The organism is Halomonas shantousis, from assembly GCF_054654615.1.
On sequence record NZ_BAAIER010000002.1, the window covers coordinates 679413 to 735773 of the forward strand.

Below are 56361 nucleotides of genomic sequence, written 5' to 3' on the forward strand. Positions count from 1 at the left end.
AGATTGTTGGCGACCAGCGAGTCGGCGGTGGAGAAGTACCCCAGGCTGCGCTCGACGATCTTGCGCTCATCCGGGGTCAGGCCGTCCTGGCTCTTCCACAACGCGATGTCCGCATTCATGTTGACTTCCTGCGGCATCCAGTGGTTGGCACTGCCGTCGAGATACTTCTGCCACGCCCACTCGTACTTGAACGGTACCAGCTGGTTGAGGTCGGCACGCGCGTTGATCATGCGCTTGTCGTCGACCTCGATGCGCGCCGCGCCCATCTCCAGCTCTTCGAGGCCGGCGGCGACGTCGAGCTCCTCGAGCGCCTTCTGGGCGCGGACGATGCGGTCCGCCTCGGCAGGCTGGTAGCTGCCGGCCTGATAGCTGCCGGCGCTTTCCTGTACCTGCGGTTGCGCGGTTGCAGGCGCTTCGGGAGCCGCCGCAGGCTTGGGAGCCGCCTTGGCTTGCGGCTGATCAGCGGCGTCGTCTTCGTGGAATTCGTCCCAGTTCAACATGATCTTCCTCGTTCCTCGGAGGTGGAAGAGATAAGAAGGAAGCGCCCTTGGGGCGGAAGCGGAGGCAGTCATGAGCCTTCCTGCTTCGTCGGCGCGTAGCGTCGCCTTCCCTCTTCGGTCTTGATCGTTACTGGCAGGCCTCGCAGCCCAGATCATCGATATCCCCGGCCGACGGCGGACGCTGGCCGCCCTTGCCCTGCAGGAAATCCTCGATACCGCGCGGCTCCTGCGTGCGAGCCGGTTCGGCTTGGGCCTGCGGAGCCGGCGAGGACGCCGCGGTCGGCTGCGCATCGGGAGCACTGCCGCTGCCCACGGCATTGTGCTTGCTGCGGTCGACGGTGGATTTCTCGACCGAGGTGGCGCCCAGAGCGCGCAGGTAGTAGGTGGTCTTCAGGCCACGGAACCATGCCATGCGGTAGGTGACGTCGAGTTTCTTGCCCGAGACGCCGGCGATATAGAGATTCAGCGACTGCGCCTGGTCGATCCACTTCTGGCGGCGTGAGGCGGCTTCGACCAGCCACTTGGGCTCGACCTCGAAGGCCGTGGCGTAGCGGGCCTTGAGTTCCTCCGGCACGCGGTCGATGGGCTGCACGGAGCCGTCGTAGTACTTGAGGTCGTTGATCATCACCTCGTCCCACAGGCCGCGCTCCTTGAGCGCATGCACCATGTAGGCGTTGACCACGGTGAACTCGCCGGAGAGGTTCGATTTCACGTAGAGGTTCTGATAGGTCGGCTCGATCGACTGCGACACGCCGCAGATGTTGGAGATCGTCGCCGTGGGCGCGATCGCCATCACGTTGGAGTTGCGCATGCCCTGGCCGGTGACCTTGTCGCGAATGCGATCCCAGTCCTGGGTGGCCGAGGTATCCACCTCGATGTAGTCCGCTCCGCGCTCTTGAATGAGCCGGTCGATGGAGTCGATGGGCAGGATGCCCTGGCTCCACAAGGAGCCTTCGAAACTCTCGTAGCTGCCGCGCTCGGCGGCGAGGTCGGAGGATGCTTCGATGGCGTGGTAGCTGACCAGCTCCATGGAGCGGTCGGCGAACTCCACCGCTTCCTGGGAGGCGTAGGCGATGCCCTGCTCGTACAGCGCATCCTGGAATCCCATGATGCCGAGTCCCACCGGACGATGCTTGAGGTTGGAGCGACGTGCCTGTGGTACCGCGTAGTAGTTGATGTCGATGACGTTGTCGAGCATGCGCACGGCGGTACGCACGGTACGCTTGAGCTTGTCGCCGTCAAGCTGGCCATCGCGCACGTGGCGGGCCAGGTTGATCGAGCCCAGGTTGCACACCGCGATCTCGTCGACACTGGTGTTCAGGGTGATTTCGGTGCACAGGTTGGATGAGTGCACGACACCGGCGTGGCCCTGCGGGCTGCGCAGATTGCACGGATCCTTGAAGGTGATCCACGGGTGGCCGGTCTCGAACAGCATCGACAGCATCTTGCGCCACAGGTCCTTGGCCCTGACGCGCTTGTAGAGCTTCATCTGGCCGTTGCGGGTCATCGCCTCGTACTCTTCGTAGCGCTTCTCGAAGGCGGTGCCGTAGAGGTCGTGCAGATCCGGGCAGGTGGCGGGCGAGAACAGCGTCCACTCCTCGTCGTCGAAGACGCGCTTCATGAACAGGTCGGGCACCCAGTTGGCGGTGTTCATGTCATGCGTGCGGCGCCGGTCGTCGCCGGTGTTCTTGCGCAGTTCGAGGAACTCCTCGACGTCGAGGTGCCAGGTCTCGAGATAGGCGCAGACGGCGCCCTTGCGCTTGCCGCCCTGGTTGACCGCTACCGCGGTATCGTTGACCACCTTGAGAAACGGCACCACGCCCTGGGACTTGCCGTTGGTGCCCTTGATGTAGGAACCCAGCGCACGTACCGGCGTCCAGTCGTTGCCGAGTCCCCCGGCCCACTTGGAGAGCAGGGCGTTGTCGCGGATCGCGCTGTAGATGCCGTCGAGGTCGTCCGGCACGGTGGTCAGATAGCAACTGGAAAGCTGGCTGCGCTGGGTGCCGGCGTTGAACAGCGTCGGCGTGGACGCCATGTAGTCGAAGCTCGACAGCAGTTCGTAGAACTCGATGGCGCGCGCTTCGCGGTCGTCTTCGTTGAGCGCCAGGCCCATGGCGACACGCATGAACATCACCTGAGGCAGCTCGTAGCGCACGTTGTCGCGATGCAGGAAATAACGATCGTAAAGGGTCTGCAGGCCGAGATAGGTGAACTGGTTGTCGCGCGTGTGATCCAGCGCGGCGGCGAGCCGGTCGAGATCGAAGCTGCGCAGGCGTTCATCGAGCTGCTCGAACTCGATGCCCTTGTCGATGTAGGTCTTGAAGGCCGGGGCGTAGAGCTCGGCCATCTCCTGATAGGTGGCCTCGTCGGCCACGCCCAGGAAGGACAGCGCCTCGCGGCGCAGGTTGTCCTGCAACAGCCGCGCGGTGACGTAGGTGTAGTTGGGATCCTTCTCGACCAGCGTACGGGCGGTCATCATCAAGGCCGTGGAGACACCGTCGATGGGCACGCCGTCGTAGAGGTTCTTCAGGGAGGCGTCGACGATCTTCTGTGCGTCGACATTGGTCAGCCCCTCGCAGGCGTCGAAGACCAGCGTCTCGACGCGGCCCAGATCCAGCGGGCGTGCGGTGCCGTCGGCCAGTGTCACGTTGAGGCTCGGATGCGGCTTGGCGATGTCGCCGCCGACAGCCTGGCGGGCGCGGGCGTGTTCTTCACGGTAGAGGACGTAGGCGCGGGCGATCTTCTGTTCTCCGGCACGCATCAACGCCAGTTCGACCTGATCCTGGATATCCTCGATATGCAGAGTGCCGCCGTCGGGCATGCGGCGCTGGAAAGCCTCGGTAATCTGGGCGGTGGCCTGGGCGATGAAGTCGCGGACCCGCGATGAAGCCCCGGCGTTGTCGCCTTCGATGGCGATAAAGGCCTTGGTCATGGCCACCGAGATCTTGCCGGCATCGAACGTGACGACATCACCGTTGCGCTTGATGACCCGCAGCCGCTGAGGCGCTGTCACGCCGACTGACGACGCGTCAGATGAATGCTCCGAAGAGTATAGGGTTTCCATACGCCGACCTTTATCTAGGTTGAGGATGAAGAAAATGGTGCTAGGGCATTGAAATTCACCAGAAATCCTGTCGAAAAGTCAGATTTGACAGCGTCTGTATGAATTGATAGGAGCACACCATGTTGTAGTTATGGTTGAGCGGGACACAAGATAGTGTGCTTCCGAGGCGCCATCAAGTGGATAAAGTGTGTATATCTTGTGTCTCTTCTGGGTATGAGATCGGCATCATCCGCAAGGCCCGCAATGACGGGCGCGCAACCTTTTTCACGCCATATGTTAAAACCGGCCGGGTAAGTGGTAGGCTTTATTGCAAGTGATTTCGGGTATCATTGCGTGCTATCCGCTATGGTATAAGTGGCAACGTGTAAAGCCCTGTCGCAGTCCTTAAATAATATGCGTCAGGCAGGGATTGAAGGCACCAATTAAAGGGATGGATGACAGCTTTGGACAGCACAAGACACCAGGATCACATTCTGATCGTCGAAGACGATGAACGATTAGCGAACCTGACCCGGGAGTATCTCGAGGCCAACGGCTTTCAAGTCAGCCTCGAACACGACGGCGCACGTGGCGTGGAGCGCATCGTCGATGAACAGCCCGATCTCGTCATTCTCGATCTCATGCTGCCCGGTGAGGATGGCTTGTCCATCTGCCGGCGGGCGAGGCCGCATTACGCTGGCCCCATTCTGATGCTGACGGCGCGCACCGACGATATGGATCAGGTGCTGGGGCTCGAAATGGGCGCCGATGACTACGTCCCCAAGCCGGTCCAGCCGCGCGTGCTGCTGGCGCGCATGCGGGCGCTGATGCGCCGCAGCGACACGCTGGAGTCGGTCAGTGGCGCGACGCGGCTGATGTTCAACAATCTCGTCATCGACAGCGCGACGCGCGAAGCTTGGCTCGACGAGGAGCGCATCGATCTGACCAGCGCCGAGTTCGATCTGTTGTGGCTGCTGGCGGATAATGCCGGACGCGTGCTGACCCGCGAGGAGATATTCTCCCAGCTGCGGGGCATCAAGTACGACGGACAGGACCGCTCCATCGATGTCCGGGTGTCGCGGATTCGTCCCAAGATCGGCGATGATCCCAACCAGCCGCACCGTATCAAGACAGTGCGCAGCAAAGGTTACCTGTTCGTCAAGGATAGCTGACCCTGATGCGAAGAGGGTTAACCGACAGCGCTTTCCTGAGGGTCTATCTCTCATTGCTGCTGGCGCTGATATTGACGTTTGGTCTGGCGCTGCTGGGGTTTCTCATGGTCGATCAGGTCCGCCATGAGAAGTATCGGGAAAGGATCGCCAGCGGTCCGATGGCGCTTTTGGCGACGCTGGCCGAGACGCAGCCAATGGGCGAGCGGAATGCCTGGCTGTCTTCACTGGCGTCGACGCTGGGAATGCCGCTGGGCCTGCGCAGTCTCGATGCGCTGTCGCTCAACTATTTCGAGCGTGCGCGGCTCGACGACGGGCGTCCGCTGATCGAACTGGTGGATGGCGACTGGCGGGTGCTCAGGCGGCTGCCCAACGAGCCTTGGGTGCTCGAGGCGCATCTGGATACGTTAGGCGAGCAGCAGCTGCGAGGCGCAACGGAGGCGCTGCGCAACTGGCTCAACAGTGTCAGCGGAGATGAGCGCAGCGCACGCATGGAGGCCTTGAGAAACGCCTTTCACGTGCCCCTGCGTCTGACTCCGACGCCGCCCGGCAGCGTGGACCCCATCCAGCTGACCCGGCTCGAAGGCGGCGAGATCGTGGTGCGCCTCGACCCTGGCGTCGGTACTTTCTACATCCATGCCCGGCTCGGCACCGACCGCTGGTTGCAGATCGGTCCCGTGCGCACCTTCGAAACCATGCCCATGTCGCTGGCCCTGGCCCTGCTTGCCATCGTGCTCAGCGTGCTGGCGGGAGCCATCTACTTTATCGTGCGCGGGGTGGAAGGCCACGTGGCACGGCTCGAGAAAGCCGCGACGCGTATCGCCGGCGGTCACCTTGATACCCGTGTGAAAGTCGAAAGCAGCGATTTTCTGGGACGTCTCGGCATGGCCTTCAACGGCATGGCGGCCCAGGTGCAGTCCCTGCTGCGCAGTCAGCAGGAAATGATTCGTGCCGTTTCCCACGAACTTCGTACGCCGGTAGCACGGATTCGCTTCGCCGTGCAGATGGTCGAAGACATGACCACACAGGAGTTCGTGCGCCAGCAGCTGAAGGGAATCGACGGCGATATCGAGGAGCTGGATCAACTGATCGACGAGATCCTGACCTATGCGCGGCTGGGTAACGACAATGTGCAGGGGGTAACGCTCGAGACCGAGAACGTCGCCTGCCGTAGTGTGGCGGAGCGGGTCGTCGAGACACTGGCGCCGCTGCATAGCCACCTGGCGCTGGAAGTGGTGACGGTACATGACGTCGAAGTGGATGCCGAACCGCGCTATCTCCAGCGAGCGCTGCAGAATCTGGTATCCAACGCCTGCAGACACGCCACGGCGCGGGTCCAGGTGAGGATATCGCGCGAAGCGCGTGCCGTGCGCCTGGATGTGGAGGACGACGGCCCCGGAGTTCCCGAAGCCGACCGTCTGGTGATCTTCAAGCCTTTTGCTCGTCTCGACGACAGCCGGACACGGAGTTCGGGTGGCTACGGTCTGGGACTGTCGATCGTGCAGAAGGTCATGGCCTGGCACGGGGGTAGCGTGGTCGTCGACAGCAGCCGTATTCTGGGCGGGGCACGATTCAGTCTGCTGTTGCCGATACGTGGTCGGCTCGATACCTCCCGAAATTCTACGAGTGACAATTCATGAACCCGACGTCAACCTCCCTGTACGGGAGCTGGAAACTGTTGCACTTCGTCTATCGCTGGCCGGATGGACGCGAATTGGCCCCGCTGGGGCAAGTCCGCGGCTGGCTGCACTATCTTCCGGCGCCGGAGGCGAGAATGAGCGTACAAGTGACGGCCGAGGCCCGGCCGCCACTCGATCCCGACAGCGACGCTTGCCTGGCGACGCTGTTCCGTTCGGGATTCTCCTATACCGGATGCTGGCGGCTGGAAGGCAGCGTGATACACCACGACGTGGACATCGCCACCTTGCCGGTATGGGAAGGCACGACACTGAGCCGGGCCGTCACGCTGAAGGACGATACCCTGACGCTGGCGACTGACGAACCCAACCCGCAGATGCCGGAGGGAGGCTACGAGACTCTGCTGATCTGGCAGAAAGCGTAAGCACTGCGAAGCCGGCGGGGTTCAGGCCGGCTTGATTCCCGCCAGTACCGCGAAGGACGTCTCCCGGGCGGTGCGCAGGAAATCCTCCATCCACGGCAGGTCGCGCTGTTCTTCGCGAATCGCCGCGAACAGCGTGCTCCAGACTCCCGTTTCTCCCAGCGACAACGCCCGCACATAGTCCCGCTCGAGATATTCGGTCAATGCCCAGTTGGGCAGTGCACAGACGCCGCGCCCGCTGGCCACCAGTTGCATCATCATGATGGTCAGTTCGGCGGTACGCACCTCGCGCGGCGCCACGCCGGCGGGATCGAGGAACTGGGTGAAAACGTCGAGCCGCGCATGCTCCACCGGATAGGTGATCAGCGTCTCCTGAGCCAGATCGTCCGGCTCGACCCAGCCCTTGACTGCCAGTTCATGCTGCTTGGCTACGGCCAGCAGTCCCTCGTAACGGAACAGTGGCTCATAGTGCACGCCGGCCAGCGGCTGCGGATCGGCGGTGATCACCAGGTCGAGATGCTCGCGGGCCAGCGCCGGCAACGGGTCGAAGCTATGCCCGCTGGGGATGTCGACTTCCACTTCGGGCCAGTGGTCGCGGAAGTGGTCGATGGTTGGCATCAGCCACTGGAAGCAGCTGTGGCACTCGATGGCCATGTGCAGTCGTCCCTGCTCCTCACCGGCCAGCCTCGCCAGGTCTCGTTCGGCCATGCGAATCTGCGGCAATACCTGCTCGGCCAGCGCCAGCAGGCGGACACCGGCGCGCGTGAATTCCACCGGACGGGTCTTGCGCAGAAACAGCGGGCTGCCCACCCGCTCTTCCAGATCCTTGATCTGGTGCGAAAGGGCCGACTGCGTCAGGTGAACCCGCTCGGCGGCCTCCACCAGCGAGCCGGCATCGCGTAGTGCGATCAGAGTGCGAAGATGGCGAAGCTCGAGCATGAATGAAATTCTTTCAGTTTTATGATTAATAAATGTAGTTTGATTCAATTATCGATGCCAGTGAGACTGCCTAGCCATCGCACGGCGATATCGATCGCCAATTCTATCCGTTAAAGACGCCAAGGAAATAACGATGCTGGCACATATCCTGGGTTACCCACGCATTGGTGCGAACCGCGAGCTCAAGCGCGCCGTCGAGGCCTACTGGAGGGGCGAACTGGCGCAGGATGCCTTGGAAGCCACCGCTGCCGAGCTACGCGCTCGCCATTGGCAGGATCAGCGCGACGCCGGGCTCGACCTGGTGACCGTCGGTGACTTCGCTTTCTACGATCAGGTACTCAATGTCTCGGCCCTGGTGGGTGCCGTGCCGCCGCGTTTCGGCCATGTCGAGGGCGACGTCGATCTCGATACCACCTTCCGCATGGCACGCGGACGCGCCCCGACCGGTACGCCGGCGGCAGCCTGCGAGATGACCAAGTATTTCGATACCAACTATCACTATCTGGTCCCCGAGCTGTATCGCGATCAGACCTTCCGGATCGCCAGCTCACGCCTGTTCGACGAAGTCGATGAGGCCAAAGCCGCCGGCCACCCGGTCAAGGTGGCTCTGCTTGGACCGCTGTCGTGGCTGTGGCTGGGCAAGACCAAGGGGGAAGGCGACGCAGCATTCGAGCGGCTCGACCTGCTCGATGCGCTGCTGCCCGTCTACGGTCGGATTCTCAATCGCTTGGCCGAGCAAGGCGTGGAGTGGGTTCAGCTCGATGAGCCGGCCCTGGTGCAGGATCTGCCCCAAGAGTGGCAACAGGCTTTCGAGTCGACCTACAACACGTTGCAGTCGGCCCCGGTCAAGCTGTTACTGGCCACCTATTTCGGGGACCTGGGCGACAATCTGGCGCTGGCCACCGGTCTGCCCGTCGAGGCGCTGCACATCGATACGGTGCGTGCCCCAACACAACTCGCACGGGTGCTCGATCGTCTGCCGACTTACAAGATCCTGTCGGTGGGGGCCATCGATGGACGCAACGTATGGCGGGCCGATCTGGCGGCGCTACGCGAGAGCCTGGCCAACGCGCGCATGCGTCTCGGCAATCGTCTGTGGCTGGCCCCGAGTTGTTCCTTGCTGCATGTCCCGGTGGATCTGAGCGGCGAGACGACGCTGGACGAGGAAGTCAGGGGGTGGCTGGCGTTTGCCCGCCAGAAGCTCGACGAGGTGGCGACACTGGCGCGCCTGTTGGATGGCCGGGCCACACCGCAGGATTTCACGCGGCTGACCGAGGCCACGGCTGCGCTCGACGCCCGTCGACGTTCCCCGCGCATTCACAAGCCGGCGATCGGTGCTCGCCTCGAGAGCGTGACGGCGCGCGATAGCCACCGGGCCAGCACTTATCCGGTACGGGCCCGCGCGCAGCGTACGCGCTTCGACCTGCCGCTGTTTCCGACAACGACTATCGGCTCCTTTCCCCAGACGGACGAGATTCGCGGTGCACGACGCGCCTTCAAGCAGGGCGAACTGGACCGCAACGCCTATGAAACGCGCATACGCGAAGAAATCGCCTTCACCGTCGAGCGCCAGGAGGCGTTGGGGCTCGACGTACTCGTGCACGGTGAGCCGGAGCGCAACGACATGGTCGAGTATTTCGGCGAGCGACTCGACGGCTTTGTCTTTACCGGCAATGGCTGGGTGCAGAGTTACGGTTCGCGCTGCGTCAAGCCACCGATCATCTGCGGCGATGTCAGTCGTCCCCGGGCGATGACGGTACGCTGGAGCGAATATGCCCAGTCGCTTACCGACAAGCCGATGAAGGGCATGCTGACCGGCCCGGTGACCATCCTGCAATGGTCGTTCGTGCGTGACGATCAGCCGCGCGAGGCCACCTGCCGCCAGATCGCCCTGGCGCTGCGTGACGAAGTCGCCGATCTGGAAGCGGCGGGTATCGGCATCATCCAGATCGACGAGCCGGCCTTGCGCGAGGGGCTGCCGTTGCGCCAGGCCGAATGGCAACACTATCTGGACTGGGCGGTAACATGCTTCCGGCTCACCGCAGCCGTGGCCCGCGACGAGACGCAGATCCACACCCACATGTGCTATTCGGAGTTCAACGACATCATTGCCGCCATCGCGGCACTCGACGCCGATGTGATCACCATCGAGACGTCGCGTTCGGACATGGAGCTGCTCGACGCCTTCCAGGACTTCGCCTATCCCAACGAGATCGGGCCGGGCGTCTACGACATTCATTCGCCCAACCTCCCCGAGGTGGATTGGATGGTGGCGCTGATGGAAAAGGCCGCCAAGAAGATTCCTGCCGAGCGGCTGTGGGTCAACCCCGATTGTGGCCTCAAGACCCGCGGTTGGGCGGAAGTCGATCCGGCTCTGGAGAACATGGTCGAGGCGGCTCGGGAACTGCGTCGCCGCCATGCATGAGACGATCGGCATCTTGGGCGGGCTTGTCATGTCAAACGCTTGAATTGGCGCCGTGATCAGCGTCAGCGGGTGAAAGCGAAAGGGGATGGTGCTTGGTATGCTGAGACCTGAATTCTTACTCTCATGCAGGAGTCATCATGCGTCTCGCCCCGCTGCTTGCCGCCATGCTGGTGATGGCCGGTTGTACCTCGCAGGCCCCGGCGCCGTCCGTACCGCCCAAGGTCCAAGACCTCAATCACGCTTCGAAGGAACAGGTTCCGGCGGAACAGGCCGACACGGTCGAAGCCAAGCCGACTTCACCGCTGTTGCCGTCGGCATTCTTCGCCGACGGAGCGCCGGCTTTCGTGGCCTGGCGATGCACGCCGGCACAGGATCTGATCGCCGCGTTTCCCGAGGGCGAGCTGCGGCTGTGGTCGGGACAGGGATTCTATCGGCTCGATCCGGCGATCGTGGCGTCCGGCGCTCGGTATGTGAAGGACGACCTGGCATTCTGGAACAAGGGCGACGAGGCCGTCGTCGAGAGTGCCAACGGCCGGCTCGAGTGCCAGCGCGATATAAGCCGCGAGACGACCACTCGGGAAACCCGCCCCAATGCGATCTTCTTCGCCAAGGGTAACGAGCCGGGATGGATGATGATGCTCGATCGTCAGACATCGCAGCTGAGGCTGATTGCCGATTACGGTCAGCAGACATTGACGCTGCCGTACAAGATCGAGCGTTTGACCAATGGTCAGGAGGCCACGGTCTTGCTGCGTAGCGTCCAGAAGGATCAGGCGTTGCAGGCCCGTCTGCAGGCCAAGGCATGTTTCGATTCGATGAGCGGCATGCCCTATCCGGTGCGGGTCAGGATCGAATTGCCGGACCGGACACTGCTCGGATGCGGGCAGGGAATAGAGCGCCAGCCGTAGTGCGGCGAAGCGAGCGTAGCTTTACTGTACGAAGCTCTTGGAAGGGGTAGTGGACTGCAAACCCATCGTTTTTGTCGAATGAATGGCGCGGTTTTTTGCGATTTTCATTGCAAAAAAACGGCTTAAAATGGCCGTCATCTCTATCCAAGGAGGACAGGCGATGACGACCCCTACCCAAGTGCTGCTGCTCAATACGTCCATTCTCGGCGACAATGGCCAGTCTCGCGGCCTGGCCGAGCACTTCAAGCGTCAGGCTGATGCGCGTGACGATGTCACCGTGACCGAACGCGACCTGGTGGCCCAGGCTCTGCCGCATCTCGATAGCGCCGAACTGGCCAGCTGGATGGTGCCCGAGAGCGAGCGGGGCGACGAACAGCAGACCCTGGCGTCGCGCTCCGAGGCGCTGCTCGACGAACTGCTGGCACACGACGTGCTGGTACTCGCGGTGCCTCTCTACAACCTGGGGATCCCCTCGCAGCTCAAGGCCTGGTTCGACCGCGTGCTGCGCGCAGGCAGGACCTTTCGATACACCGAGAACGGCCCGCAGGGGCTGGTCGAGGGCAAGCGGGCCATCATCCTGGCGGCGCGCGGCGGCCAGTACGTGGGTACCGAGTTCGATTCCCAGACGCCGCATCTACGCCACATGCTGGGCCTGATGGGTATTACCGAGGTCGATTTCGTCTACGCCGAAGGGCTGGCAATGGGCGAGGCGCGTCGCGACACCGCCATCGGCGAGGCGCGTCAGGCTATCGACTCACTGGTAGCGGGTTTGTAACCGTTGGCGGTGAAAGCTTGCCAGGGCCCGATCCAATGATCGGGCCCTTGTCGTTGGGGTTGCGCTTTCGATAGCGCACTAGGAAAGCGATCACGAGTCTGGGCAGTCTCCGGCCCGTGGCGATGGAGGGCGTTGAGCCAGGGATGACGGGCAGACCGCCTGATCCGGCGTGATCGCCCGCTGCCATAGCTGGAACAGGGCGGCGATATCCGGCTGATGACCGGCAACCCGCTGCGATGAAATGGCTTGCCAGCTGCCATCGGTACGTTCTGCCACGCGGAAGTTGAAGGGGTAGAAGCCGGGAAGCCCCAGACGCAGGTCGGTGACGACCAGCCAGGTGCCGCTATCGTCCTGGTGAGGCCGGTAGCGCAGAAAAGGCCCGGCGAACCACCGCAGTCGCTGACCGCTTGCCGTCGCCAGGGCGACATCCGCGTAACGCTTGCCACGGGGAAAGGACTCGATGGGCGGAGGCCGCGTATCGAAGAGGCCGGCCAAGGCTTCGTGATAGCGATCGTTGTCGATCACCGTGACTCGCCATAACAGGGTGTTGAATGGGGTGGGCTGGACCAGGCGCGGTGCGTCGGCCAAGCCACGTTCGGCGAGTAGCGGTTCGAGGCGGGCGTCGATGGCCTGCTTGGCAATGAGCGAGAACAGCAGATAGGCCGTGGACAGCGCCAGTCCCCAGCCTAGCGCCTTTGGCGCCCGGCCCCGATACAGTGCGATCAGCACCGTGATCAACAACGGTAGGGTATAGAGCGGGTCAATGATGAAGATGCTGGCCCAACTGACCGGTGGCGAGGTCAGCGGCCACCATAGCTGGGTTCCGTAGGTGGTGAAGGCGTCGAGCAGGGGGTGGGTGAGCAGGCAGGCGGAAAAGAACAGCCACCAATGTCCGAACGGAATCCGGTACGTTCGCAGTCCTCGGGCACAGCCCAGCGCCAGCAGCGTGGCCAGCGCCTCGAGCACCCACAGTGAATGACTGAAGCCGCGGTGGCTGGCGTAGTCGGCGACTGCATCGCCGTAGTCGATGATCACGTCGAGGTCGGGGAGCGTGCCCAGGAAGGCGCCGGCCACTACCGCCTTGCGGCCCAGACGCCGGCCGAGTATCGCGCCGCCTACCGCCGCACCCAGACAGGCCTGGGTCAGAGAATCCATGCGCGAGCTCCCGATGGCATCATGTGCTGGCCCAGGCGGGGTGGCAGGCCAGGATCCTGGCGTGCGTCGGGCAGTCGTGACGGTGGGCGCCGGGTAAGTAGCCGGTGCTCATCAGGAATTCATTGACGATTTCGGGGCCAGTGAAGCGGAAGGTGCGCTTGAACAGGCGTACCCAGTCGGCGAGTGGCAGCGGGTGGTGATGATCCAGCCAAGCCTTGAAGCTGCCATGCTCGGCTTGCAGCGAGCGAATCACGCCTGCATTGTGGATGGTGGCGTCGATCTTGAGCCGATTGCGGATGATGCCGGCATCGCTGAGCAGTCGTTCGCGTTCGTGCTCGTCATAGGCGGCGACCCGGGCGACGACGAACCGGTCGAACGCGGCTTGAAACGCCGGACGCTTCTTGAGCACCGTCAGCCACGACAATCCCGCCTGGTTGATCTCCAGGACCAGACGTTCGAACAGCACGTCATCGTCATCCACGGGAAAACCGTACTCCTGGTCATGGTAGGGTCCGTGAAACGGGTGAGCCGGTGCCAGATCACAGTAATCGGCCATGCGATACCTCTATAATCGATGGGGCCGGGCCGCGGCCGGCGGTATGCCCATGATGCCGCACTTTATCGAGACAGAAAAAGCGAGAGTCGACATGGCGAGACATGACAGGACCTTTCCCTCCTTCTCCCGGCGCCTGCGCCAGGGAGTGGCTTCACTGACGCTGGGCCTGATGGCCGGTGTCGCCTGGGCCGGACCGACCGCCGAGGTGTGGAAGGATCCCTACTGCGGTTGCTGTACGGCGTGGGTCGAGCATCTTGAAGATGCCGGGTTCACGGTGCAGGTTCATGAGGCGAACAATATGGCCGCCATCAAGGGCGAGCATGGCGTGCCCGCCAAGCTCGCCTCCTGTCACACGGCGATGATCGAGGGTTACGTGATCGAAGGCCATGTGCCGGCCGATGACATTCAGCGTCTGCTCCAGTCGGAGGCCGACATTGCCGGTCTCGCCGTGCCGGGCATGCCGCAGGGAGCGCCGGGTATGGAAACCGGGCGCGTCGATGACTATAACGTCTATGCCTGGAATGAGGACGATAACATCCGCGTCTTCCAGCGCTATACCCATGATTGAGAATCACGACTGAGAGAGGAAAGCATGCAATATCTGCATACCATGGTGCGTGTCAGCGATCTCGACGCCTCGTTGCACTTCTACTGCGATCTGCTGGGACTCAAGGAAGTCAGCCGTGTGGAGAACGAAAAGGGACGCTTCACGCTGGTATTCCTGGCGGCCCCGGAGGATGAGGCCCGGGCCCGCGAAGACAAGGCGCCGATGGTGGAGCTGACGTTCAACTGGGATCCCGAAACCTACACGGGCGGGCGCAACTTCGGCCATCTGGCCTACCGTGTGGAAGATATCTACGCGCTGTGCGACAAGCTCCAGCAGGGCGGAGTCACCATCAACCGGCCGCCCCGGGACGGTCACATGGCCTTCGTGCGCTCACCGGACGGTATCTCGGTCGAACTGCTGCAGCAGGGGGAGGCGCTCGCACCGCAGGAACCCTGGGCCTCGATGGAAAACACCGGTAGCTGGTAGAACCAACCCGCGAGGCATGGGGCATGGACCGAGTCAGACATCAAGGAGGATGAGATGGCGCTGGATGAGACACTGCGTGAGGCTTTTCGTCACGAGGCACGCCTGCTCGAGGGACGTGACAGCGAGGTGTACGAAAAGTACGGCAAGGATCCGCTGGAGCCGATCATCGGCGTCGGGCCCCGGGAGGCCCCGCTGGGGTTCTTCGGGCGCGACCCGGGGCGTCAGGAGGTCGAGCACGGGCAGCCATTCGTGGGTAGTGGCGGCCAGAAGGTGCGAGCCGCCCTGTATCGCCATCTCCATGGGGAGGAGCTACCCGATTTCGATGCATCGCTCGAGGTCGGGCGGCAGTTCTTCTGGGCCAACACCGTGCCCTACAAACCGTTGGGCAACAAGGCTTGGTCGATGGCGGTCAAGAAGCGTTTCCAGCCGCTCATGGCCAAGGTGTTGGTCGATGAGTGGCAAGGGCGCGATCTGATCACGCTGGGGCGTGAAGCCTTCCTGTGGTTCGGCATCAATCAGCCGCGCGAGATACGCCAGGCGCTGGAAGCCTTCTGGGCCCGGGAGGACCGTTTCAGTGCCTGCCATACCACCTCGCTGGTGCTCGAGGACGGACGCGAGGCGCATTTTCGGCTGGCTCCGTTACCCCATCCATCGCCGCTCAACCAGACCTGGTTCAAGCGTTTTCCCGGCCTGCTGATGCAGCGTCTGGAGGCCTGGGACGTGGCGGGCCGGCTTGGCTAGTCGGGGCGCAGGGCCAGACGTCCACTGCCGAGAAACATGACGGCCAGGGCACTGCAGAGGAACATGGCCTGAAGCTCCAGCGCCCAGCCTCCCTGGTCGGTCAACGTCAGTAGCTGCGAGACGTGTGCCAGCCCAATGGCGACCAGCATGTTGCCGGCCATCAGCAATCCGCCCAGTCGGGCCTGCCAACCGGCAATGACCATGACGGGGGCAACCACTTCGCCTATCAGCACGCCATAGGCCAGAAAGGTGGGTATGCCATGAGCTGCAAGCATGCTGCCGATCCCGGTCAGGCTGCCGGGATCGAGCAGCTTGGCGATGCCGTGCAGCAGGATCAGGCCTCCCACGGCCAGACGCAGGATGAGTTTTCCCAAGTCCTGATGATGCCAGAGGATTGGCATGGCATATTTCCTTATCGTGTATGGCAATCTTCACAGGGTGACATGGCATGCCTGGCCATGGGCAGGGGCGAGACAGGTCCGCCTGGGTTCGGGTTCAGCCCCTTGAGCCAGTAACGTTGGCCAAAGAGAAAAAGTGCTTTGCTTCCTGTCGATGAGAATAGTGATTTTACTTCATTTCATGTATATGTCTTGTTTATAATTATTAAATACGACTTGTTGACTATGAGCCACTTCTTCACACAAAAGCCTCTTTATAATTCTAAATTAGAAACATCAATGTTTATTAAAAGATAACAATATACCGTAGCGTTATTCCAGCTCCTGACCCCATGGAGGAGCGTAAATAAGCTACGGGTATGGCCGATGCTGACCCATTCAAATGGATATGAGTCGCTCTGCCTGAGCGGCATGCCAGCTGCCGGGCTTCCAGACTAGAATGCAAGGATAATCTATGGGCTACTTGAAAGCCGCTTGGCAACAGTTTTCCCAACCTCCTGCGCCAGTGCCGGTAGAGTATCGTCGGAACTACGAAATTTTCGTACGTATCTATCTCTTGGCGACTCTGGCGCATGCACTTTACATTCCGATTATTGTTTGGCTGGATTCCGTCCTGCTGTCCAATTTGAATTTGATGAGTATCCTGCTTAATCTCGTCGCGCTTCTTCTGCATCGGCGCGGATCCTGTACCTCGGCTCTTATCGTACAGTTATTCGGCGTCACCGTATTGATTACGATCAGTACCGTCATGCTTGGGGCGGGGGCCGATTATTATTTCTTCGTTATCTTCTTTGAGTTACTTATCAGTGATCTGCAGCGCCGTGCCAAGCTGGGGCTGGGGTTGGCGCTGTTTATTCTGGCTCTGGGCTCGGTGCACTTCTCCACTTTCACCATGCATGCCTGGCACCACGGCAGCATGTCGCGGGAGATGCTGCGCAGCGTCAATTTGGGTGCCGTCTTCTTGCTGTTTTCCTTTGTGGTGCTGCAACTGTATGTCATTACCGAGCGCGTCGAGAAGCGCTATCGGGTCGACGCTTCGCACGATTCGTTGACCGGCGTGCTCAATCGGCGGGCCATTTTTGAACTGGCGGGGCAGTACTGGCAGCAGGGACGGGGGTTCACACTGTTGTTGCTCGATGCTGATCACTTCAAGAGCGTCAATGACACTTACGGGCATTCGGCGGGAGATGAGGTGCTGCGTCACCTGTCGCAAACGTTGAAGAAGACGCTGCGTGAAGGCGACGTGCTGGGAAGGGTGGGGGGAGAGGAGTTTCTGGTGCTGCTGCCTGGCGCTGGTCGTGAAGAGGCGTTACAGGTCGCGGCCAAGCTGCGCAGGCGCTTGGCGGAGTCACCCTGTCGCTTACACGAGCTGACGCTACCGGTAACGTTATCGATGGGACTGGCGCTTTCCCGGGAGGCTGCCTTGCTGGATGGCGTAGTGGAACTGGCCGATCGTCGCCTTTACGCCGCCAAGTCCTCCGGGCGCGATCAACTGGTCGCCGAGGGGCATGAAGTCGCCTCCTGCAAAGAAGGTGTGAAGGACGCCAGGGGGCGGCTCGCCCAGGGTGTGTCGCAGTTTCAGTGCTTCTGAGTGTACCGATGCCCCTCAGACGAGGGGCAGATGCGACGGGCAATCGTGACGATGCGTCCAACACAGCATGTCGCCAAGGGCGTGTAAAGGACCCAGGGGAGAACCACGAGGGCGATAGCGAGCGCTCCCATGTAGACGTCACTGAACCAGTGTGCACCGACCATGATGCGCGGCGCACTCAAGAGCACGACGAACGCGACGCTCAGGGCACCGATCATGCGGTCGCTGAAGCGCAGCATGAAAGAGGCGAACACCATCAGCATCAAGCCATGATCCCCCGGGAAGCTGTTGGCCGAAGCATCCTTGGCGGGAATGGTGACGATATCGGTCAGGCGGTGGGCATTCTCGAAAACCAGTGTCGGGCTGGGATGGCCGTAACGGATCCCTTTGGTAGTAAACAGCGCCAGTAGCGCTGCCGTGACCAACATGGTCAGTCCGATGCCGAACCAGCGCCAAATGCGCTCCGGTGCGCTGTCACGCAGGCAGGCGACGAAAAATAGCAGTGCCATGGTGACGAAGGCAATGGCGTCGAAAATTCTCAGATTGAGAAAGGCCAGTACTTCTGTCCAGTGCCGATGATCGGCAGTCACGAATTGGTTGAAGAACCAGAATACGCCATCATCCAGGCGCGACCAGACGGTTGGATAAGTCAGCCACCAAGTCGCGACAAGCAACAGGCCAAGAGTATTGAGCAGCAATATTTTACGGGGTTGCATGTGAAGGGCCCGACAGAGTGACCTCTCTATGTTACCGTTAATCAAACCTTAAGGAACAGTGTTCTGTTAGGTGCGCTCAACGGCTGCTGTGCTTAAGGGGCTGACGCTGAAAGGGGCAGGCTCTAGGCTATTTACGAAAAGTCGGCGAGCGATGGTCAGGCAAGGCAAAAAGCAGCGAAAAGGCGGAGTTTACGAGAGGTAAATGAGCATTTTGAGCTGTTTTTTAACGCCGTATGGCCGAGTGTAGGCAGTTTTCGTACAAAGCCTAAAGGAAACTCCGCATGAAAAAGCCGCCCGTAGGCGGCTCTGACTGATCGATGAGATCGCTGACAGGGCTGTCGGTCTAGAGTGCCGCGATCTTCTCGCGCTGCCCCAACAGCAGGTCGCGTGCCGCCTGGGCATCCCTGAGCTTGCCTTTCTCCTTCTCGACGACATCCGCCGGCGCCTTGGCGACGAAGCTTTCGTTACCGAGCTTCTTTTCGACGCCAGCAATCAGCTTGTCCTGCTTGTCGAGCTCCTTGGCCAGACGCGCCAGCTCGGCTTCCTTGTCGATCAGGCCGGCCATCGGCACCAGGACTTCCATGTCGCCGACCCGCTGGATGGCGGCGAGGGGAGCCTGATCGGGGGTGTCGAGCCAGGTGGCGCTCTCGAGCTTGGCCAGCTTGGCGAGGAAGGGCCGGTTGGCCTCCAGGCGCTGACGGTCGGCCTCGCTCCCCTTGGTCAACAGTGCATCGAGTGGCTTGCCCGGGGCGATGTTCATTTCGGCGCGTATGTTGCGCACGGCGATGATGACCCCCTTGAGCCATTCGATGTCGCGTTCGGCCTGCTCGTCGATCTTGTCCTGCTCGGCCTGGGGCCATGGCTGAGTCATGATGGATTCGGAACCGTCGCCGCTCGCCCTGCCGGCCAGCGGCGCCACGCGCTGCCAGATCTCTTCGGTGATGTAGGGCATCATCGGATGCGCAAGGCGCAGGATCGCCTCGAGCACGCGCACCAGGGTGCGCCGGGTGCCGCGCTTGGCGGAAACCGAGGCGCTATCGTCCCAGAGCACCGGCTTGGAAAGCTCCAGGTACCAGTCGCAGTACTCGTTCCATACGAACTCGTAGAGCGCCTGCGAGGCATGATCGAAGCGGAACTCCTCCAAGGCCCGGGTGACCTGGGCCTCGGTCTGCTGCAGGCGCGAGACGATCCAGCGGTCGGCCAGCGACAGCTCGATGTCGCTGTCGTCGAGAGAGCCCAGACCGACATCCTCACCTTCGGTGTTCATCAGCACATAGCGCGAGGCGTTCCACAGCTTGTTGCAGAAGTTGCGGAAGCCGTCGAGGCGGCCCATGTCGAACTTGACGTCGCGTCCGGTGGAGGCCAGCGACAGGAAGGTAAAGCGCAATGCGTCGGTGCCGTGGGGTTCGATGCCCTCGCTGAACTCGGCACGGGTCGCCTTGGCGATCTTCTTGGCCTGCTGGGGCTGCATCATGTTGCCGGTGCGTTTGTCGACCAGCGTCTCCAGGTCGATGCCGTCGATCAGATCGATGGGGTCGAGCACGTTGCCCTTGGACTTGGACATCTTCTGGCCTTGGGCGTCGCGTACCAGCCCGTGCACGTAGACCTGCTTGAACGGCACCTCGCCGGTGAACTTCAGGGTCAGCATGATCATGCGCGCGACCCAGAAGAAGATGATGTCGAATCCGGTGACCAGCACGCTCGACGGGTGGAAGGTGGCGAGCTCCGGCGTCCGCTCCGGCCAGCCTAGGGTGCCGAAGGTCCACAGCCCCGAGCTGAACCAGGTATCCAGCACGTCGTCGTCCTGGGCCAGCACGATGTCCGGCGCCAGACCGTACTTCTCGCGAGCCTCGGCTTCGCTGCGGGCCACGTAGACATTGCCTTCCGGGTCGTACCAGGCCGGAATACGATGTCCCCACCACAACTGACGCGAGATGCACCAGTCCTGCAGGTCGCGCATCCAGGCGAAGTACATGTTCTCGTAGTTCTTGGGCACGAACTGGATGTCGCCGTTCTCGACGGCGGCAATGGCCGGCTCCGCCAGGCTCTTCACGGCGACGAACCACTGATCGGTCAAGAGCGGTTCGATGACATCTCCCGAGCGGTCACCATAGGGCAGGGTGTTGTTGATGGTTTCGACCTTCTCGAGCAGCCCCTGCGCCTCCATGTCGGCGACGATCCTCTCACGCGCGACGAAACGCTCCAGTCCGGCGTAAGCGGTGGGCAGCGTGGCGTTCTCGTCGGGCAGCGGGCGACCCTGCAGATCGAAGATCTCGGCGCGTTCGAGAACTCTTGCATCCTTGGAGAACACGTTGATCAGCACGTGCCCCTGGCGCTTGCCGACCTCGTAATCGTTGAAATCGTGGGCGGGGGTGATCTTCACGCATCCCGAACCCTTCTCCATGTCGGCGTGCGGGTCCGCGACGACGGGAATGCGCCGGCCGACCAGCGGCAGCTCGATGAACTTGCCGACCAGCGAGGCGTAGCGCGGATCCTCGGGATTGACCGCCACGCCGGTATCGCCGAGCAGCGTTTCCGGGCGGGTGGTGGCGACCACCAGATAATCCTTGCCGTCATCGGTGGTCACGCCATCGGCCAGCGGATAGCGAAAATGCCAGAACTGACCCTGCTGCTCGCGGTTCTCCACTTCCAGGTCGGAAATCGCGGTGTGCAGGGTCGGGTCCCAGTTGACCAGGCGCTTGCCCCGGTAGATCAGGCCTTCGTCGAACAGGCGCACGAAGACTTCCTGAACCGCCTTGTAGAAGCCGTCGTCCATGGTGAAACGCTCGCGGCTCCAATCGACGCTGGCGCCCATGCGACGTAGCTGGCGGGTGATGTGACCGCCTGACTCGGCCTTCCACTCCCAGACCTTGTCGATGAACGCGTCGCGCCCCAGGTCATGGCGCGTCTGACCAGTCTCGGCGGCCAGCTTGCGCTCGACCAGCATCTGCGTGGCGATGCCGGCATGGTCGGTACCCACCTGCCAGAGCGTGTTGTTGCCGCGCATGCGACGCCAGCGGACCAGCGTATCCATGATGGTGTCCTGGAACGCATGGCCCATGTGCAGGCTGCCGGTAACGTTGGGCGGTGGAATCATGATCGCGAAAGGGTCGCCCTGGCCGGAGGGCGCGAAGCGGTTGTCGGCTTCCCAGCGTTGATACCAGCGGGTTTCGATCTGTTCGGGTTGGTAGGTCTTGTCCATTGCGAGCTCTGACTGAAAGGGATGGCGTTGACCACGGGCCGGGGCGGCGTCGCGAAAATGGGCCCGATTATAGCGCTGCAGGCGACCCGTCGCACGCCGGCGGCATGCGTGATGCGGCGAGACTAGAGTTGATGCGCCTTTACCGGGTAGCCGCGCTTCTTGTAGGTCTGCCAGCACTGGCGCTTGGCGGTCAGTACGTCCTGGTGCTGGTTGATGATCTCGGCGACCCGCTCGAAACGCGAGAACCATTCGGGAATCTCGGAATGCAGGTTGAGCATGGCTTCGATGCCCGGCTCGGGCGGGGCATCGAAGCCGATGGTGACCGGCGGCAACGGTTCGACCGCATCGCCCAGCAGGCTGTGCGGGACATAGCTGTCGGGGCGAAAGACCCACAACCGCTCGTCGAAATCGTGCGCCATGGCCGCATCCTCGGTATGCACGTGCAGCCGATAACCCTTGCGGTAGATGGTCTCGGCCAGGCGACAGGCGAAATCGAGCCGGGCGTCCAGGGTGGTATCGGAGAGAATGTAGAAATCGATCCGGGTCATGGAAGATGGCCTGAAGAGTGTCTGCTTTCACCGCCTTCCAGGCGAGCCGTGACGATCATGACCTTGCTCATCGTGGTTCTCCGTATCGTCCTGGTTGTTGAGCGGAATCGAACGGAAGCGGCGGACGGTCGAACAGGTCGACCGTCCCTGCGAGCCTGACGAGTGATCGGTCTCAGGCGAGACGCGTCAGCCAGCCATGGGTATCCTCGCTGCGGCCATATTGAATGTCGAGCAGCCGCTTGCGCAGCGCCTTGCCGACTTCGCCGCCACCGTCGGAGGCGCAGGCGATACGCTCCTCCTCGCTGACCAATTCGCCGATGGGCGTGATCACCGCTGCCGTACCGCAGGCGAATACCTCGCTGATCTCGCCGGAAGTCACGCCTTTACGCCATTCGTCGATGCTGATCTGACGCTCCTCGGGAGACAGGCCTGCATCCCTGGCCAGTTGCAGCACGGAATCCCGGGTAACGCCCTCGAGGATGGTACCGGTGAGCGCCGGGGTGACGATGCGGCCATCCTTGAACACGAAGAACAGGTTCATGCCGCCGAGCTCTTCCACCCACTTGTTCTCCACCGCGTCGAGAAACGCGACCTGATCGCAGCCGTGAGTCGCGGCTTCCTCCTGGGCCTTCAACGAGGCGGCATAGTTGCCGCCGCACTTGGCGAAGCCGGTACCGCCGGGCGCGGCGCGGTTATACTTCGACGACAGCCAGATCGACACCGGCTTGACGCCGCCCTTGAAGTAGGCCGCCGCCGGCGAGGCGATGACGTAGTAGTCGACCTCCTTCGAGGGACGCACACCGAGAAACGTCTCGCTGGCGATCATGAACGGACGCAGATAGAGGCTCGACTCCTCGGCTTCGCTGGCCGGAGTCGGGACCCAGTCGATATCCTGGGCGACCAGTGCCTTCAGCGAGCCGATGAAGGTCTCGGTGTCGAGTTCGGGCAACGCCAGGCGCCGTGCCGAGGCGCGAAAGCGTGCGGCGTTCCTTTCGGGGCGGAAGGTCCATACCGAGCCGTCGGCGTGACGGTAGGCCTTGACGCCCTCGAAGATCTCCTGCGCGTAGTGCAGCACCGAGGCGGCGGGGTCCAGCGTGAGCGGGCCGTAGGGGCGGACTTCGCCGCGGTGCCAACCCTCGGCCAGCGTCCAGCGCACATGCGCCATGTGATCGGTAAAGAAGCGGCCAAAGCCGGGGTTCGCCAGGATCTCCGCGCGGACGTTCGCATCGGTGGGATTGGCATTGGGCTTCAGTCCAAAGCCTGTGGTGGACACGGTAGCGTTCTCCATTGCTGCATGACTCTGGTCGCACGCATTGATTCAGCGCGTCCAGAGGTAGTGTGGGCCCGAAATCGTTAGAAGCCTAATCATGGCACGGGCACCTCGACCTCATAAAGTCCGAAGTGCCGTTGCCACTGCGTATCTTACCGCTTATTCATTCCGTACTCTGCAGTTCGGCCTCGCGATCGAGCAAATATTGCGTCAGCAGGCCCACCGGGCGTCCGCTGGCGCCTTTCTGCTTGCCCGAGGTCCAGGCCGTGCCGGCGATGTCGAGATGCGCCCAGGGGTAGCTGTCGGCAAAGCGGGACAGGTAGCAGGCCGCCGTGATGGCGCCGGCCGGGCGTCCGCCGATATTGGCAATATCGGCGAAGTTGGACTCGAGCTGCCCTTGATAGTCGTCCCACAAGGGCATGTGCCAGGCGCGGTCCCAGGCAGTTTCGCCGGCCTCGAGCAGGTCGAGCGCCAGATCGTCGTCATTGGAGAACAGCCCGGTGGCGTGCGCGCCCAAGGCAATGACGCAGGCACCGGTGAGGGTGGCGATGTCGACCACGCTGGCCGGCGTGAAGCGTTCGGCGTAGGTCAGGGCGTCACACAGTACCAGACGCCCCTCGGCGTCGGTGTTGAGGACTTCGACGGTTAATCCCTTGAGAGTCTTGATGATATCGCCCGGCTTGGTGGCACGCCCGTCGGGCATGTTCTCGGCAGCAGCGACGATGGCGACCACGTTGACCTTGGGTTTGAGCGCGAGCAGCGACCTGACGGTGCCGAAGACGCTCGCCGCTCCGCACATGTCGAACTTCATCTCGTCCATGTCGGCACCGGGCTTGAGCGAAATGCCGCCGGTGTCGAAGGTGATGCCCTTGCCGACCAGCACGTGAGGCGCCTCCTCGGCATTGTCGGCGCCCTGGTAGCGCATGACGATCAGTCGCGAGGGCTCTTCGCTGCCGCGTCCCACCGAGAGCAGCGAGCGTGCACCGAGCGTCTCGAGGGCCTCCTCGTCGAGAACCTCGACGTCCAGCGCTCCGCCGGACTGCTGACCGAGCTGTTCGGCCTGGCTGGCCAGGTAGCGTGGCGTGCAGACATTGCCGGGCAGATTGCCCAGAGTCCGGGCCAGGTTGACTCCTTCGCCGATGGCGGCGCCGACCCTGGCACCCTGCTCGGCGGGCTGAGCATCGGCCGCTTCGCTGACCAGCAGGGCCACACGCTCCAGGCGTGGCGCCGGCCCCGGTTCGGACTTGAATTCGGTGAAGCGATAGACGGCGCGCAGGGCCGCCTCGCTGATCATGCGAGCCTTCCAGTCACTGGCGCGCTCGCCGACCGGAACATCGGTGAAAGCCACTGCCACCTCGTCACCGGGAAGCTTGGTGAGGGCGGTAAAGGCGGCATCCAGCGCCTTGCGTAGCGTGCCCTCGTTGCACTTGCCGCGCTCCCCGAGTCCCACCAGCATCAGGCGCTCGGCGCCCAGGCCCGGTGCGAAGGGAATCAGCTGGACGTTACCGAGGCCGGGATCGAAATCGCCGCGTTCGATCAGTTGCCCGATCAGTCGCTCGCTGGCATCGTCGAGCTTCTCGGCCACCGGCAGCAGATCGCCGTCCTTGAACACCGGCACCACGAGGCAAGCCGTTTCGACCTTGGCGGGATTGACGGTGAGTACGGGAAATTCCATGACATCTCCACACGACAGAGGCTTCATCCACGCGATTGCCATCTCACGACGAGACAAGGGCGCGCGGATTCTGGATAATGCCGGCACGTCGCCGGCGCCGAATGTCCCCAGTGTACGCAAAGCCACGTCGCAATGCATGGCGTGCGAAGGGATGGCCGCGTAGGGGAGCTTGACGCTTCATGGGGCTATCTTCATGAGCACAGGGAGTCGACTCGGGAGAGAAGATTGATCGTATTCCGCTATCTGACACGCGAGATACTGACCACCATGGCGGCCGTGGCCGGCGTGCTGCTGCTGGTGATCATGGGCAGTCGTTTCATCCGCTACTTCAGCCAGGCCGCCGAAGGCACCATCCCCTCGAGTCTCCTCGGCACCCTGATGCTCTATCATCTGCCGGGGTTCATGCAGCTGATTCTGCCGCTGGCCTTCTTTCTGGCCATCCTGCTGGCCTACGGTCAGCTCTATCTCAACAGCGAAATCACCGTGCTGGTGGCCTGCGGCATCAGCCCCAACCGACTGTTGCGCGTGACGCTGTGGCCGGCTCTGCTGATTGCGGTCGTGGTCGGGGCGTGCAGTCTATGGCTGACCCCGGCCGGTGCCCGGCACAATGAAGTGATGCTGGAGGAGCAGAAGAGCCGTCTGGACTTTTCCGTGCTGGCGCCGGGGCGTTTCCAGGGGCTCGGTAGCGGCCGTACCGCCTATACCGAGCGTCTGAGCAGTGATCAGTCACGCATGGAAGAGGTGTTCATCAGCGAGCGTCAGGAGCGCGGCGACGGCATTCCCGAAGCGGTGGTCACCCGGGCCGCGGGCGGCTACCAGACCATCGACAGCGACACCGGCAGCCGCTTCCTGGTGTTGACCGATGGCGAGCGGTACAGCGTCGAGCCGGGCAATCCCGTCGCCGAGCGGCTGCAGTTCGATACCTATGCGGTACGTCTGTCGCGTGGCGAGGAACTCGCCGAGCTCGATGAGGCGGAACTCACCAGCAGCCGGGAACTGCTTTCCTGGGAAACGCCCGAGGCTTGGGCGACCTTGCAGTGGCGCGTGTCGCTGCCGTTGATGGTGCCGATCCTGACGCTGCTGGCGCTGCCTCTGGCCCGGGTCAATCCTCGCCAGGGGCGTTTCGCCAAACTGTTGCCCGCCATCTTTCTGCATATCAGCTACCTGAGCCTGCTGCTGGCCGCCCAGGACGCCATCGAGCGCGGCGCTCTGCCGGTGAGTGTCGGCGTGTGGCCGATTCATGCCGTCTATCTGCTGCTGGGGCTGTGGCTGATGCGCCGGGCGCAGCTGGGAGGAGCCCGCTCATGATGGTGGATCGTCTCGATCGCTACATCGCGCGTAACGTATTGGGGGCGATGCTGGTGGTACAGCTTCTGATCCTCGGGCTCGATCTGGTGATCTCCTACATCAACGACCTGGGCGACGTGGCCGGAAATTATGGTGCACTGGACGTGCTGCTCTATCAGATGCTGCGCCTTCCCTGGCGTTTCTATCAGTACGTGCCGGTCGGTGTGCTGATCGGCGCCCTGATCGGCCTGGGGGCGATGGCTTCGAGCAACGAACTGACGGTAATGCGTGCCGCCGGGCGTTCGCTGACACGTATCCTGTGGGGAGTCATGAAGCCGCTGGGCATCGTCATCCTGTTGACCATGGCGATGGGGGAATTCGTGGCGCCGGCGACCGAGCAGCACGCCGAGGTCTGGCGGCTCGAACAGCTCGAGGGCGAGGGCGCGGTGTTGACCGAGCGGGGCGGTTGGCAGCGTGAGGGAGACGACTTCTATCGTTTCGGGGCGATTCGCGCCGACGATACCGTGCTCAACCTGACCCGATATCACTTCACGGGCACCACTCTCGACGAAGCGATATTCGCCGAACGTGCGGTATGGCGCGATGACGGCTGGGTGTTGCAGGACGTGGACGTGACGCGGTTCGAGCCCTCCGGAACCGTTACCGAGCATCATGAGACGCGCCCCTGGCAGACGGCACTGACGCCCGACCAGCTCAATCGCCTGCTGCGTCCCGTCGACAGCCAGTCGCCCAGTGAGCTGTGGCGTTACGCCCGGTATCTCCAGTCCCAGGGCGTGGAGGCGACCCAGCCACTGCTGTTCTTCTGGCAGAAGATGCTGCTGCCGCTGACTCTGGCAGCGCTGGTCCTGGTGGCAGCCTCGTTCGTGTTCGGGCCGCTGCGCAGCGTGGCGGCGGGCACCCGGGTCTTCTACGGCGTGATCGTCGGGCTGACTTTCAAGTATCTTCAAGACCTGCTGGCGCCGGCTTCGATGATGTTCGGTTTCTCTCCCGCCTGGGCGGTGCTGGTCCCGACGCTGGCCAGCTTTGCGCTGGGAATTTTCATGCTGCGGCGTACCGGCTGAAAGCAGGTGAAGACTATCTTCCATTCCAAGGAGAAGGGCATGCGGCGCTTCGCGCATCTCGACGATACCTACCCGCCGGGATTGCTGCGGCGCCTGGGGGCAGTGCTCTACGATTTTCTCATCGTGGTCGCGCTATGGATGCTGGTGGGGTTCATCGGCGTGGCGCTCAATCACGGCGAGGCCAACGAGAGTCCCTTGCTGCACAGTGCGCTGTTCATCGTCACCTTCGTCTTCTTCGCCTTCTTCTGGATGCGCAGCGGCATGACACTGGGCATGCAGGCATGGCGATTGCGGGTACAGAGCGTGAATGGCCATCCCCTGACGCTGCCCCAGTGCCTGGTGCGTTTCATGGTCGCCTGGGTGTCGCTGCTCGTCTTCGGCCTGGGCTATCTCTGGGTGCTGTTCGACAGCGAGCGACGCAGTTGGCACGACATCGCTTCGGATACCCGGGTCGTGGTGTTGCCCAAGGGCGCTCGCTAGCACAAGGACATATTGCCGCAGTGGGACCACTCGAACCGTGCCTCGGGAGGGCTGTAGACGAAGTGATAGGGGGGAGGGGCTGGAAAAGTCATCAAAGCCAGCCATGCTTGAAAGCGGTGCGCAACAACCGGCTTCGTGTCCCTGCGAAGCGGCACAACAATCCGCGCATCGGCTACAAGGAGGCCCGCCATGATCTACGCTCGTCCTGGCACCGAGGGTGCCGTCCTCGCGTTCCAGTCCCGTTATGAAAACTTTATCGGTGGCGAGTGGGTGGCACCCAGCGATGGTCGCTACCTCGACAACATTACGCCAGTGACCGGGGAGGTGTTCTGCCAGGTGCCGCGCTCCTCCGCGGCAGATGTCGACAGGGCCATCGCCGCGGCGCACAAGGCCGCTCCCGCCTGGGCCAAGACCCCGCCCGCCGAGCGTGCCAACCTGCTGCTCAAGATTGCCGACAGAGTCGAGCAGAACCTCGAGCGTCTGGCGATCGCCGAGACCTGGGACAACGGCAAGGCGGTACGCGAGACACTCGCCGCGGACATCCCGCTGGTGGTCGATCATTTCCGTTACTTTGCCGGCTGTCTGCGCGCGCAAGAGGGCGGCATCAGCGAGATCGACGAGCATACGGTGGCTTATCATTATCATGAGCCCTACGGTGTGGTGGGGCAGATCATCCCCTGGAACTTCCCGATCCTGATGGCGGCCTGGAAGCTGGCTCCGGCGCTGGCGGCGGGCAACTGCGTAGTGCTCAAGCCTGCCGAACAGACCCCGGCTTCGATCAATCTGTTCCTCGAAGTGGTGGGGGATCTGATCCCGCCGGGAGTGGTCAACGTGGTCCATGGTGTCGGCGAGGAAGCCGGGGAAGCGCTGGCCACCCATGATGGCATTGCCAAGATCGCCTTCACCGGCTCCACCCCGGTGGGTAGCAGGATCATGGCCAACGCCGCCAAGCGCATCATTCCCGCCACGCTGGAACTGGGCGGCAAATCGCCCAATATCTACTTCGAGGATGTGCTCTCGCACGGCGAGGCTTTCACCAACAAGTGCGTCGAAGGCCTGCTGATGGCGTTCTTCAACCAAGGGGAAGTCTGCACCTGTCCGTCGCGGGCGCTGGTTCACGAGTCGATCTATGACGATTTCATGGCCCGGGCCATCGAGCAGGCCAAGACCATCCGTCAGGGCAACCCGCTGGATACCGAGACCCAGATCGGCGCCCAGGTCTCGCAGGAGCAGTTCGACAAGATCCTCTCCTACATGGAGATCGGCCGTGAAGAGGGCGCCGAGTGCCTGATCGGTGGCGGTCGCGCCAACCTGGAAGGCGAACTGGCCGGTGGCTTCTATGTCCAGCCCACCATGCTCAAGGGTCAGAACTCCATGCGCGTCTTTCAGGAAGAGATCTTCGGGCCGACGCTGGCGGTCACGACCTTCCGTGACGAGGCCGAGGCGCTGGCGATCGCCAACGATACCCAGTTCGGACTGGGGGCCGGGGTGTGGACTCAGGACATGAACCGCGCCTACCGGCTGGGTCGCGGCATCCAGGCCGGGCGCGTGTGGGCCAACTGCTATCATCAGTATCCGGCCCATGCCGCTTTCGGCGGTTACAAGAAGTCCGGCATCGGGCGCGAGACCCACAAGATGATGCTGGATCACTATCAACAGACGAAGTGCGTATTGGTGTCCTACAGCGATGACCCGCTGGGGCTGTACTGATCCGACATTTAGCGCATGCCTCGCCTATCGAGCCCCGCCCAGCGGGGCTTTCTATTGCACGACGATAAAATCGACGACAAAAGACAAAAATGCGGTTGCAATGCTGTATGCGAATCATTTACATTCTTTATGCAGCTGACAAGCGAGGTGATTCGATGTACGTATGCATCTGCAAGGGCGTGACCGACCGCGAGATACGTGAAACCGTTGCCGAAGGCGCCCGCAGCTGGCGTGAAGTCCGGGAGGCAACCGGATGTGCCACGCAATGCGGCAAATGTGCCTGCCTGGGCAAGAAAATCGTCAGTGAAACCGTAGCGCGTGAGATCATGGCCAATTCGGATCTGGCCTACGCCGTCTAAGCCGTTCGAGCAACGGGCCGTTGCAGGACATGCAAGCGCAAATCTGCGTTCGGCTTCATCGGCATTGAGTTTATAGACGCCAAGCTTGTCCCTTCGTCGCTAAAACAGTGTGTTGCGCATAAAACGCGAATCGCGTGCCTTATCTCTACGCTATCATTCGCTAACGCTTCGCACCTTGTGATGCTTCGCACTTGCACGAATATCGCTGCAAGTCGCTGTCATTATTCGACTTTTTCAAGAATTTGCGCAATACTCCCCGAATCGATAGACAGGGTGCATGACCGTGCGCCCCACATTCGTTTCTGCTCGACGGGAGAACAAGTATGAAAGGCGACCCCAAGGTTATCGAACATCTCAACACCGCACTCGGCAACGAACTGGTGGCCATCAATCAGTACTTCCTGCACGCCAAGATGTACAAGGACTGGGGTCTGAAAGCCTTGGCCAAGTGGGAATACGAAGAGTCCATCGACGAGATGAACCACGCCGACAAACTGATCGAGCGTATCCTGTTCCTGGAAGGTCTGCCCAACCTGCAGGACCTCGGCAAGTTGCACATCGGCGAAAATACTCGCGAAATGCTGGAAAGCGACCTGCTGATCGAGCACGAAGGCCGTGCTGACCTGGTGGAGGCCATCTCCTACTGCGAGCAGGTGCGCGACTATGTCAGCCGGGACCTGTTCAAGGAAATTCTCGATGACGAAGAAGAGCATATCGATCATTTGGAAACCGAGCTGGGTCTGATCGACAAGGTCGGCCTCGAGAACTACCTGCAGAAGAAGATGCACGAAGAGGAAGGCTGAGCCGCGCTCGCCGGGGACGATTCCCGGCATCCGGCAAATGGCATCCGCCCCCGCGCTTGGCAACAAGTGGCGGGGGTTTTCATTTCTGCTCGTGTCGTTTGCAGACACCCGTCCCGTCCGTGGTCATGTTCTAGAATGCAAGACTCACCGGCACCCGCAGCGCTCACCGGACCGGTAATCGTTCATATCAGGGATGCGATGGAACATGACAGAGCTGAACGCTGCGCTCGCCTCGGGCGGCGCCGTGATACTGATGCTGGGATTGCTGAGTCGACCCTTGAATCGCTCATGGCAGTCGCCACCGCTACTGTCCTTTATCGCGGGTGCCGTGATAGGGCCGCTGGGGCTCGACTGGGTCGACCCGGCCGGCTGGGCACACCCGCAGCGCATCATGGAGGAAGCGGCCCGGTTGACGCTGGGTATTACCCTGATGGCCATGGCGCTGCGGCTACCGCCACGCTATTTCGCCACTCATTGGCGCGAGGCGCTGATTCTGGGCGGTATGGTCATGCCCATGATGTTCCTGATCAGTACGGGACTCGCCTCGAGCCTGCTGGGTATCCCGCTGCTGATGGCCCTGCTGGTGGCGAGCAGCATCAGCTCGGTCGACTGCGTCGTCGCCTCGTCCATCGTCTCCGGCGAGGTGGCGAAACGCAACATGCCGGCCGGCGTGCGACAGCTGCTGCCTGCCGAGTCGGGCGTCAATGTGGTCTATCCCGTGGTGATACTGTCGGTGCTGCTCTTGACGCGTCCCGATGGCACGGCGTGGCTGACGTGGTGGACGCGAGTGCTGCCCTGGGAGGTGGGCGGCAGCGTCGTGCTCGGCATTCTGCTCGGCCTGGGGGCGGGGCGGGCGCTGCGTTGGGCGGAGGCACGCGATTTCATCGATCAACCTTCCTTTCTCTCGTTGACGATCGCACTGACCCTGCTGGCGCTGGGGGCCAGCAAGCTGCTGGACATGGCCAACATGGCGGCGGTGTTCAGCGCCGGGGTGGCATTCGACTGGCAAGTGAGCGGCAGCGAGCGAAGCGAGGCCGAGAACAACCAGGAGGCGGTCAATCAGGTATTCATGTTGCCGGTGTTCTTGCTGCTGGGCATCATGGCGCCGTGGCAGGACTGGCTGGCACTGGGGATGCATGGCGTGCTGTTTGTCGTTGCGGTGCTGGCCCTGCGGCGTCTGCCGCTTATTCTGATGCTGCACCCTTTCATCAGGCCCTGGCAGGACTGGCGCAGCGCCTGGCTGGCCGGCTGGTTCGGCCCCGTCGGGGTCTCGGTGCTGTACTACTCGTCGCTGATCGTCAGCAAGACGGGCGACGATACGGCCTGGCGGGTCGGTAGTCTGGTCGTGTTGGCTTCGCTGGTGCTGCACGGCATGGCCGCCACACCGCTGGCCCGGCTATATGGTCGGAGCGTTGCGCAGGAAAAATGATCGGAACTGATAATCGCGTGGGCAGAAAGCGCGACACGAGGCTCGAGAGACGACACGAGAAGAGGGAGCTTGTTCATGCAGGAGAAGCCGCAGCCTGTCGCGGCAGCGGTGCCGCTGCCGCGGGATTTCTATGCCCGACCCGGGCTGATCGTGGCCCGAGACCTGCTCGGGCGATATCTGGTACGTGAGAGCGGTAACGAGCGGCTGATCGGCAGAATCGTCGAGACCGAAGCCTATGGCGGCGCCGAGGACAGCGCCAGTCATGCCTCGCGGGGGCGCACGCTTCGCACCGCCACCATGTTCGGTCCGCCGGGACACGCCTACGTCTATCTCATCTACGGCATGTACGACATGCTCAACGTGGTGACCGAGGGAGAGGGCGAGCCGGGTGCGGTGTTGATCCGCGCCATCACGCCGGTGGCGGGAGAGGCCTCGATGATCGCTCACCGCGGCGGCAAGCGTGGACGCGAGCTGGCCAACGGCCCCGGCAAGCTGGTGCGTGCGCTGAACATCACCCTGGCCGAACTCAACCGCCACGACGTCTGTGCCGGCCACAAGCTATGGGTCGAAGCCGGCGAACCGGTGGCGGACGAGCAGATCATCACCGGTCCTCGGGTCGGCGTCGACTATGCCGAGCCGGATGATCGCGACGCCCCGTGGCGGTTTCGGCTCGCCTCGACCGCGGCGACTAACCGAGGTCGTTGACCAGCAGTGCCTCCACCTGCCCGAGTCGCTCGGCCAACTGCGTATCGCTGGCGGCGAGCACGGTGACATGGCCGATCTTGCGCCCGGGTCGGGGCGCCTTGCCGTAGTCGTGCCAGCGGGTACCGGGAACGGCGAGGACCGCCTCACGATCGGGAAAGGCGCCGATCACGTTGAGCATGGCGCAGGGCACGAGGCGTTCGGTCGCGCCCAGCGGCCAGCCGGCAATGGCACGCAGATGGTTCTCGAACTGACTGGTAGTGGCGCCTTCGATGCTCCAGTGCCCCGAATTATGCACTCGCGGAGCGATCTCGTTGGCCAGCAGGGTATCGCCCACCACGAAGAATTCGAAGGCCATGACGCCGATATAGTCGAGTGCGTCGAGTACGCGGCCAGCGTACTCCTCGGCCAGTGCCTGCAGGACGTGATCGGGCTGGGGAGTGGAGCGGTGCAGCATGCCCTGGCGATGTTCGTTGCGCACCAGCGGCCACACGCGGCGTTCGCCGTCACGGCCGCGTACGGCGATGACCGATACCTCGTAGTCGAAATCGACGAAGCCTTCGATGACCAGCGGCACCTCGCCCAGCTCCGCGAAGGCCCCGACGGCATCGGCATTCTCCCGCAGCACCTTCTGCCCCTTGCCGTCGTAGCCCAGGGTGCGGGTCTTGAGCACCGCGGGCAGGCCGATTTTGGCAATCGCCGCATCGAGATCGGCCTGGCTGTCGATCTTCGCCACCGGCGGCAACGGAATCTCCAGTGAGCGGAACAGCGACTTCTCTGCCCAGCGGTCGCGCGCCGTTGCCAGCGCCGCGGCAGGAGGGAAGGCCGGACGTTGCTCGGCCAGCCGCGTCACGGCATCGGCCGGGACGTTCTCGAACTCGAAGGTCACCACGTCGCTGTCGACGATCAACTGCTCGAGTGCCGCGGCATCGCGCCAGTCGGCTTCGATGTGGCGGCCATGCCGGGTGGCGCAGGCCGAGCGGGACGGATCGAGGAAGGTGAAGTGCATGTCGAGCGGGGCGCCCGCCTGGGCGAGCATGCGGCCCAACTGGCCGCCACCGATGATGCCGATTCGCATGGCTTAGCTCTCTTGTGGCTCGGGCTGGCTGGGGTCGGGCGCGTCCAGCACCTTGCGGGTCTGCTCGGCGCGGTAGGTTTCCAGGGCGGTGCGAATCTGGGGGTACTTGTTGCCGAGCATGGCCGCCGCCAGCAGCGCGGCATTGATCGCACCGGCACGGCCGATCGCCAACGTGCCGGTGGGAATGCCGGCAGGCATCTGTACGATCGACAGCAGCGAGTCGACGCCGCTGAGCATGCTCGATTGCACCGGCACGCCGAGTACCGGCAGACAGGTCTTGGCCGCAGCCATGCCCGGTAGGTGCGCGGCGCCGCCGGCACCGGCGATGATCACCTCGAGTCCGCGTTCGGCGGCCGTGGCCGCATAGTCGAACAGCAGGTCCGGGGTGCGGTGTGCCGAGACGACCTTCACTTCATGGGCGATGCCCAGTTGATCCAGGGTCTCGGCAGTGTGGCTCATGGTCGCCCAGTCGGACTTTGATCCCATGATGACGCCTACCAGTGCGCTCATGCATCCTCCGCTCAATGCTTGGCAGGGCGCCCGGGTGGTTGGGCGCCGTATTCGCTTGTGGCCGTCGGCGGGCCGGAAATCGGGCCGCGCAGTATAGCATTGCCCTGTCGGGACGGCATGTCGGCCGGGCTACGAAAAGGCGGCTTCCAGTTCGAAGCGCGACACCGGCTCGCCCTGCACTTCGACGGTTTCCGTGAACATCGCCAGCGGTCGGACCCACAAGCCGTATTCGCCGTACAGGGCCCGGTAGACGACCAGAGGCTCTTCCGTTTCGCTATGCCGGGCCACGCCGATCACCTCGTAGCGCTGTCCCTTGTAATGCTGATAGATGCCCGGCACGGGCAGGCGCGTGTCATGTTTCATGGAGAAGTTCCTCGGCGGAAGAGGTAGGACGAGCCGCCAGGCGAGCGAGAGTCCGCGAGGCGGCAACGAAGCCGAAGCTGCCGGTGACGAAGGTGGCGGCGCCGAAGCCGCTGGCGCAATCCAGGCGCGTCGCCTCGCCGCTGGCGGGCTTCTGCAGGCACACCTCGCCGTCACTGCCAGGGTAGACCAGCTGTTCGTCGGAGTAGACGCACTCGACACTGAAGCGGCGCTTGGGATTGCGCGAGAAGCCGAAATCGCGCCGCAATCGCGCGCGTACCTTGGCCAGCAGCGGGTCGTGTTCGGTGCGGGTCAGGTCGGCGGTACGAATGCGGGTGGGGTCGGTCTGACCGCCGGCGGCGCCGGTCACGGTGATCGACAGCTTGCGGCGCCGGCACCAGGCGATCAGGGCTGCCTTGGCCACCACGCTATCGATGGCATCGATGACATGATCGGCATCCTCGGGGATACGCTCGGCCAGGTTGGTGGGGGTGACGAAAGCGGTATCCGCCACCACCTCGATGCCGGGATGGATCGCCCGGCAGCGTTCGGCCAGCACGTCGACCTTGGGACGGCCGATAGTGCCGTCCAAGGCGTGCAGCTGGCGATTGATGTTGGAGACGCAGACATCGTCGAGATCGATCAGCGTGAGCTTGCCGATACCGGCACGCGCCAGCGCCTCCACGGCCCAACTGCCCACCCCGCCGACGCCGACCACCACCACGTGGGCGCTACGAAAGCGCGACGCGGCGCGGGTACCATAAAGACGGCGGATGCCGCCGAAACGGAAATCGTAATCGTCGTTCATTGCGTCCTGTATCATTCGGTATCGTCTATTGCGGCCAGCGGCACGGTCAGAGGCTCGGGGGGCACCGTGTCCCACTCGATACGATCTGTCGGGGCATGGCCCGACCAGCCGAAGCGCTCGAGCAACTCGGCCATGTCGTCGTTCAATGCCGCTTGCAGGTGCAGGGTGCGTGATTCTGCGGGGTGCCAGATCGTCAGGCCCACCGCCGCCAGCAACAGCCGGTCGCTGCCCAGCTGATCGCGAAAGAAGCGGTTATGCAGCCCCTTGCCGTGGTTGGCGTCGCCGATGATCGGATAGCCGCGCCGCGACAGATGGCGGCGGATCTGGTGGCGCCGTCCCGTGTAAGGGCGTGCCTCCATCAGCGAGTAGCGGGTTTGTGGATAACGGTCCACGGCGACTGGCAGTTCCACGCTGTCCAGGCGGCGTATTGCGGTAAAGGCGGGCTGGGCCGGCATTTCGGCCTTGGCGCGGATGCCATCCTCCTCACGCAGGGCGTAGTCGAGTCCCTCCCGCTCGGGGCCGATGCCACGCACTACGGCTAGATAGCGCTTGCGTACCCGATGCGTGGCGAACTCCTCGCCCAGCAGCGTGGCCATCGCCGCCGACAGGCTGAACAGCAGGATACCCGAGGTGGGCCGATCGAGACGATGCACGGGGTAGACGTGGCGGCCGAGTTGGCCGCGCAGCGTCTGCAGGGCGAACACCGTCTCGCCGCGAGCCAACGGGGTGCGATGCACGAGCATGCCGGCCGGCTTGCGCACGGCGACGAGATGTTCGTCCTGATAGAGGATCGGCAGCGTGGGCACCATTGGCCTCTCTCGTGGGGGCACGTGGGGGAAGGCGCCATTTTCGTCGCTGGTGGACGCGATGTACAGCCTGCCGGGGCGTCGCTGGCGAGACGACACGTGATGAGCAGGTGGCGACCAATGTCGCCTCGCCAGACAGCTCGGGATCGGCGATGCTGAAGCCTGGATCAGAACGGAGTGCCACGATGAAGCTCTCGCCCGGTTATCGGCTGGCCACCAATATCCTGCACGGCTTCGACGAGTATCGCTCGCGCTTCAAGCAGATCACTGCCGATGCGCGCCGGCGTTTCTGCGAGGCGGCCTGGGCACAAGCCCAGCAGGCGTCTGCGGCACGCATCAACCTCTACGACGAGAAGGTGGAGGAGACCCGGCTACGGCTGGTGCGAATGCTCGACCGCGAGACGCTGACCCACTGCGAACACTGGCGCGACGCCAAGCGCGAGTACACCGCACTGATCTGCCAGCGCCTGGATTACGAGCTGGCGGAAACCTTCTTCAATTCGATGTTCTGCACCTTCTTCCATCATCGCCACATCCGTGACGACTGGATGTTCGTCTACCGTTCGCGGGAGTGCCCGTCGCATCGCTCGAGCATACGCCTGACCCGCGACATCGCGGTGGCCGGCGACTGGCATCGCGCCTGCGCACGCGCCCTCGACGAGGCGTCGCTGGGGCTGCCCTTCGAGGATCTCGAGCGCGACGCGGGGCTGGCCGCCGAGTTTCTGCAGACGAACCTGCCCCGAGCGATTCTCGAGGCCGACGATGCGGTCGTCGAACTCATCGACAGCGTCTTCTACCGCAACAAGGGGGCCTATCTCGTCGGGCGCATCCGGGGCAACGGCGAGCAGGTGCCACTGGTATTGCCGGTGCTGCACGGCCCCGCCCACGGTCTGTATCTGGATACGGTGATCATCGAGCCCGACGAGGTCTCGATCATCTTCTCCTTCACGCGGGTCTACTTTCAGGTCGAGGTGACGGTGCCCGGCGAGTTCGTCGCCTTCCTGCAGCAGCTGATGCCCGACAAGCCGGTCGGCGAACTGTACGCCGCGATCGGCTTCTACAAGCACGGCAAGACCGAATTCTTCCGCGGTCTCAACCAGCACGTCGCCAAGCGTCAGGATCGCTTCATCATCGCCCCCGGGGTGCGCGGCATGGTCATGACGGTTTTCGTGCTGCCCTCCTATCGCACCGTGTTCAAGATCATCAAGGATCGCTTCGCGCCATCCAAGAACATGAGCCGCGAACAGGTGCGGGAAAAGTACCGGCTGGTCAAGCGTCACGACCGGGTCGGGCGTCTGGCCGACACCCAGGAGTTTTCCAACTTCGTCACCCGCGCCGATCATTTCGATCCCGACTGCCTGGCCGAGCTGCTCGAGGTGGCGCCCTCCAACGTGGAACTCAAGGGCGACAAGGTGATCATTCACCACTGCTACACCGAACGCATGATGACGCCGCTGAACCTGTATCTCGAACAGTGCGACGCACGCGAACGGCGCACGGTGATCAACGACTATGGCAACGCCATCAAGCAACTGGCGGCGGCGAACATCTTTCCCGGCGACATGCTGCTCAAGAACTTCGGCGTGACCCGTCATGGCCGGGTGGTGTTCTATGACTACGACGAGATCAACTATCTCACCGAGTGCAACTTCCGCAAGATCCCCGAGCCGCTGTACCCTGAGCAGGAGATGATGGACGAGCCTTGGTATTCGGTGGGCCCCAATGATATTTTCCCCGAGGAGTTCGCGCCCTTCCTGTTTGCCGATGTGCAGTTGCGGCAACTGTTCATGGAGCTGCATCCCGAGATCTTCGATGCCGACTATTGGCGCTCGCTGCAGCAGGCCATTCGCGACGGCAGCGTGATCGACGTCTATCCGTACCGCAACAAGCGTCGCTTCAGCAACGAGCGCAGCATCGCGCACCAGACGGCGTTCATTCATTAACGCAGGGAGAAGGAGTTTGCATGCCCCCCTCCGCCCAGCCCCACCTGGTGGTGCTCACCGGCGCCGGCATCAGTGCCGAAAGCGGTCTGCGGACCTTCCGTGACAGTGACGGCTTGTGGGAGAACCACGCCATCGAGGACGTGGCCACCCCCGAGGCTTGGGCGCGCGATCCCGAGCTGGTGCTGCGCTTCTACAACGAGCGTCGCGATCAGGTGCGCCGGGCCAAGCCCAACGCTGCCCACAAGGCCTTGGCCGAACTGGAACAGTCCGGCTTTCGCGTCAGCGTGATCACCCAGAACGTTGACGACCTGCACGAGCGGGCGGGGTCGACCGACGTGCTGCATCTGCACGGCGAAATTCTCAAGGTACGCTCCAGCGTCGACCCGCGCCTGCTCTATCCGCTGCGCAAGGGCGGCATCGGCATCGGCGATTTGTGCGACAAGGGCAGCCAGCTGCGTCCCCACGTGGTGTGGTTCGGCGAGGCGGTGCCGCTCTACGCGCCGGCCTGCGACATCGTCACCGAGGCCGATCTGGTGCTGGTGGTCGGCACCTCGCTGTCGGTGATGCCGGCCGCCATGTTGATCGATCAGACGCCCGTGGATGCCCCTTGCATTCTGGTCGACCCTCAAGCCGACCAGCTGGTGGTGCCCGGCGTCGCGGCCGTCAACCAGCCTGCCAGTCAGGGCGTGCCCGAGCTGGTGCGGCATTGGCGCCGGGAGGGGCGGTTGTGGGTGCCGTCACTGGACTGAACGTCATCGCGACGCTAACGTAACGGCGCCGCCAGCGGCAGCTCTGCTTACCCACGCTATTTTCGAAGATGTTTCCAAACGAGCCTCTAAACGAGAGTCGCCGAAGCGACCGGGCATCACCCTGCCGGTGAGCCCTCACCAGGACACGCCATCATGTTCGAACGTCTCAACCGCCTGTTTCCCGTCTGGGCCATCCTGCTCGCCGCGATTGCGGCTTGGCAGCCGACACTGTTCACCGGCCTGGCCGGGCTGATCCAGAACCTGCTCGCCCTGATCATGTTCGCCATGGGGCTGACGCTGTCGAAGGAGGATTTCCTGCGCGTCGCACGCCAGCCGCTGCCGGTGGCCGTGGGCCTGGTGCTGCAGTTTTCCATCATGCCGCTGGCGGCGCTGCTGGTCTCCTGGGCGCTGGGGCTGGACGCTGCGCTGACCACCGGCATGGTGCTGGTCGGCGCCACCGCCGGCGGCACCGCTTCCAACGTCATCACTTGGCTGGCCGGCGGCAACGTCGCCCTGTCGGTGTCCATGACGCTGGTGTCGACGCTGGTGTCGGTGGCCGCCACGCCGCTGCTCAGCTGGTGGCTGCTGGGACAGAGCGTAGAGGTGCCGGTGACGGGCATGCTGCTGAGCATCGCCAAGCTGGTCATCCTGCCCATCGCCCTGGGGGTGGTCATTCATCAATTCCTCGGTCGCCATATCCAGCGCGGTGAGTCTGCGCTCGCCACGCTGGCCATGGCCGCCATCGTGCTGATCATCGCCATCGTGGTGGCGCTCAATGCCGGTCGCCTGGCGACGCTGGGGCCGCTGGTGGCCCTGGCGGTGATCGCCCATAACGCCCTGGGGTTGGTCGGTGGCTACTGGGTCGGCCGCCTGTGCGGCTTCGATATCCGGACCAGCCGCACCCTGGCCATCGAGGTCGGCATGCAGAACTCGGGACTGGCGGTGGCACTGGCCAGCCAGTTCTTCACCGCCACGGCGGCACTGCCTGGTGCGCTGTTTTCGGTGTGGCACAACGTCTCCGGGTCGCTTCTGGCGGGCTACTGGAAGCGCCGCCCGGCCCTCGGCGACACGCGCGACGAGCATCACGTCACCCACTGATCCCGCGCGTGGACAGGCGGTGAAAAACGGGCCGGGCATGCTAGACTGCCCGGCCCGTTTTTCTGACACGTCTTTCTGGTAACCGGCATCTCCATGAGTGAACCCCGCGACAACGTGACTTCCTCTCTTCACGCCGAGTGTGACGATCACGCCGAGCATGACGACAGCGGCTGGGAGCGCGACCCCGCCACCGGTCGCCCGCGTCCGCCGCGTCGCCCCTTCAAGGCCCGCGGCAGTTTCGTGACGCGCTGCGAGGGCTGTCGCCTGCCGCTGCTCAACTGTCTTTGCCCCTATCAGGTGGCGGCCGAAAGCCAGGCGCGTTTCTGGCTGCTGACGCACCCGCTCGAGCATAACAAGCCGACCAATACCGGCCGGTTGATCGGCGACATCCTGCCGGCCACCGAAGTCTTCACCTGGTATCGCACCGCGCCTGATCCGCGTCTCATCGAGCGTCTCGCCGATCCGCGCTTTGCGCCGTTCATCATCTTTCCCGACGACCAGCCGGATTATGCCGAGCGGGTGGTGGGAGAGGAGACCGTGCAGGCCGCGCAGGCCGAAGGGCGGATACCGGTGTTCGTGATTCTCGACGGCACCTGGCGTCAGGCGCGGCGCATGTTCCGCAAGAGTCCTTATCTCGACGCCCTGCCGGTGCTGCCGCTGAAGACCGAGCGCCTGACCCGCTACCGGTTGCGCAAGCCTGCCTCGGCGGCCCATCTCTGCACCGCCGAGGTGGCGACGGAGTTGCTGCGCATGGCTGATGACGGCGAGGCCGCGACGGTCCTCGACGACTACTTCGATGCCTTCAACGACAGCTACGCCGCCAGTCGCGTGCACCACAAGCTGGAGTCGCCGACGCCGGCCATGCAACGGCTGCTCGCGCGGCGTAGGGGCTGTTGACGTTTCCTCATGGACCGAAGCGTCAACGGATCCTGGCGTCAGCCCAGCAACTGCCCGGCGATACGCAGGCCCGCGACCCAGGTGCCGATGGCCGAACCCAGCGTGGCAAGCAGAAATACCAGCAGGGTGCGCGAGACGCGGTTGTGCCACCAGCCGCGTGGCGAGCTGACGTCACGGCGCAGCCGCGAGAAGTCGCCGACAGTGGGACGACGCATGGCCAGCTCCACGCCGGCGGCGACGAAGCCGGCACCGATGGTGGGGTTGAGCGAGGTCAGCGGCGCAGCGAAGAATGTGGCGAGAATGGTCAGCGGGTGAGCCCAGGCGATCAGCGTGCCCAGCGCCGCCAGTACGCCGTTGATCAAGAACCACTCTCCCACCAGCGACCAGCCCAGTCCGGTATCGCGGGAAAAACCGATGGCGAAGCCGGTCAGTACCAGGGCAACGATGATCCAAGGCACGACCTTCCAGGCACGGCTGCGTGGCGGCGTGGCCTCCAGCTCGTGGCACTCCTCGTTCAGCGCTGCGGGGGAAGGCGCGCTGTCGCCCAATGCGCGGAGATGCTCGGCCATGCCCTTGAGATGGCCAGCGCCGATGACCACCAGCACGTTGCAAAAGCCATTCGCCGGTGTCTGTTCACGCAGGCGCAGTGCCATGTAACGATCGCGCTCGGCGATCAATGGCACGTAGAGGGACTCGGACTGGCTGGCAAACTCGGCGAAGGTCGATTCCAGCACGTCGCCCTGCTTGAGGCGCTCGATCTCTTCGGAGGAGATCTTCTGCCGCGACACCACGCTGCCCAACAGGCCCGAGATCAGGGTCATGCGCTGCCACCAGGGCACGTTGCGATAGACGCGCTTCAAAGTGACGCCGATCTCGCGATCGATCAGTTGCAGCGGCAGTCCGGCGCGTTCGGCCTCCTCGATGGCGGCGCGCATCTCGGCACCGGGCTCGATATCCGACTGTTCGGCGATACGCTGCTGGAAGGCCCCCAGCGCCAGACTGGCGGCGACCATGCCGGCCTTGCCCTGACGCAGCACCTGAAACAGATCCATGTTCGCCATGGCGTCGGGCCGGGTCAGGCTCTGATGGCGCGAAGCGCACAGCTCGATGGCCACGGCATCGAACTCGCCCGAACGAATCAGGCTGCGGACCTCATCGGCACTGGCCCGTGAGACGTGGGCGGTACCCAGCAGGGTGTAGCGGGTCGTGCCCTGCTCGATGACCTGGCGTGGGCCCGCGAAAGTGTCGGTCATGAGAACTCGCTTACGGCTGAATGAGAGCTGGGATTATCCCCGAACGTCATGCGTGTCGACAAATCCGTCAACGCCGCCAGAACGCGGGCATGAACAGCACCAGAATGGTGAAGATCTCCAGGCGCCCGAGCATCATCGCCAGCACCAGAATCCATTTGGCGAGAGCCGGAATGCTGCTGTAGTCATTGGTGACTTCTCCCAGCCCCGGCCCGAGATTGTTGAGTGCCGAACCGACGGCCGACCAGGCCGTGACCTGATCCAGTCCGGTGGCCAGCAGGCCGAGCAGCATGAGCACGAACAGCAGCAGGTAGGCGGAGAAGAAGCCCCACACCGCCTGGGCAACGCTGTCGGGAATGCCGATGCGCCCGACCTTGACCGCGAGCACCGCGTTGGGGTGGATCAGCCGGTGAACCTCGCGCAGGCCCTGTTTGAGGATCAGGAGGATGCGGATCACCTTCATGCCACCGCCGGTGGAGCCGGAACAGGCCCCGACGAAGGCGGCGAGAAACAGCATGAAAGGCAGCGCTCCAGGCCAGACGGAAAAATTGGTAACGCCGAAGCCGGTGGTGGTGGCGATCGACACCGCTTCGAATAGCCCGTGGCGAAAGGCGGTCATGTCGGTATAGGTGCCCGAGACAATCAGCGTGACGATAGTGACGACGCTGAGCAGTACCAGCAGCAGGATGAAGAAGCGGAACTCGGAGTCTCTGGCGTACTGGCCGAGACGCTTCTCGCGCCATACCGCGAAATGCAGGCCGAAGCTGATCGAGGACAGCGTCATGAAGGCGACGCAGATCAGTTCGATGGCCGCACTGTCGAAATAGCCGATGCTGGCGTCGTAGGTCGAGAAACCGCCCACCGCGACCGTGGAGAAGCTGTGCCCGAGGGCGTCGAACCAGTTCATGCCGGCCAGCCAGTAGGCGGCGAAGCAGGTCAGCGTCAGCGCGGCATAGATGTACCACAGCGCCTTGGCGGTCTCGGCGATGCGCGGGGTGAGCTTGGCATCCTTCAGCGGGCCGGGAATCTCGGTGCGATAGAGCTGCATGCCGCCGACGCCCAAGGTCGGCAGGACGGCCACCGCCAGCACCACGATACCCATGCCGCCCAGCCACTGCAGTTGCTGACGGTAGTAGCGCACCGACTCCGGCAGCAGGTCGATGCCGGTAATGACGGTGGCACCGGTGGTGGTGAGCCCCGAGAACGACTCGAAGACGGCATTCGTCAGCGACAGGGCCGGGTCGTCAGCCAACATCAGCGGCAGTGACCCGAACAGCCCCAGCACGCTCCAGAACAGCACCGTGATGATGAAACCGTCACGGGTCTTGAGTTCCTTGCGGGCCTGCCGATTGGGCCAGTACAGCCCGGCGCCGGTCAGCAGCGTGATGCCCAGGCCAATGAGGAAGGCGTCCCAGGTGGCATCTTCATACAGCAGCGAGATGAGAATGGGCGGCACCAGCGTCAGGCTGAACAGCATCAGCAGCAGGCCGAGGATACGTAGCGTGACGCGTGGAGTCATGACGCGTGAATCATTCAGAAGAAGGTCAGGCCGACCTGGAACAGACGCTCGACCTCGCGGATACGGCGCTTGTCGATCACGAACAGGATGACGTGGTCTCCGGTCTCCACCACCACGTCATCGTGGGCGATCAGGACCTCCTTGCCGCGCACGATGGCGCCGATGGTGGTGCCCTTGGGCAGGGCGATCTCGTCGATGGTACGCCCGACCACCTTGGACGAGCGCGCATCGCCATGGGCGATGGCCTCGATGGCCTCGGCGGCGCCACGCCGCAGTGAATGCACATTGACGATGTCGCCTCGGCGCACGTGGGTCAGCAGGCTGCCGATGGTGGCCTGCTGCGGCGAGATGGCGATATCGATCTCGCCGCCCTGCACCAGGTCGACGTAGGCGGCGTTGTTGATCAGGGTGAGGACCTTCTTGGCCCCCAGGCGCTTGGCCAGCATCGACGACATGATGTTGACCTCGTCGTCGTTGGTCAGGGCGCAGAAGATATCGCAGTCCTCGATATTTTCTTCCTGCAGCAGACGTTTGCTGGTGGCGCTGCCGTGCAGGACCACGGTGCGGTCGAGATGTTCGGAAAGCGCCGTGCAGCGCTCCAGGCCGTGTTCGATGATCTTGACCTGATGGGAGTGCTCGAGCGTCTCGGCGAGGCGTTGGCCGATGTTGCCGCCACCGGCGATGATGACGCGCCGGAAGCCGCGGTCGACCTTGCGCAGCTCGCTCATGACCGCGCGGATGTCCTTGCGCGCAGCGATGAAGAATACCTCGTCGTCGGCCTCGATGACGGTATCGCCACGCGGAATGATAGGCCGGTTGCGGCGATAGATGGCGGCCACTCGGGTGTCGACGTTGGGCATGTGGCGACGCAGGAAGCCGAGTTCCTGTCCCACCAGCGGGCCGCCGTAGTAGGCCTTGACCGCGACCAGCTGGGCCAGACCGCCCGTGAAGTCGAGCACCTGCAGGGCACCGGGATACTCGATCAGGCGACGGATATGGTCGGTGACGACCTGCTCGGGGCTGATCAGCACATCGACGGGAATGGCGTCGCTGGAGAACAATCCCTTGCGGGTCAGGTAGGCGGTGGAGCGCACCCGGGCGATCTTGGTCGGTGTGCGAAACAGCGTGTGCGCCACCTGGCAGGCGACCATGTTGACTTCGTCGGAATTGGTCACGGCGATCAGCATGTCGGCGTCTTCGCAACCTGCCTGGCGCAGCACCATGGGGTAGGAGGCCGTGCCGACCACGGTCCGGATATCCAGGCGGTTATGCAGTTCGCGCAGCCGTTCGCTATCGATGTCGACCACGGTGATGTCGTTTTCTTCGTGGGCCAGATGCTCGGCGAGGGTTCCCCCTACCTGCCCGGCTCCCAGAACGATGATCTTCATGCAGGGGTATCCGCTTCGATATCTGGGCGTAGCATAACCAGCCACCGGCGGGATTGACAGGGTGACGAGGCGTTATCGGAGGAAGGGGGGCGAATCGATACCGCCGGCGTCATGTGCCGGAAACGCGAGGTGGAAATCGAGATGGGGGAGGGCCAGGTGGGAAGGGCGGGATAGCGCCAGGGCGGACCCCGGCGCATGAGGCGGAGACATCAGTCGAGCGTGAAGCCGAGCTTGATGGTGACCTGCCAGTGCGCGACACGTCCGTCCTCGACATGCCCCCGGGTATCGGTGACCTCGAACCACTTGATGTCGTGCAGAGACTGGCTGGCCTTGGACAGGGCCCGCTGTACGGCATCCTCGACTCCGGTGGTGGACGATCCGGTGATCTCGATGTGCTTGTAGACATGATCGCTCATGATGGGCGGCTCCTTATGTCGATGTGACTTCCATGATGTGATCGGCAATGTATCGCTCGACGATATCGAGCATCGCTGCTCAGTATAGAAGCCATGAGAGGAGTTGCCCGCTCCGAATGCGGGCATCAACCTCGCTTGATCAGGCGGGCATAGAAGAACCCGTCGTGGCCGCCGTCCGCAGGGGCGTCGGGCGAAGAGCCCGTCGTGCTCAGCGCAGGTTTTCCACGAGGAAGTCGATGAAGGTGCGCACCCGGGCTGGCATGTTGGTGCCACCGACAAAGACCGCGTGAATTTCTTCCACATCGCCCGGATTGTAGGCCTCCAGTAGTGTTACCAGGCGGCCGGCGGTGATGTCGGCGGCCACGCTGAAGGCACCCACCCGGGCGATACCGACTCCGGCGCTGGCGAGCTGGCCCAGGGTTTCGCCATTGTTGGCCTCGAACGTGCCGCTCACGCCCAACGTGTAGTCGTATCCCGCATCGTGGAAGGGCCAGGTCGGTTCGGCGCGGCGGAAATTGAAATTGAGACAATTGTGGGCGTGGAGATCCTCCGGCACTCGCGGCGTGCCGTGTCGAGCCAGATACGCCGGTGAGGCGACGATCACGCGGCGGCTCTCGCCCAGTCGACGAGCATTGAGTGAACTGTCCGGAAGCAGCCCGAAACGAATGCCGACGTCGGCCTCGCCGGCGGCGATATCGACCACGGTGTCGGTCAGGTTGATGTCCACCAAGATCTCGGGGTAGCGCACGCTGAACTCGCCCAATAGCGGCACCACGCAAAGCCGCCCGTGAGACAGCGAAGCGCTGACCCGCAATCGCCCTCGGGGTGCCCCCAGGTCGGCGATCGCCTGCTCGGCCTCGTCGAGGTCGGTGAGGACGCGCCGCGCCGCCTGCAAATAGGCATGCCCCTCGGTGGTGATGGTCAGCGCCCGGGTGGAGCGCAGTACCAGACGCACGCCGAGCCGGGCCTCGATCCGGTCGACGGTGCGGCTCACCGCCGAAGGCGTCAGGCCGAGCCGACGTCCCGCCGCCGAGAAACTGCCCGCCGAGGCCACCGCCACGAACACCTCCAGCGCCCGGGTACGATCGCTTGGCGAGAGCATCTTTGCATCCATATCAAAGCTCCCTGGACTGGAAGAGGGCTACCCTGGCTAGGGTGCGGCTTTTATCTTTGCGTCAAACATCAAGCAAGGAAAGCCGACATGCAACATTTCCGTTTGCGCATTTCGCCGATGCCGGGGGCCGTCGGGGCCGAATCCGGGCGTTCGTGGCTCGACACGTCATCTCGACCGAGCGGGAGGACCACGCTATGACACGTAATCCGCCGCTGCTGGCGCTGGCTACCGGCGCCTTTGCCATTGGCGTCTCCGAGTTCTCGCCAATGGGCCTGTTGCCGCTGATCGCCACCGACTTCGGTGTCTCGATTCCCACCGCGGGGTTACTGATCAGTGCCTATGCCGTCGGAGTGATGCTGGGGGCACCGTTGATGACGCTGACCACCGGCCGGCTGCGGCGTCGCACACTGCTGGTCGGTCTCGCCGCCATTTTCACCCTGGGTAATCTGCTAGCGGCGTTGGCGCCGAATTACGTCATGCTGCTCGTCGCGCGGCTCGTTACATCGCTCAATCACGGTGCCTTCTTTGGTGTCGGTGCGGTGGTCGCCGCTGGCCTGGTGCCGCCGGGGCGCGGGGCGAGCGCAGTGGCGGCGATGTTCACCGGGCTGACCGTGGCCACCGTGGTGGGCGTACCGCTGGCGGCCTGGGCGGGCGAGCAGTGGGGCTGGCGCGAGCCTTTCTGGGCCATCACCGCGCTGGGACTGCTCACCATGGTGGCGTTGCGGCTGACACTGCCCGACCGCCCGGCTCCGGCCAGCGGCGGGGCGCTGGCGGAGCTCAGGGTGCTGGGCCGGGCTCCGGTGCTGGCGGCGCTGACGCTCACCGTGCTCGGGGCCAGCGCAATGTTCACGGTCTATACCTACATCGTGCCGATCCTGCAGGTCGAAACCGGTGCCTCGATCGGCCTGGTGACGACGCTGCTGATAGTCTATGGCCTGGGGCTGACAGTCGGCAATTGGGTGGGAGGACGCGCGGCGGACCGCTCCGTGGATCGCACGCTGATCGTGACGCTGGTGGGCCTGAGTCTGGTGCTGATCGCCCTGGCGCTGCTGATGCCCTTCAGCGTGCCGAGGAGCGTACTGGTATTCCTGTGGGGCGTGGCAAGCTTCGCCATCGTGCCGCCGCTGCAAGTGCGGGTGATCGCCGCCGCCGGCGAGGCGCCCAATCTGGCTTCGGCGGTCAATATCGGCGCCTTCAATCTCGGCAATGCCGTTGGCGCAGCCTTGGGCGGCGCGGTCATCGCGGCCGGGGTGGGCTATTCGGCGGTGCCGATGGCGGGCGCGGTGATGTCCGCGCTGGCACTGGTGGGCGTGTTGCTCGCCGCCAGGGAGCGTGGCGGTGAAACCGCGGCGTGCGGATGAGGCTATCGAACGCCGATCGCGGCGGACCGGTGCCCGAGGACACCGGTCCGCCACACTTCGTCGCGAGGACGTTAGAGGCTGGCCGTGAAACGCGGATCGGCGCTGCCGGAAAGAGGGCTGGCTGCCTCAGGTAGCCGCCTTTTCCAGCCGCGCGTAGAAGAACCCGTCGTGGCCGCCGTCACGGGGAAGCAGCTGACGTCCGCCGCCGACGGCATGCCCCCAGTCGACATCGGCGGGTGTGGTGACCTCGGCCTCGGGAGTGCGGGCGAGGAAGGCCTGGATCTGCGCGGCATTCTCCTCGGGCATGACCGAGCAGGTGGCATAGAGCAGGGTGCCGCCCGGGGCAAGCATCGCCCAGACGTTATCGAGCAGGCGCGACTGCAGCGCGGCGAGTTCACGAATGTCGCCGGGACGCCGCAGTGCCTTGATGTCCGGATGACGACGAATCACGCCGGTTCCCGAGCAGGGGGCGTCCAGCAGTACGGCATCGAAGGGACGACCGTCCCACCAGTCGCGTGAAGCCGCATCGGCATGCAACAGGCGCGCATCGAGAGCGAGCCGCGACAGGGTGGCCTCGACGCGGGCCAGGCGCTCGGCGTCGCTGTCCACGCCGAGCAGGTCGATATCGAAGCGCTCCAGCAGATGTGCAGCCTTGCCGCCCGGGGCGCAACAGGCATCGAGCACTCGGGCGCCGGGGCGGGAATTCAGCACGGGGCCAAGCAGCTCGGCACTGAGCTGTGCCGCTTCGTCCTGCACGCTGACCTCCCCCTCGGCGAAGCCCGGCAGCGCCTGGACATCGCAGGGCGAGGTCAGCGTCAGACCTTCCGGCGAGTGATGGCAGGGCTGCGCCTCGAATCCGGCCTCGGCGAGGCGTGACCGGTAGGCGTCACGTGAAACGCGACGCCGATTGACGCGCAGGGTCATCGGGCCGGGCAGGTTATTGGCATCAACGACCGTCTGCCACTGTTCGGGCCAGGCCTCGCGCAGCGCCTTGAGCAGCCAGGCCGGATGCCACGCCGCTGCCGCGGTATCACGGTCGACGAGGGCTTGCAGCGAATCCGACTCGCGCTGCAGACGCCGCAGACAGCCATTGAGTACCCGGGTGGCCCAAGCCTTGCCGAGCTTGCGGGCAGCGCCCGACGTTTCGCCCACCGCGGCATGGGCCGGCACACGCATGTACAGCAACTGGTAGAGACCCAGCAGCAACAGGGCCTGGATATCCTGGTCGCGGCGCTTGAAGGGCTGATTGAGCAATTCCCGGCTCAGGGCCTCGAGGCGCGGCAGGGTGCGGCAGACGCCGAAGCACAAGGCCTTGGCGAAGCCGCGGTCGCGCTCCTTGATGGCATGGGCGTCGAGTACCGCTTCGAGGCCGGCGAGCGAGCCCTGGGCGGTAAGCACTGGTACCAGGGCCCGGGCAGCGGCGATACGTACATCCTGACCGCTCATGCGCCGGCTCCCGAGTCGCCCAGGCGCAGACCGGGGCGCACCCGCTCCGCCCGGGAGTTGAGCAGATCGCGCCCCGTGAGCGGCTTGCCGCCAGGCAACTGGGCGCGGGTGACGCGCAGTACCTCGTCGCCCTTGATACCGCAGGCAATGCGCAGGGCATCGTTATCGTGGGCCAGCAGTGTGCCGGGAGCGGCGGGCGCTTCGTCGGGGCGGTAGGCGTCCACTTCGGCGAACCATAGCCGCAGGGGATCCGCGCCCAGCCGGGTCCAGGCCACCGGCCATGGATTGAAGGCACGGATGCGCGCGGCCAGTTCCTGCGCGGGACGGGTGAAATCGATCTCGGCCTCGGCCTTGGAGAGCTTGGCGGCGTAGGTTACCCCGGCCTCGGGCTGGGGCGTGGGCGTCAGTACGCCGCTTGCCAGGGCATCGAGCGCTTCGACGATTGCCTCGCCACCGAGACCGGCGAGACGGTCGTGCAGATCGCCTCCGGTAGTGTCGGCAGTGATCGGCGTGGCGCGCACCAGCAGCATGTCACCGGTGTCGAGGCCTGCGTCCATCTGCATGATGGTGACCCCCGACTCGGTGTCGCCGGCCTCGATGGCACGCTGGATCGGTGCCGCTCCGCGCCAGCGTGGCAACAGCGAGGCATGTACGTTGAGACAGCCTAGCCGTGGCGTGTCGAGCACTGCCTGGGGCAGCAGCAGGCCGTAGGCCACCACCACCATGACGTCGGCCTCCAGCGCGGCCAGCTCGCGCTGAGCGTCGGCGTCCTTGAGCGTCGCGGGCTGATGAACGGCAATCCCGTGTGCCTGGGCCAGCGCCTTGACCGGGCTAGGCGTGAGCTTGCGACCGCGTCCGGCGGGCCGGTCAGGCTGGGTGTAGACGGCGACGACGTCATGATGGCTGGAAAGCAGCGCCTCGAGACTTTCGGCGGCGAAGTCCGGCGTACCGGCGAACACCACGCGCAGGGAGTGGGACATGACAGGATTCCGTGGAGATGAGCGATGCCGCGATGATAGCGAAAGGCACTCGGATCAAAAACACCGACGGCCGGAAGAACCGACCGTCGGTGTCGCATCATCGCCTTCGCGCAAGAGGCGGCCGATAACCGAGTCCGACGACTAGGCGTCCTGCATCTGCTTGTGACGCTTCTGCATCTTCTTCAGGACCCGGTCGCGCTTGAGCGGGGACAGGTAGTCGACGAACAGCACGCCCTCGAGATGGTCGTGCTCATGCTGGATGCAGTGAGCCAGCAGGCCGTCGGCGTCCAGTGCGTAAGGCTTGCCGTCACGATCCAGCGCTTCGAGATGCACGCGCAGGGCACGCGGCACTTCGGCATAGTACTCGGGGATCGACAGGCAACCTTCCTGCATCGGCTCGCGTTCGTCGCCGAGCGGAGTGTAGCGCGGATTGATGAGCACCAGCGGCTGCGACTGATCTTCGCTGACGTCCATCACGATGATACGCCGGTGAACATCGATCTGCGTGGCGGCCAGGCCAATGCCGCGGGCGGCATACATGGTTTCCAGCATGTCATCGATGAGCGAGCGAACCTCGTCATCGACCTGTTCGACCGGCGCGGCCTTGGTGCGCAGGCGTTCGTCGGGGAATTCGAGGATCTCTAATTTAGCCATGGCGTTGACAATACCGTTATGTTGTCATGCAGGGGATACGTCATAGTGTACTGGCCCTCAGGAATGAACGAAACCGGCAGTCTTCATGGGGCTCATAACATTCCTCTATCGGGCCCGGGCGCCGGGAATGGCATAATGCCCGACGGGTCGGCAATGCGTGTCAGCCGTCTTCGGCGACGCGAGTCCGATAACTTGGATATCCTATATCCGTCCAGGTTCCGTGCATGGCTGGCAGGGGCATGCCGGACACACGAGTGGTGGCGGAATGGGTCACTAAAAGAACACAAGAGCATGACGATCATGGCGGGGAACGGGGCAAGACACCGCAGGCTATGCCGGCTGGGCATGGTGCTGCTGACGGTATGCGGAACGACGTGGGGAGGTAGCTCCACGGTGTTGGCGCAGGCGACCGGCATCCGTGAGGATGCCCCGCAGCGTTATACCGTGGTCCGCGGAGACACGCTATGGGACATTGCCGGACGTTTCCTGCATTCGCCCTGGCAGTGGCCCGAGGTCTGGCAGGACAATCCCGATATCCACAATCCTCACCGGATCTATCCGGGGGATACCGTGACGCTGAGCGATGTGGATGGCGCGCCACGCCTGCGCCTGGAGCGAGGCCAGGGCGAGGTGGTGCGGTTGTCGCCGGGGGTACGTCGGGTGCCGCATCGCGAGGCGATCGCGACGATCCCCCTGGAGCAGATCCAGCCCTTCCTGGAAGACTACCGTATCGTAGAGGCGGACACACCGCCGGCACTGGCTCATGTCGTGGCCGGTGACAATCAGCGTATCCTCAGCGGTGCCGGTGACCGGCTCTACGCCCGCGGGCAATTTCCGCAGCACAAGGCGTTGTTGGGAATCTATCGCCAAGGTCAGCGCTACGTGGATGCGGCCAGCGGTGAAGTGCTCGGCCTAGAGTTGCAGACGGTGGGCCAGGCGCGGCTGGTGGAAGCGCAGGGCGAGGTCGGTGTGCTCGAGGTTCAGCGGGCGAGTCGGGAGATCCGCAATGGCGACATTGTGCTGCCGTTGCCGGCCAATCCCGTCGATACCCAGTTTCAGCCCCGGTCGCCGGATGTCGACGTCAGCGGGCATCTCCTGGCCGTGCCTGAGGGCCTGCGCTACGTCGGGCGCTTCGATGTGGTGACCCTGGACCGTGGCGCACGCGACGGGCTGCGTCCGGGACATGTACTGAGCGTGGCGCAGGCCGGTGAGCGGGTCACCGACCCCGTCAATGGTGAGCGGCTGCAATTGCCCGACGAGGATGCCGGCCTGGTCATGGTGTTTCGCACGTTCGATCGTGTCAGCTACGCCCTGGTCATGCAGGCTCACCGGTCACTGTCGGTGGGGGACCGGATCCATCGACCCGCCGAGACGGATCTGCTCGCGATGCGCGGTGCCCGGTAGTGACGCGCGAGGCGGAAAGGCGTGGGCAGGCCATGACGGCCCGCGAATGGTTGATTCTTTCATTGCTGCCGGGCTTGGGCGCCAGACGCATTGCCACACTGGCGGCCCAGCTGGCCCGGCAGCCGCTCGCCGCGCCTTGGCCGCAGGGCTGGTTGGCGGGGCTTCCCGCTGAGTCACGCGAGGCCTTGCGGCTATGGCTCGAGCATCCCGCGCGCAGTCCGTTGCAGATGCCTCTCGAGGCCGCGTTGGCCTGGGAGGCGCAGGACCCGCGGCATCATCTGCTGCATCCCGATCATGCCGCCTGGCCGGCACTGCTGCGCGAATTGCCCGATCCACCGCCCCTGTTGTGGGCCAAGGGGAGCCTGGCGGCGCTGACACCGCCCGCAATGGCCATGGTCGGCACGCGCCGGCCCACCCGGGAAGGGCTCGACAATGCGGCTTATTTCGCGCGCCAACTGGTCGGCGCCGGCTACAGCGTGGTCAGTGGTCTGGCGTTGGGTGTCGATGGCTGCGCCCATCGCGCCGCGCTGGAGGCGGGCGGCACCAGCGTCGCAGTGCTTGGCTGCGGCACGGACGTGATCTACCCGGCCCGCCATGCCGAGCTCTATCGGCGCATGCTCGACGAGGGCGGCCTGCTGTTGTCCGAGCATGCGCCGTCGACCCGTGCCCACCCGCGCTTCTTTCCACGGCGCAACCGCATCATCACCGGACTCGCCCACGGAGTTCTGGTCGTCGAGGCGGCGCAGAAGAGCGGCTCGCTGGTCAGCGCTCGCCTGGCGGCGGAGCAGAACCGCGAAGTCTTTGCGCTTCCCGGTTCGATCCACAACCCCCAGGCGCGGGGATGTCTCGAACTGATCCGGCAGGGCGCGGCACTGGTCACCTGCCTCGACGACATTCTGAGCGAACTGGGGCTACCAGCGACGTCCAGCACTCGGGAGCTGCGGGAGAGGCGAACGGTGCCCGAAGCCGCCGCTACTTCCGCATTCGGCACAAGGCCGGAGCGGGTTCTCCATGACGGTGTCGGAAGTGCGGCCGCACGGGAAGATGACCTGCTGGCGCTACTCAGCGACCAGCCGACGCCGCTGGACATGCTGATCGAGCTGACCGGGCGTGACGTCGGCAGCTGCCAGATGCGTCTGCTCGAGCTGGAACTGGACGGTCGGGTGGCCCAGGCGCCGGGCGGTTGGGTACGGACGGCGTCGCCCTGCTGAAGCGCCGTCTCGGTGATGCGATCGAGCGGGGCGGATGAGACCGCAAGCCCCGGCATGATAACATCGGCGCCATTTCGAGCGGCCCACGCGGAGGTCGATAAATCATGAGTATGTCCTTCATGCAGGAAAGACGGGATGTGCAACTGGCGGATGCCGTGGCGGCTCTGCGCCAGGGCGGTATCGTCGCCTACCCGACCGAGGCCGTATGGGGGCTGGGATGCGATCCCGACAATGACGAGGCCCTGTCCCGGCTGATACGTCTCAAGGCACGCGATCCCGCCAAGGGCATGATTCTGATCGCGGGGGACATGGCACAGCTCGAGCCCTGGCTGGAAGGTCTCGAAGCGCCGCTTCGCGCGCGTCTTGCGGCTTGCTGGCCCGGGCCGCACACTTGGCTGGTGCCCGACAACGGCCGGGCGCGCCCGCTGTTGCGCGGCACGCATGCGCGCCTGGCGGTACGCGTCAGCGATCATCCCCTGGTGCAGCGATTGTGCGCCGCCTTCGGTGGGCCGCTGGTCTCCACCTCCGCCAATACGGCAGGGCATTCGCCTGCCATGACGGCCACCGAGGTCCACGAGTCGCTGGGCGACGGTGTCGACGTCATCGTCGATGGACCGCTGGGCGGACGGGCGCGCCCCAGTACCATTCGCGACCTGCTGACGGGCGAGGTGCTGCGCGACTAGCGTGGTGCACGAGCCGCACGTAGTGACGTGCAGCAGTTCCTTTGTTTAATCAACCGGGAGAGCGCCGTGGCTCACGCCTATCTCGACGACGTCAAGACCTACCTGCTCGATCTGCAGGATCGCCTGTGCGATGCCCTGGCCGCAGAAGATGGCGGGATCTTTCACGAGGATGTCTGGGAGCGGCCGGCAGGCGGCGGGGGCCGTTCGCGAGTGATCGAGAACGGAGCGCTGTTCGAAAAGGGCGGCGTGAATTTCTCGCACGTCTTCGGCGAACAGCTGCCACCCTCGGCCACCGCGGCGAGACCGGAGCTGGCCGGGCGCAGTTTCCATGCCGTCGGCGTCTCCTGGGTCCTGCATCCGGAAAACCCGCATGTTCCCACCTCTCACGGCAACGTGCGCTTCTTCATTGCCGAGAAAGAGGGCGCCGCTCCGGTATGGTGGTTCGGTGGCGGGTTCGATCTGACGCCATTCTATCCGGTGTTCGAAGATGTGGTGCACTGGCACCGTGTGGCCCGGGATGCCTGCATGCCCTTCGGCGAGGAAGTCTATCCGCGGTTCAAGGCCTGGTGCGACGATTACTTCTACCTGCGTCATCGTGACGAGACGCGTGGCGTGGGCGGGCTGTTCTTCGACGATCTCAACGAAGGCGGTTTCGAGCGTTGTTTCGCCTTCCAGCGCGCGGTGGGCGATGCCTTTCTCGACGCCTATCTCCCCATCGTCAAGCGCCGCCGGACGACGCCCTTCGGTGAGCGCGAGCGGGCCTTTCAGGCCTATCGGCGCGGGCGCTACGTGGAATTCAATCTGGTCTGGGACCGCGGCACGCTGTTCGGCCTGCAGAGCGGCGGGCGAACCGAGTCCATTCTGATGTCGATGCCGCCGATGGCGCGCTGGCAGTACGGCTGGACGCCTGAGCCGGACAGTGCCGAGGCGCGGCTCTATGCCGGGTTCCTCAAGCCCCGGGACTGGCTGGACGAGGCCGACGACCTTCAACGGGAGGAATCATGAACGATCGCTATTGTGTGCTGGGCAATCCCGTCGGCCACTCCCTGTCGCCGCGCATTCATGCGGCCTTTGCCGAACAGGTCGGAGAGCACCTGAGCTACGAGGCCATCGAGGCGCCGCAAAATGACTTTGCCGGCGCTTGGCGGGAGTTCGTCGCCCATGGCGGCAAGGGGGCCAACGTGACCGTGCCGTTCAAGGAGGAGGCCTTCCGCCTGGCCGATGTGCTGAGCCCTCGGGCCCGATTGGCGGGGGCGGTGAATACCCTGTCACTGGGCAAGAATGGCGAGACCTACGGAGATACCACCGATGGGGTGGGATTGCTCCGCGATCTGAATGCGCATGCGGCACCGCTGGAGCGGGCACGTATCCTGATCCTGGGCGCTGGCGGTGCGGTGCGCGGTGTGCTGGAGCCGTTGCTGTCGATGCGTCCGGCCTCGCTGATGATCGCCAACCGTACTGCGTCGAAGGCGGAATATCTGGCCCAGTCCTTCGCCGACTTGGGGGAGGTGACCTGGGGCGGTTTCGATGAGGCGGTGGGAACCTTCGATCTGGTCATCAACGGGACCAGCGCCAGTCTGAACGGCGATCTGCCGCCCTTGCCCGACGATCTCTTCGCCGATGCGGCGCTGGCCTACGACATGATGTACGCCGCCGAGCCGACCGTCTTTCTCCAATGGGCAGCGGCTCGTGGGGCGCGTAGCGTGGATGGCTTGGGGATGCTGGTCGAGCAGGCGGCAGAGTCGTTCTACTTGTGGCGTCACGTCCGTCCCGATACGGCACCGGTCAGGGAGATGCTGCGCGCGGCGCTTTGAGCGTCATCCCCCTGAGGTCCGGTTCAGCGCCTCCTGACGAGGAAGCCGGCCATGCACATCACCAGGCCTAGGGCGGAGGTGAGCATGGCCGCGTTGACCAGCAGCGGATGGCGCTGGAAGAAGGAGCTGAACGGCTGGGGCGTCTCGACACAGACGCCGTGCAGATAGTCCCATTGACCGCCCTCGAAGAGGCAGGTCCGCACGGCGTTCAGCTCCCAGAAGTACAGGCCCAGCAGCAACAGCAGGGGAAACAGCAGCAGGGCGGTTCCGAGGCGGGTCAGCATGTCGGGTCAGGGCCTGCAGTCGGGACGTTTGCC

Annotated in this window: 54 protein-coding genes (2 of these 54 running past the window's edge); 28 read left to right on the plus strand and 26 right to left on the minus strand. The window is 63.9% G+C overall.

Features of this window, described 5'->3' with window-relative positions:
• Positions 1 to 500, minus strand: partial view of a ribonucleotide-diphosphate reductase subunit beta gene (locus ACYQ12_RS03855; RefSeq protein ID WP_459867969.1) — the 5' end (the start) only. 760 nt of this gene lie to the left of the window's left edge; the window shows 500 of its 1260 coding nt (coding positions 1-500); its start codon is at positions 498 to 500; its stop codon lies beyond the left edge, outside the window.
• Between the two features lie 127 nt (positions 501 to 627).
• Positions 628 to 3564: a ribonucleoside-diphosphate reductase subunit alpha gene (locus tag ACYQ12_RS03860; protein ID WP_459867972.1), complete on the minus strand. Its 2937-nt coding sequence runs from the start codon at positions 3562 to 3564 to the stop codon at positions 628 to 630.
• Positions 3565 to 4007: 443 nt separating this feature from the next.
• Here ACYQ12_RS03860 and ACYQ12_RS03865 point away from each other — a divergent pair, with 443 nt between their 5' ends.
• Genes ACYQ12_RS03865 through ACYQ12_RS03875 form a run of 3 tightly spaced genes read left to right on the plus strand, consistent with a single transcriptional unit; the run spans position 4008 to position 6774 of the window.
• Positions 4008 to 4715 carry a winged helix-turn-helix domain-containing protein gene (locus tag ACYQ12_RS03865; protein WP_459867975.1) on the plus strand — a complete coding sequence of 236 codons (708 nt, stop codon included), beginning with the start codon at positions 4008 to 4010 and terminating at the stop codon, positions 4713 to 4715.
• Positions 4716 to 4720: 5 nt separating this feature from the next.
• On the plus strand, positions 4721 to 6352 hold the full coding sequence (locus tag ACYQ12_RS03870) for an ATP-binding protein (RefSeq protein ID WP_459867978.1): 1632 nt from the start codon (positions 4721 to 4723) through the stop codon (positions 6350 to 6352).
• Positions 6349 to 6774 (plus strand): lipocalin-like domain-containing protein, encoded by a 426-nt coding sequence (locus ACYQ12_RS03875; protein WP_459867981.1) that lies wholly within the window; start codon positions 6349 to 6351, stop codon positions 6772 to 6774. Before ACYQ12_RS03870 ends, ACYQ12_RS03875 begins: the two co-directional genes overlap by 4 nt.
• A 21-nt stretch (positions 6775 to 6795) precedes the next feature.
• Here ACYQ12_RS03875 and ACYQ12_RS03880 read toward each other — a convergent pair whose 3' ends face one another.
• A complete protein-coding gene (locus ACYQ12_RS03880) occupies positions 6796 to 7710 on the minus strand; it encodes a LysR family transcriptional regulator (protein ID WP_459867984.1) in 915 nt (304 codons plus the stop codon).
• 133 nt (positions 7711 to 7843) lie between these two features.
• On the opposite strand from ACYQ12_RS03880, the gene metE reads away from it, so the two are divergent.
• From metE to ACYQ12_RS03895, 3 genes are all read left to right on the plus strand, one after another.
• Positions 7844 to 10135, plus strand: coding sequence for a 5-methyltetrahydropteroyltriglutamate--homocysteine S-methyltransferase (metE, locus tag ACYQ12_RS03885; RefSeq protein WP_459867987.1), 2292 nt, complete (start codon positions 7844 to 7846; stop codon positions 10133 to 10135).
• A 137-nt stretch (positions 10136 to 10272) separates the two neighbouring features.
• On the plus strand, positions 10273 to 11043 hold the full coding sequence (locus tag ACYQ12_RS03890) for an MliC family protein (RefSeq protein ID WP_459867990.1): 771 nt from the start codon (positions 10273 to 10275) through the stop codon (positions 11041 to 11043).
• Positions 11044 to 11203: 160 nt separating this feature from the next.
• Entirely contained in the window at positions 11204 to 11818 is a 615-nt protein-coding gene (locus ACYQ12_RS03895) for an FMN-dependent NADH-azoreductase (protein WP_459867993.1), read from the plus strand.
• A gap of 90 nt (positions 11819 to 11908) precedes the next feature.
• On the opposite strand, the gene ACYQ12_RS03900 is transcribed toward ACYQ12_RS03895, so the two are convergent.
• Together ACYQ12_RS03900 and ACYQ12_RS03905 are read right to left on the minus strand one after the other, a co-directional pair.
• Entirely contained in the window at positions 11909 to 12973 is a 1065-nt protein-coding gene (locus ACYQ12_RS03900) for a metal-dependent hydrolase (RefSeq protein WP_459867996.1), read from the minus strand.
• A gap of 19 nt (positions 12974 to 12992) precedes the next feature.
• Positions 12993 to 13529 (minus strand): DNA-3-methyladenine glycosylase I, encoded by a 537-nt coding sequence (locus tag ACYQ12_RS03905; protein WP_459867999.1) that lies wholly within the window; start codon positions 13527 to 13529, stop codon positions 12993 to 12995.
• A 91-nt stretch (positions 13530 to 13620) separates the two neighbouring features.
• Between ACYQ12_RS03905 and ACYQ12_RS03910 the strand changes: the two genes are divergently transcribed.
• The 3 genes from ACYQ12_RS03910 to ACYQ12_RS03920 are packed head-to-tail and all read left to right on the plus strand — an operon-like array spanning position 13621 to position 15303.
• Positions 13621 to 14097, plus strand: a complete 477-nt coding sequence (locus tag ACYQ12_RS03910) for a DUF411 domain-containing protein (RefSeq protein WP_459868002.1) — start codon at positions 13621 to 13623, stop codon at positions 14095 to 14097.
• A gap of 24 nt (positions 14098 to 14121) precedes the next feature.
• On the plus strand, positions 14122 to 14562 hold the full coding sequence (locus tag ACYQ12_RS03915; protein WP_459868005.1) for a VOC family protein: 441 nt from the start codon (positions 14122 to 14124) through the stop codon (positions 14560 to 14562).
• Positions 14563 to 14616: 54 nt separating this feature from the next.
• Entirely contained in the window at positions 14617 to 15303 is a 687-nt protein-coding gene (locus ACYQ12_RS03920) for a uracil-DNA glycosylase family protein (protein WP_459868008.1), read from the plus strand.
• Here ACYQ12_RS03920 and ACYQ12_RS03925 read toward each other — a convergent pair.
• Complete coding sequence (locus ACYQ12_RS03925) at positions 15300 to 15704, minus strand: DoxX family protein (RefSeq protein WP_459868011.1); 405 nt, start codon at positions 15702 to 15704, stop codon at positions 15300 to 15302. The two genes, ACYQ12_RS03920 and ACYQ12_RS03925, sit on opposite strands and share 4 nt — an antisense overlap.
• A 451-nt stretch (positions 15705 to 16155) precedes the next feature.
• Here ACYQ12_RS03925 and ACYQ12_RS03930 point away from each other — a divergent pair, with 451 nt between their 5' ends.
• Positions 16156 to 17292, plus strand: a complete 1137-nt coding sequence (locus ACYQ12_RS03930) for a GGDEF domain-containing protein (RefSeq protein ID WP_459868014.1) — start codon at positions 16156 to 16158, stop codon at positions 17290 to 17292.
• Here ACYQ12_RS03930 and ACYQ12_RS03935 read toward each other — a convergent pair.
• From ACYQ12_RS03935 to ACYQ12_RS03955, 5 genes are all read right to left on the minus strand, one after another.
• Positions 17280 to 18008: a phosphatase PAP2 family protein gene (locus tag ACYQ12_RS03935; protein ID WP_459868017.1), complete on the minus strand. Its 729-nt coding sequence runs from the start codon at positions 18006 to 18008 to the stop codon at positions 17280 to 17282. The two genes, ACYQ12_RS03930 and ACYQ12_RS03935, sit on opposite strands and share 13 nt — an antisense overlap.
• 343 nt (positions 18009 to 18351) lie before the next feature.
• Entirely contained in the window at positions 18352 to 21210 is a 2859-nt protein-coding gene (locus ACYQ12_RS03940; protein WP_459868020.1) for a valine--tRNA ligase, read from the minus strand.
• 122 nt (positions 21211 to 21332) lie between these two features.
• On the minus strand, positions 21333 to 21758 hold the full coding sequence (locus tag ACYQ12_RS03945; protein WP_459868023.1) for a DNA polymerase III subunit chi: 426 nt from the start codon (positions 21756 to 21758) through the stop codon (positions 21333 to 21335).
• A 172-nt stretch (positions 21759 to 21930) separates the two neighbouring features.
• A complete protein-coding gene (locus ACYQ12_RS03950; RefSeq protein ID WP_459868026.1) occupies positions 21931 to 23031 on the minus strand; it encodes a branched-chain amino acid aminotransferase in 1101 nt (366 codons plus the stop codon).
• Between the two features lie 160 nt (positions 23032 to 23191).
• Positions 23192 to 24703: a leucyl aminopeptidase gene (locus tag ACYQ12_RS03955; protein ID WP_459868029.1), complete on the minus strand. Its 1512-nt coding sequence runs from the start codon at positions 24701 to 24703 to the stop codon at positions 23192 to 23194.
• A gap of 225 nt (positions 24704 to 24928) precedes the next feature.
• Here ACYQ12_RS03955 and lptF point away from each other — a divergent pair, with 225 nt between their 5' ends.
• The 8 genes from lptF to ACYQ12_RS03995 all read left to right on the plus strand — a co-directional run bounded on the left by lptF (position 24929) and on the right by ACYQ12_RS03995 (position 32558).
• A complete protein-coding gene (lptF, locus tag ACYQ12_RS03960; RefSeq protein ID WP_459868032.1) occupies positions 24929 to 26011 on the plus strand; it encodes an LPS export ABC transporter permease LptF in 1083 nt (360 codons plus the stop codon).
• Complete coding sequence (lptG, locus tag ACYQ12_RS03965; RefSeq protein WP_459868035.1) at positions 26008 to 27072, plus strand: LPS export ABC transporter permease LptG; 1065 nt, start codon at positions 26008 to 26010, stop codon at positions 27070 to 27072. The genes lptF and lptG overlap by 4 nt, the downstream gene beginning before the upstream one ends.
• Before the next feature lie 39 nt (positions 27073 to 27111).
• Positions 27112 to 27552 carry an RDD family protein gene (locus ACYQ12_RS03970; RefSeq protein ID WP_459868038.1) on the plus strand — a complete coding sequence of 147 codons (441 nt, stop codon included), beginning with the start codon at positions 27112 to 27114 and terminating at the stop codon, positions 27550 to 27552.
• 189 nt (positions 27553 to 27741) lie between these two features.
• Positions 27742 to 29262 (plus strand): acetaldehyde dehydrogenase ExaC, encoded by a 1521-nt coding sequence (exaC, locus tag ACYQ12_RS03975; RefSeq protein WP_459868041.1) that lies wholly within the window; start codon positions 27742 to 27744, stop codon positions 29260 to 29262.
• A 155-nt stretch (positions 29263 to 29417) separates the two neighbouring features.
• A complete protein-coding gene (locus tag ACYQ12_RS03980; protein ID WP_459868044.1) occupies positions 29418 to 29621 on the plus strand; it encodes a (2Fe-2S)-binding protein in 204 nt (67 codons plus the stop codon).
• 323 nt (positions 29622 to 29944) lie between these two features.
• Positions 29945 to 30424, plus strand: coding sequence for a bacterioferritin (gene bfr / locus ACYQ12_RS03985; protein ID WP_459868047.1), 480 nt, complete (start codon positions 29945 to 29947; stop codon positions 30422 to 30424).
• Between the two features lie 205 nt (positions 30425 to 30629).
• Complete coding sequence (locus ACYQ12_RS03990) at positions 30630 to 31853, plus strand: cation:proton antiporter domain-containing protein (protein ID WP_459868050.1); 1224 nt, start codon at positions 30630 to 30632, stop codon at positions 31851 to 31853.
• A gap of 75 nt (positions 31854 to 31928) precedes the next feature.
• Positions 31929 to 32558 carry a DNA-3-methyladenine glycosylase gene (locus ACYQ12_RS03995; protein WP_459868053.1) on the plus strand — a complete coding sequence of 210 codons (630 nt, stop codon included), beginning with the start codon at positions 31929 to 31931 and terminating at the stop codon, positions 32556 to 32558.
• On the opposite strand, the gene ACYQ12_RS04000 is transcribed toward ACYQ12_RS03995, so the two are convergent.
• From ACYQ12_RS04000 to ACYQ12_RS04020, 5 genes are all read right to left on the minus strand, one after another.
• Entirely contained in the window at positions 32542 to 33633 is a 1092-nt protein-coding gene (locus ACYQ12_RS04000; protein ID WP_459868056.1) for a 5-(carboxyamino)imidazole ribonucleotide synthase, read from the minus strand. The genes ACYQ12_RS03995 and ACYQ12_RS04000 overlap by 17 nt on opposite strands.
• A gap of 3 nt (positions 33634 to 33636) precedes the next feature.
• Entirely contained in the window at positions 33637 to 34143 is a 507-nt protein-coding gene (gene purE, locus ACYQ12_RS04005; protein ID WP_459868059.1) for a 5-(carboxyamino)imidazole ribonucleotide mutase, read from the minus strand.
• A gap of 129 nt (positions 34144 to 34272) precedes the next feature.
• Positions 34273 to 34506, minus strand: coding sequence for a DUF1653 domain-containing protein (locus ACYQ12_RS04010; RefSeq protein ID WP_459868062.1), 234 nt, complete (start codon positions 34504 to 34506; stop codon positions 34273 to 34275).
• A complete protein-coding gene (gene tcdA / locus ACYQ12_RS04015) occupies positions 34496 to 35326 on the minus strand; it encodes a tRNA cyclic N6-threonylcarbamoyladenosine(37) synthase TcdA (RefSeq protein WP_459868065.1) in 831 nt (276 codons plus the stop codon). The genes ACYQ12_RS04010 and tcdA overlap by 11 nt, the downstream gene beginning before the upstream one ends.
• Positions 35323 to 36120 (minus strand): pseudouridine synthase, encoded by a 798-nt coding sequence (locus tag ACYQ12_RS04020; protein ID WP_459868068.1) that lies wholly within the window; start codon positions 36118 to 36120, stop codon positions 35323 to 35325. The genes tcdA and ACYQ12_RS04020 overlap by 4 nt, the downstream gene beginning before the upstream one ends.
• A gap of 182 nt (positions 36121 to 36302) precedes the next feature.
• Between ACYQ12_RS04020 and aceK the strand changes: the two genes are divergently transcribed.
• From aceK to ACYQ12_RS04040, 4 genes are all read left to right on the plus strand, one after another.
• Positions 36303 to 38060, plus strand: a complete 1758-nt coding sequence (gene aceK, locus ACYQ12_RS04025) for a bifunctional isocitrate dehydrogenase kinase/phosphatase (RefSeq protein WP_459868071.1) — start codon at positions 36303 to 36305, stop codon at positions 38058 to 38060.
• 20 nt (positions 38061 to 38080) lie between these two features.
• Positions 38081 to 38809, plus strand: a complete 729-nt coding sequence (locus ACYQ12_RS04030; protein ID WP_459868074.1) for an SIR2 family NAD-dependent protein deacylase — start codon at positions 38081 to 38083, stop codon at positions 38807 to 38809.
• A gap of 153 nt (positions 38810 to 38962) precedes the next feature.
• Positions 38963 to 39907 carry a bile acid:sodium symporter family protein gene (locus ACYQ12_RS04035; RefSeq protein WP_459868077.1) on the plus strand — a complete coding sequence of 315 codons (945 nt, stop codon included), beginning with the start codon at positions 38963 to 38965 and terminating at the stop codon, positions 39905 to 39907.
• Positions 39908 to 40000: 93 nt separating this feature from the next.
• Complete coding sequence (locus ACYQ12_RS04040) at positions 40001 to 40804, plus strand: tRNA-uridine aminocarboxypropyltransferase (protein WP_459868080.1); 804 nt, start codon at positions 40001 to 40003, stop codon at positions 40802 to 40804.
• Positions 40805 to 40842: 38 nt separating this feature from the next.
• Here ACYQ12_RS04040 and ACYQ12_RS04045 read toward each other — a convergent pair whose 3' ends face one another.
• The 5 genes from ACYQ12_RS04045 to ACYQ12_RS04065 all read right to left on the minus strand — a co-directional run bounded on the left by ACYQ12_RS04045 (position 40843) and on the right by ACYQ12_RS04065 (position 46491).
• Entirely contained in the window at positions 40843 to 42057 is a 1215-nt protein-coding gene (locus tag ACYQ12_RS04045; RefSeq protein WP_459868083.1) for a TraB/GumN family protein, read from the minus strand.
• A gap of 67 nt (positions 42058 to 42124) precedes the next feature.
• Positions 42125 to 43573 (minus strand): TrkH family potassium uptake protein, encoded by a 1449-nt coding sequence (locus ACYQ12_RS04050; protein WP_459868086.1) that lies wholly within the window; start codon positions 43571 to 43573, stop codon positions 42125 to 42127.
• Positions 43574 to 43587: 14 nt separating this feature from the next.
• Positions 43588 to 44961, minus strand: coding sequence for a Trk system potassium transporter TrkA (trkA, locus tag ACYQ12_RS04055; protein ID WP_459868088.1), 1374 nt, complete (start codon positions 44959 to 44961; stop codon positions 43588 to 43590).
• Between the two features lie 209 nt (positions 44962 to 45170).
• Positions 45171 to 45377 carry a dodecin gene (locus ACYQ12_RS04060; RefSeq protein WP_459868091.1) on the minus strand — a complete coding sequence of 69 codons (207 nt, stop codon included), beginning with the start codon at positions 45375 to 45377 and terminating at the stop codon, positions 45171 to 45173.
• Between the two features lie 208 nt (positions 45378 to 45585).
• A complete protein-coding gene (locus tag ACYQ12_RS04065; protein WP_459868094.1) occupies positions 45586 to 46491 on the minus strand; it encodes a LysR family transcriptional regulator in 906 nt (301 codons plus the stop codon).
• A gap of 194 nt (positions 46492 to 46685) precedes the next feature.
• Between ACYQ12_RS04065 and ACYQ12_RS04070 the strand changes: the two genes are divergently transcribed.
• Entirely contained in the window at positions 46686 to 47852 is a 1167-nt protein-coding gene (locus ACYQ12_RS04070) for an MFS transporter (protein WP_459868097.1), read from the plus strand.
• A gap of 126 nt (positions 47853 to 47978) precedes the next feature.
• Here ACYQ12_RS04070 and rsmB read toward each other — a convergent pair whose 3' ends face one another.
• The 3 genes from rsmB to def all read right to left on the minus strand — a co-directional run bounded on the left by rsmB (position 47979) and on the right by def (position 50932).
• On the minus strand, positions 47979 to 49298 hold the full coding sequence (rsmB, locus tag ACYQ12_RS04075) for a 16S rRNA (cytosine(967)-C(5))-methyltransferase RsmB (protein WP_459868100.1): 1320 nt from the start codon (positions 49296 to 49298) through the stop codon (positions 47979 to 47981).
• Positions 49295 to 50278 carry a methionyl-tRNA formyltransferase gene (fmt, locus tag ACYQ12_RS04080; RefSeq protein ID WP_459868103.1) on the minus strand — a complete coding sequence of 328 codons (984 nt, stop codon included), beginning with the start codon at positions 50276 to 50278 and terminating at the stop codon, positions 49295 to 49297. The genes rsmB and fmt overlap by 4 nt, the downstream gene beginning before the upstream one ends.
• A 141-nt stretch (positions 50279 to 50419) precedes the next feature.
• Positions 50420 to 50932 (minus strand): peptide deformylase, encoded by a 513-nt coding sequence (def, locus tag ACYQ12_RS04085; protein WP_459868106.1) that lies wholly within the window; start codon positions 50930 to 50932, stop codon positions 50420 to 50422.
• Positions 50933 to 51223: 291 nt separating this feature from the next.
• Between def and ACYQ12_RS04090 the strand changes: the two genes are divergently transcribed.
• The 5 genes from ACYQ12_RS04090 (at position 51224) to aroE (ending at position 56044) form a co-directional block, all read left to right on the plus strand.
• Positions 51224 to 52336 (plus strand): LysM peptidoglycan-binding domain-containing protein, encoded by a 1113-nt coding sequence (locus ACYQ12_RS04090; protein ID WP_459868109.1) that lies wholly within the window; start codon positions 51224 to 51226, stop codon positions 52334 to 52336.
• A gap of 32 nt (positions 52337 to 52368) precedes the next feature.
• The gene (dprA, locus tag ACYQ12_RS04095; RefSeq protein WP_459868112.1) at positions 52369 to 53547 is read left to right on the plus strand and encodes a DNA-processing protein DprA; all 1179 of its coding nucleotides are present in this window, start codon (positions 52369 to 52371) and stop codon (positions 53545 to 53547) included.
• Positions 53548 to 53651: 104 nt separating this feature from the next.
• Positions 53652 to 54230 (plus strand): L-threonylcarbamoyladenylate synthase type 1 TsaC, encoded by a 579-nt coding sequence (gene tsaC, locus ACYQ12_RS04100; protein ID WP_459868115.1) that lies wholly within the window; start codon positions 53652 to 53654, stop codon positions 54228 to 54230.
• A 66-nt stretch (positions 54231 to 54296) separates the two neighbouring features.
• Complete coding sequence (gene hemF, locus ACYQ12_RS04105) at positions 54297 to 55235, plus strand: oxygen-dependent coproporphyrinogen oxidase (protein WP_459868118.1); 939 nt, start codon at positions 54297 to 54299, stop codon at positions 55233 to 55235.
• The gene (aroE, locus tag ACYQ12_RS04110; protein ID WP_459868121.1) at positions 55232 to 56044 is read left to right on the plus strand and encodes a shikimate dehydrogenase; all 813 of its coding nucleotides are present in this window, start codon (positions 55232 to 55234) and stop codon (positions 56042 to 56044) included. Before hemF ends, aroE begins: the two co-directional genes overlap by 4 nt.
• A gap of 23 nt (positions 56045 to 56067) precedes the next feature.
• Here the strand turns inward: aroE and ACYQ12_RS04115 are convergent, their stop codons facing one another.
• Together ACYQ12_RS04115 and ACYQ12_RS04120 are read right to left on the minus strand one after the other, a co-directional pair.
• Entirely contained in the window at positions 56068 to 56328 is a 261-nt protein-coding gene (locus ACYQ12_RS04115; RefSeq protein WP_459868124.1) for a hypothetical protein, read from the minus strand.
• 6 nt (positions 56329 to 56334) lie between these two features.
• On the minus strand, positions 56335 to 56361 hold the 3' end of the coding sequence (locus ACYQ12_RS04120) for a M48 family metallopeptidase (RefSeq protein WP_459868127.1). It continues 792 nt past the right edge of the window; only the last 27 of its 819 coding nucleotides appear in the window; its start codon lies beyond the right edge, outside the window — the gene reads right to left on this strand; it ends in the stop codon at positions 56335 to 56337.

Coding starts and splice junctions, on each gene's coding strand:
- ACYQ12_RS03945 (WP_459868023.1), bottom strand. CDS start 21,758: ATGACCCGGATCGATTTCTACATTCTCTCCGATACCACCCTGGACGCC.
- ACYQ12_RS03895 (WP_459867993.1), top strand. CDS start 11,204: ATGACGACCCCTACCCAAGTGCTGCTGCTCAATACGTCCATTCTCGGC.
- aceK (WP_459868071.1), top strand. CDS start 36,303: ATGAAGCTCTCGCCCGGTTATCGGCTGGCCACCAATATCCTGCACGGC.
- tcdA (WP_459868065.1), bottom strand. CDS start 35,326: ATGATACAGGACGCAATGAACGACGATTACGATTTCCGTTTCGGCGGC.
- ACYQ12_RS04000 (WP_459868056.1), bottom strand. CDS start 33,633: ATGCGAATCGGCATCATCGGTGGCGGCCAGTTGGGCCGCATGCTCGCC.
- ACYQ12_RS04020 (WP_459868068.1), bottom strand. CDS start 36,120: ATGGTGCCCACGCTGCCGATCCTCTATCAGGACGAACATCTCGTCGCC.
- ACYQ12_RS03860 (WP_459867972.1), bottom strand. CDS start 3,564: ATGGAAACCCTATACTCTTCGGAGCATTCATCTGACGCGTCGTCAGTC.
- ACYQ12_RS04035 (WP_459868077.1), top strand. CDS start 38,963: ATGTTCGAACGTCTCAACCGCCTGTTTCCCGTCTGGGCCATCCTGCTC.
- def (WP_459868106.1), bottom strand. CDS start 50,932: ATGGCTAAATTAGAGATCCTCGAATTCCCCGACGAACGCCTGCGCACC.
- ACYQ12_RS03980 (WP_459868044.1), top strand. CDS start 29,418: ATGTACGTATGCATCTGCAAGGGCGTGACCGACCGCGAGATACGTGAA.
- ACYQ12_RS03905 (WP_459867999.1), bottom strand. CDS start 13,529: ATGGCCGATTACTGTGATCTGGCACCGGCTCACCCGTTTCACGGACCC.
- dprA (WP_459868112.1), top strand. CDS start 52,369: ATGACGGCCCGCGAATGGTTGATTCTTTCATTGCTGCCGGGCTTGGGC.
- ACYQ12_RS04060 (WP_459868091.1), bottom strand. CDS start 45,377: ATGAGCGATCATGTCTACAAGCACATCGAGATCACCGGATCGTCCACC.
- ACYQ12_RS04045 (WP_459868083.1), bottom strand. CDS start 42,057: ATGACCGACACTTTCGCGGGCCCACGCCAGGTCATCGAGCAGGGCACG.
- ACYQ12_RS03915 (WP_459868005.1), top strand. CDS start 14,122: ATGCAATATCTGCATACCATGGTGCGTGTCAGCGATCTCGACGCCTCG.
- ACYQ12_RS04065 (WP_459868094.1), bottom strand. CDS start 46,491: ATGGATGCAAAGATGCTCTCGCCAAGCGATCGTACCCGGGCGCTGGAG.
- trkA (WP_459868088.1), bottom strand. CDS start 44,961: ATGAAGATCATCGTTCTGGGAGCCGGGCAGGTAGGGGGAACCCTCGCC.
- lptG (WP_459868035.1), top strand. CDS start 26,008: ATGATGGTGGATCGTCTCGATCGCTACATCGCGCGTAACGTATTGGGG.
- ACYQ12_RS03920 (WP_459868008.1), top strand. CDS start 14,617: ATGGCGCTGGATGAGACACTGCGTGAGGCTTTTCGTCACGAGGCACGC.
- aroE (WP_459868121.1), top strand. CDS start 55,232: ATGAACGATCGCTATTGTGTGCTGGGCAATCCCGTCGGCCACTCCCTG.
- ACYQ12_RS04070 (WP_459868097.1), top strand. CDS start 46,686: ATGACACGTAATCCGCCGCTGCTGGCGCTGGCTACCGGCGCCTTTGCC.
- ACYQ12_RS03970 (WP_459868038.1), top strand. CDS start 27,112: ATGCGGCGCTTCGCGCATCTCGACGATACCTACCCGCCGGGATTGCTG.
- ACYQ12_RS03995 (WP_459868053.1), top strand. CDS start 31,929: ATGCAGGAGAAGCCGCAGCCTGTCGCGGCAGCGGTGCCGCTGCCGCGG.
- ACYQ12_RS03900 (WP_459867996.1), bottom strand. CDS start 12,973: ATGGATTCTCTGACCCAGGCCTGTCTGGGTGCGGCGGTAGGCGGCGCG.
- ACYQ12_RS03990 (WP_459868050.1), top strand. CDS start 30,630: ATGACAGAGCTGAACGCTGCGCTCGCCTCGGGCGGCGCCGTGATACTG.
- metE (WP_459867987.1), top strand. CDS start 7,844: ATGCTGGCACATATCCTGGGTTACCCACGCATTGGTGCGAACCGCGAG.
- bfr (WP_459868047.1), top strand. CDS start 29,945: ATGAAAGGCGACCCCAAGGTTATCGAACATCTCAACACCGCACTCGGC.
- rsmB (WP_459868100.1), bottom strand. CDS start 49,298: ATGAGCGGTCAGGATGTACGTATCGCCGCTGCCCGGGCCCTGGTACCA.
- ACYQ12_RS04040 (WP_459868080.1), top strand. CDS start 40,001: ATGAGTGAACCCCGCGACAACGTGACTTCCTCTCTTCACGCCGAGTGT.
- ACYQ12_RS03870 (WP_459867978.1), top strand. CDS start 4,721: ATGCGAAGAGGGTTAACCGACAGCGCTTTCCTGAGGGTCTATCTCTCA.
- fmt (WP_459868103.1), bottom strand. CDS start 50,278: ATGTCCCACTCCCTGCGCGTGGTGTTCGCCGGTACGCCGGACTTCGCC.
- ACYQ12_RS03875 (WP_459867981.1), top strand. CDS start 6,349: ATGAACCCGACGTCAACCTCCCTGTACGGGAGCTGGAAACTGTTGCAC.
- ACYQ12_RS04115 (WP_459868124.1), bottom strand. CDS start 56,328: ATGCTGACCCGCCTCGGAACCGCCCTGCTGCTGTTTCCCCTGCTGTTG.
- ACYQ12_RS04090 (WP_459868109.1), top strand. CDS start 51,224: ATGACGATCATGGCGGGGAACGGGGCAAGACACCGCAGGCTATGCCGG.
- ACYQ12_RS04050 (WP_459868086.1), bottom strand. CDS start 43,573: ATGACTCCACGCGTCACGCTACGTATCCTCGGCCTGCTGCTGATGCTG.
- ACYQ12_RS03890 (WP_459867990.1), top strand. CDS start 10,273: ATGCGTCTCGCCCCGCTGCTTGCCGCCATGCTGGTGATGGCCGGTTGT.
- exaC (WP_459868041.1), top strand. CDS start 27,742: ATGATCTACGCTCGTCCTGGCACCGAGGGTGCCGTCCTCGCGTTCCAG.
- ACYQ12_RS04010 (WP_459868062.1), bottom strand. CDS start 34,506: ATGAAACATGACACGCGCCTGCCCGTGCCGGGCATCTATCAGCATTAC.
- ACYQ12_RS03880 (WP_459867984.1), bottom strand. CDS start 7,710: ATGCTCGAGCTTCGCCATCTTCGCACTCTGATCGCACTACGCGATGCC.
- ACYQ12_RS03925 (WP_459868011.1), bottom strand. CDS start 15,704: ATGCCAATCCTCTGGCATCATCAGGACTTGGGAAAACTCATCCTGCGT.
- ACYQ12_RS03955 (WP_459868029.1), bottom strand. CDS start 24,703: ATGGAATTTCCCGTACTCACCGTCAATCCCGCCAAGGTCGAAACGGCT.
- ACYQ12_RS03940 (WP_459868020.1), bottom strand. CDS start 21,210: ATGGACAAGACCTACCAACCCGAACAGATCGAAACCCGCTGGTATCAA.
- ACYQ12_RS03910 (WP_459868002.1), top strand. CDS start 13,621: ATGGCGAGACATGACAGGACCTTTCCCTCCTTCTCCCGGCGCCTGCGC.
- ACYQ12_RS03935 (WP_459868017.1), bottom strand. CDS start 18,008: ATGCAACCCCGTAAAATATTGCTGCTCAATACTCTTGGCCTGTTGCTT.
- tsaC (WP_459868115.1), top strand. CDS start 53,652: ATGAGTATGTCCTTCATGCAGGAAAGACGGGATGTGCAACTGGCGGAT.
- ACYQ12_RS03930 (WP_459868014.1), top strand. CDS start 16,156: ATGGGCTACTTGAAAGCCGCTTGGCAACAGTTTTCCCAACCTCCTGCG.
- ACYQ12_RS04030 (WP_459868074.1), top strand. CDS start 38,081: ATGCCCCCCTCCGCCCAGCCCCACCTGGTGGTGCTCACCGGCGCCGGC.
- purE (WP_459868059.1), bottom strand. CDS start 34,143: ATGAGCGCACTGGTAGGCGTCATCATGGGATCAAAGTCCGACTGGGCG.